General features: G+C 62.0%; 49 protein-coding genes (1 of these 49 running past the window's edge). 30 read left to right on the forward strand and 19 right to left on the reverse strand.

The window, feature by feature from the left end; all coding sequences use genetic code 11:
- On the forward strand, positions 1-98 hold a 98-nt coding region (locus tag GR197_RS24255; protein ID WP_156536171.1), incomplete at its 5' end, for an integrase core domain-containing protein.
- Positions 99-111: 13 nt separating this feature from the next.
- Here the strand turns inward: GR197_RS24255 and GR197_RS24260 are convergent.
- Positions 112-882, reverse strand: coding sequence for a calcium-binding protein (locus GR197_RS24260; RefSeq protein ID WP_164014152.1), 771 nt, complete (start codon positions 880-882; stop codon positions 112-114).
- 223 nt (positions 883-1,105) lie between these two features.
- Between GR197_RS24260 and GR197_RS24265 the strand changes: the two genes are divergently transcribed.
- Positions 1,106-1,684, forward strand: a complete 579-nt coding sequence (locus tag GR197_RS24265) for a hypothetical protein (RefSeq protein WP_246724678.1) — start codon at positions 1,106-1,108, stop codon at positions 1,682-1,684.
- Between the two features lie 60 nt (positions 1,685-1,744).
- Here GR197_RS24265 and GR197_RS24270 read toward each other — a convergent pair whose 3' ends face one another.
- Positions 1,745-2,305 carry a TetR/AcrR family transcriptional regulator gene (locus GR197_RS24270; protein ID WP_164014154.1) on the reverse strand — a complete coding sequence of 187 codons (561 nt, stop codon included), beginning with the start codon at positions 2,303-2,305 and terminating at the stop codon, positions 1,745-1,747.
- Between the two features lie 233 nt (positions 2,306-2,538).
- Between GR197_RS24270 and GR197_RS24275 the strand changes: the two genes are divergently transcribed.
- Entirely contained in the window at positions 2,539-3,717 is a 1,179-nt protein-coding gene (locus tag GR197_RS24275; RefSeq protein WP_204330369.1) for an efflux RND transporter periplasmic adaptor subunit, read from the forward strand.
- A 5-nt stretch (positions 3,718-3,722) separates the two neighbouring features.
- On the forward strand, positions 3,723-6,875 hold the full coding sequence (locus tag GR197_RS24280; RefSeq protein WP_164014156.1) for an efflux RND transporter permease subunit: 3,153 nt from the start codon (positions 3,723-3,725) through the stop codon (positions 6,873-6,875).
- Positions 6,876-6,978: 103 nt separating this feature from the next.
- On the opposite strand, the gene GR197_RS24285 is transcribed toward GR197_RS24280, so the two are convergent.
- The gene (locus GR197_RS24285) at positions 6,979-7,728 is read right to left on the reverse strand and encodes a histidine phosphatase family protein (protein ID WP_164014158.1); all 750 of its coding nucleotides are present in this window, start codon (positions 7,726-7,728) and stop codon (positions 6,979-6,981) included.
- A 143-nt stretch (positions 7,729-7,871) separates the two neighbouring features.
- Between GR197_RS24285 and GR197_RS24290 the strand changes: the two genes are divergently transcribed.
- Positions 7,872-8,714, forward strand: coding sequence for a UDP-2,3-diacylglucosamine diphosphatase (locus GR197_RS24290; RefSeq protein ID WP_164014159.1), 843 nt, complete (start codon positions 7,872-7,874; stop codon positions 8,712-8,714).
- Positions 8,715-8,912: 198 nt separating this feature from the next.
- Positions 8,913-10,130, forward strand: coding sequence for an MFS transporter (locus GR197_RS24295; protein WP_164014161.1), 1,218 nt, complete (start codon positions 8,913-8,915; stop codon positions 10,128-10,130).
- Here GR197_RS24295 and dgcA read toward each other — a convergent pair.
- Positions 10,082-11,065: an N-acetyl-D-Glu racemase DgcA gene (dgcA, locus tag GR197_RS24300; protein WP_164014163.1), complete on the reverse strand. Its 984-nt coding sequence runs from the start codon at positions 11,063-11,065 to the stop codon at positions 10,082-10,084. The two genes, GR197_RS24295 and dgcA, sit on opposite strands and share 49 nt — an antisense overlap.
- Positions 11,066-11,163: 98 nt before the next feature.
- On the opposite strand from dgcA, the gene GR197_RS24305 reads away from it, so the two are divergent.
- The 5 genes from GR197_RS24305 (at position 11,164) to GR197_RS24325 (ending at position 16,594) form a co-directional block, all read left to right on the forward strand.
- Positions 11,164-12,333 (forward strand): ABC transporter permease, encoded by a 1,170-nt coding sequence (locus GR197_RS24305; RefSeq protein WP_204330370.1) that lies wholly within the window; start codon positions 11,164-11,166, stop codon positions 12,331-12,333.
- Between the two features lies 1 nt (position 12,334).
- A complete protein-coding gene (locus tag GR197_RS24310; protein ID WP_164014167.1) occupies positions 12,335-13,177 on the forward strand; it encodes an ABC transporter ATP-binding protein in 843 nt (280 codons plus the stop codon).
- A gap of 9 nt (positions 13,178-13,186) precedes the next feature.
- Positions 13,187-14,557, forward strand: a complete 1,371-nt coding sequence (locus GR197_RS24315; protein ID WP_164014169.1) for an MCE family protein — start codon at positions 13,187-13,189, stop codon at positions 14,555-14,557.
- A 24-nt stretch (positions 14,558-14,581) separates the two neighbouring features.
- Complete coding sequence (locus GR197_RS24320; RefSeq protein ID WP_164014171.1) at positions 14,582-15,193, forward strand: ABC-type transport auxiliary lipoprotein family protein; 612 nt, start codon at positions 14,582-14,584, stop codon at positions 15,191-15,193.
- Positions 15,194-15,340: 147 nt separating this feature from the next.
- Positions 15,341-16,594: a sensor domain-containing diguanylate cyclase gene (locus GR197_RS24325; RefSeq protein ID WP_164014173.1), complete on the forward strand. Its 1,254-nt coding sequence runs from the start codon at positions 15,341-15,343 to the stop codon at positions 16,592-16,594.
- 11 nt (positions 16,595-16,605) lie between these two features.
- On the opposite strand, the gene GR197_RS24330 is transcribed toward GR197_RS24325, so the two are convergent.
- Positions 16,606-17,481 (reverse strand): D-alanyl-D-alanine carboxypeptidase family protein, encoded by an 876-nt coding sequence (locus GR197_RS24330; protein WP_164014175.1) that lies wholly within the window; start codon positions 17,479-17,481, stop codon positions 16,606-16,608.
- 369 nt (positions 17,482-17,850) lie between these two features.
- Here GR197_RS24330 and GR197_RS24335 point away from each other — a divergent pair, with 369 nt between their 5' ends.
- Entirely contained in the window at positions 17,851-18,600 is a 750-nt protein-coding gene (locus GR197_RS24335; protein WP_164014177.1) for an aminoacyl--tRNA ligase-related protein, read from the forward strand.
- Between the two features lie 190 nt (positions 18,601-18,790).
- Positions 18,791-19,309, forward strand: a complete 519-nt coding sequence (locus GR197_RS24340; protein WP_164014179.1) for an AAA family ATPase — start codon at positions 18,791-18,793, stop codon at positions 19,307-19,309.
- A gap of 152 nt (positions 19,310-19,461) precedes the next feature.
- Here the strand turns inward: GR197_RS24340 and GR197_RS24345 are convergent, their stop codons facing one another.
- Entirely contained in the window at positions 19,462-20,022 is a 561-nt protein-coding gene (locus GR197_RS24345; RefSeq protein ID WP_164014181.1) for a cysteine hydrolase family protein, read from the reverse strand.
- Between the two features lie 157 nt (positions 20,023-20,179).
- The gene (locus GR197_RS24350; RefSeq protein ID WP_164014183.1) at positions 20,180-27,097 is read right to left on the reverse strand and encodes a hypothetical protein; all 6,918 of its coding nucleotides are present in this window, start codon (positions 27,095-27,097) and stop codon (positions 20,180-20,182) included.
- Positions 27,098-27,561: 464 nt separating this feature from the next.
- Here GR197_RS24350 and GR197_RS24355 point away from each other — a divergent pair, with 464 nt between their 5' ends.
- A complete protein-coding gene (locus GR197_RS24355) occupies positions 27,562-27,945 on the forward strand; it encodes an Hpt domain-containing protein (RefSeq protein WP_007629359.1) in 384 nt (127 codons plus the stop codon).
- 201 nt (positions 27,946-28,146) lie between these two features.
- Complete coding sequence (locus tag GR197_RS24360; RefSeq protein WP_003569017.1) at positions 28,147-28,467, forward strand: 2Fe-2S iron-sulfur cluster-binding protein; 321 nt, start codon at positions 28,147-28,149, stop codon at positions 28,465-28,467.
- A 315-nt stretch (positions 28,468-28,782) separates the two neighbouring features.
- Here the strand turns inward: GR197_RS24360 and GR197_RS24365 are convergent, their stop codons facing one another.
- Positions 28,783-29,409, reverse strand: coding sequence for a DUF922 domain-containing Zn-dependent protease (locus GR197_RS24365; RefSeq protein ID WP_164014184.1), 627 nt, complete (start codon positions 29,407-29,409; stop codon positions 28,783-28,785).
- A 101-nt stretch (positions 29,410-29,510) separates the two neighbouring features.
- Here GR197_RS24365 and folP point away from each other — a divergent pair, with 101 nt between their 5' ends.
- Genes folP through folK form a run of 3 tightly spaced genes read left to right on the forward strand, consistent with a single transcriptional unit; the run spans position 29,511 to position 31,253 of the window.
- The gene (folP, locus tag GR197_RS24370; RefSeq protein WP_164014187.1) at positions 29,511-30,380 is read left to right on the forward strand and encodes a dihydropteroate synthase; all 870 of its coding nucleotides are present in this window, start codon (positions 29,511-29,513) and stop codon (positions 30,378-30,380) included.
- Entirely contained in the window at positions 30,377-30,742 is a 366-nt protein-coding gene (folB, locus tag GR197_RS24375) for a dihydroneopterin aldolase (RefSeq protein WP_003579602.1), read from the forward strand. The genes folP and folB overlap by 4 nt, the downstream gene beginning before the upstream one ends.
- Positions 30,735-31,253 (forward strand): 2-amino-4-hydroxy-6-hydroxymethyldihydropteridine diphosphokinase, encoded by a 519-nt coding sequence (gene folK / locus GR197_RS24380; protein ID WP_164014367.1) that lies wholly within the window; start codon positions 30,735-30,737, stop codon positions 31,251-31,253. The genes folB and folK overlap by 8 nt, the downstream gene beginning before the upstream one ends.
- A gap of 89 nt (positions 31,254-31,342) precedes the next feature.
- Here folK and GR197_RS24385 read toward each other — a convergent pair whose 3' ends face one another.
- From GR197_RS24385 to GR197_RS24400, 4 genes are all read right to left on the reverse strand, one after another.
- Positions 31,343-31,894 (reverse strand): hypothetical protein, encoded by a 552-nt coding sequence (locus GR197_RS24385; RefSeq protein ID WP_164014189.1) that lies wholly within the window; start codon positions 31,892-31,894, stop codon positions 31,343-31,345.
- A 210-nt stretch (positions 31,895-32,104) separates the two neighbouring features.
- Complete coding sequence (locus tag GR197_RS24390) at positions 32,105-33,184, reverse strand: YcjF family protein (RefSeq protein ID WP_164014191.1); 1,080 nt, start codon at positions 33,182-33,184, stop codon at positions 32,105-32,107.
- Entirely contained in the window at positions 33,181-34,656 is a 1,476-nt protein-coding gene (locus GR197_RS24395; protein ID WP_164014192.1) for a YcjX family protein, read from the reverse strand. Before GR197_RS24395 ends, GR197_RS24390 begins: the two co-directional genes overlap by 4 nt.
- A 75-nt stretch (positions 34,657-34,731) precedes the next feature.
- Positions 34,732-35,226, reverse strand: a complete 495-nt coding sequence (locus tag GR197_RS24400; protein WP_164014194.1) for a SixA phosphatase family protein — start codon at positions 35,224-35,226, stop codon at positions 34,732-34,734.
- 276 nt (positions 35,227-35,502) lie between these two features.
- Here GR197_RS24400 and dksA point away from each other — a divergent pair, with 276 nt between their 5' ends.
- Complete coding sequence (dksA, locus tag GR197_RS24405) at positions 35,503-35,922, forward strand: RNA polymerase-binding protein DksA (protein WP_164014196.1); 420 nt, start codon at positions 35,503-35,505, stop codon at positions 35,920-35,922.
- Between the two features lie 64 nt (positions 35,923-35,986).
- Here dksA and GR197_RS24410 read toward each other — a convergent pair whose 3' ends face one another.
- Both GR197_RS24410 and GR197_RS24415 read right to left on the reverse strand, forming a co-directional pair.
- On the reverse strand, positions 35,987-36,631 hold the full coding sequence (locus GR197_RS24410; protein ID WP_164014198.1) for a DUF1062 domain-containing protein: 645 nt from the start codon (positions 36,629-36,631) through the stop codon (positions 35,987-35,989).
- 414 nt (positions 36,632-37,045) lie between these two features.
- The gene (locus GR197_RS24415) at positions 37,046-38,122 is read right to left on the reverse strand and encodes a flagellar biosynthetic protein FliO (protein WP_164014200.1); all 1,077 of its coding nucleotides are present in this window, start codon (positions 38,120-38,122) and stop codon (positions 37,046-37,048) included.
- A gap of 307 nt (positions 38,123-38,429) precedes the next feature.
- On the opposite strand from GR197_RS24415, the gene cckA reads away from it, so the two are divergent.
- Positions 38,430-41,030: a cell cycle histidine kinase CckA gene (gene cckA / locus GR197_RS24420; protein ID WP_164014202.1), complete on the forward strand. Its 2,601-nt coding sequence runs from the start codon at positions 38,430-38,432 to the stop codon at positions 41,028-41,030.
- A gap of 111 nt (positions 41,031-41,141) precedes the next feature.
- Positions 41,142-41,567 (forward strand): DUF3592 domain-containing protein, encoded by a 426-nt coding sequence (locus tag GR197_RS24425; protein ID WP_164014204.1) that lies wholly within the window; start codon positions 41,142-41,144, stop codon positions 41,565-41,567.
- Positions 41,568-41,612: 45 nt separating this feature from the next.
- On the opposite strand, the gene GR197_RS24430 is transcribed toward GR197_RS24425, so the two are convergent.
- Positions 41,613-42,539 (reverse strand): pseudouridine-5'-phosphate glycosidase, encoded by a 927-nt coding sequence (locus GR197_RS24430; protein WP_164014206.1) that lies wholly within the window; start codon positions 42,537-42,539, stop codon positions 41,613-41,615.
- An 87-nt stretch (positions 42,540-42,626) separates the two neighbouring features.
- On the reverse strand, positions 42,627-43,571 hold the full coding sequence (locus GR197_RS24435; RefSeq protein WP_164014208.1) for a carbohydrate kinase family protein: 945 nt from the start codon (positions 43,569-43,571) through the stop codon (positions 42,627-42,629).
- A gap of 229 nt (positions 43,572-43,800) precedes the next feature.
- Between GR197_RS24435 and recA the strand changes: the two genes are divergently transcribed.
- The 3 genes from recA to GR197_RS24450 all read left to right on the forward strand — a co-directional run bounded on the left by recA (position 43,801) and on the right by GR197_RS24450 (position 48,702).
- Positions 43,801-44,889 (forward strand): recombinase RecA, encoded by a 1,089-nt coding sequence (gene recA, locus GR197_RS24440; RefSeq protein ID WP_164014210.1) that lies wholly within the window; start codon positions 43,801-43,803, stop codon positions 44,887-44,889.
- Positions 44,890-45,054: 165 nt separating this feature from the next.
- Positions 45,055-47,709, forward strand: coding sequence for an alanine--tRNA ligase (gene alaS / locus GR197_RS24445; protein ID WP_164014212.1), 2,655 nt, complete (start codon positions 45,055-45,057; stop codon positions 47,707-47,709).
- A gap of 141 nt (positions 47,710-47,850) precedes the next feature.
- On the forward strand, positions 47,851-48,702 hold the full coding sequence (locus GR197_RS24450) for an AraC family transcriptional regulator (protein ID WP_164014214.1): 852 nt from the start codon (positions 47,851-47,853) through the stop codon (positions 48,700-48,702).
- Positions 48,703-48,748: 46 nt separating this feature from the next.
- Here GR197_RS24450 and GR197_RS24455 read toward each other — a convergent pair whose 3' ends face one another.
- The 3 genes from GR197_RS24455 to GR197_RS24465 form a co-directional block, all read right to left on the reverse strand.
- On the reverse strand, positions 48,749-49,375 hold the full coding sequence (locus tag GR197_RS24455; RefSeq protein WP_164014215.1) for a glutathione S-transferase family protein: 627 nt from the start codon (positions 49,373-49,375) through the stop codon (positions 48,749-48,751).
- An 88-nt stretch (positions 49,376-49,463) separates the two neighbouring features.
- Positions 49,464-49,910 carry a GNAT family N-acetyltransferase gene (locus GR197_RS24460; protein ID WP_164014217.1) on the reverse strand — a complete coding sequence of 149 codons (447 nt, stop codon included), beginning with the start codon at positions 49,908-49,910 and terminating at the stop codon, positions 49,464-49,466.
- 70 nt (positions 49,911-49,980) lie between these two features.
- Complete coding sequence (locus tag GR197_RS24465; protein WP_164014219.1) at positions 49,981-51,192, reverse strand: NADP-dependent isocitrate dehydrogenase; 1,212 nt, start codon at positions 51,190-51,192, stop codon at positions 49,981-49,983.
- A 187-nt stretch (positions 51,193-51,379) separates the two neighbouring features.
- Between GR197_RS24465 and GR197_RS24470 the strand changes: the two genes are divergently transcribed.
- From GR197_RS24470 to rpsD, 6 genes are all read left to right on the forward strand, one after another.
- Positions 51,380-51,907: a hypothetical protein gene (locus tag GR197_RS24470; protein WP_164014221.1), complete on the forward strand. Its 528-nt coding sequence runs from the start codon at positions 51,380-51,382 to the stop codon at positions 51,905-51,907.
- Between the two features lie 150 nt (positions 51,908-52,057).
- Entirely contained in the window at positions 52,058-54,097 is a 2,040-nt protein-coding gene (locus tag GR197_RS24475; protein WP_204330371.1) for an FUSC family protein, read from the forward strand.
- A 4-nt stretch (positions 54,098-54,101) separates the two neighbouring features.
- A complete protein-coding gene (locus tag GR197_RS24480) occupies positions 54,102-54,932 on the forward strand; it encodes an RNA methyltransferase (RefSeq protein ID WP_164014223.1) in 831 nt (276 codons plus the stop codon).
- Positions 54,913-55,713 (forward strand): glutamate racemase, encoded by an 801-nt coding sequence (gene murI / locus GR197_RS24485; protein ID WP_164014225.1) that lies wholly within the window; start codon positions 54,913-54,915, stop codon positions 55,711-55,713. The genes GR197_RS24480 and murI overlap by 20 nt, the downstream gene beginning before the upstream one ends.
- A 128-nt stretch (positions 55,714-55,841) precedes the next feature.
- A complete protein-coding gene (locus GR197_RS24490) occupies positions 55,842-57,353 on the forward strand; it encodes an ATP-binding protein (protein ID WP_164014227.1) in 1,512 nt (503 codons plus the stop codon).
- Positions 57,354-57,577: 224 nt separating this feature from the next.
- Positions 57,578-57,671 carry the beginning of a 30S ribosomal protein S4 gene (gene rpsD, locus GR197_RS24495; RefSeq protein WP_164014229.1) on the forward strand. 524 nt of this gene lie beyond the right edge of the window, so 94 of the gene's 618 nt are visible here — the first part of the coding sequence; its start codon is at positions 57,578-57,580; its stop codon lies off the right edge, out of view.

Genomic DNA, 57,671 nt, shown 5'->3' on the forward strand with positions numbered 1-57,671 from the left:
TGCCATTGTGGTTCGAGCATTACAACACGCTTCACCCGCACAAAGCTTTGGGATATCGATCTCCCCGCGAGTTCTTAAACCGTCAAACAGAAATCTGATCCTGTCCGGTTTTTATGGGGCAACTCCAGCATTGCCGTGTAGCTTATCGGTTCCCGTCCCTCCAATAAGGGTGTCGTCCAGAGTGCCACCATAAAGGTAGTCATTTCCAGAGCCGGCTCGGATCTGATCGGAGCCAGTCATTCCCATGAGCAGAACGTCATCGGTCCTATCACTGGTGTCGATTTTGTTAGCGCCTGGATGGTTGTAGGGAAGCTGATCTTCTAGAACGAGGCCAACATGATGTCCGTCCGTCAAACTGTGCTGAAGATCGGTATCAAGCTGCTGTTCGACCTCGTACTTATATAATGTAGAATAGTAGGATGCACGATCTTTGGTTTGTTCACCATACACGTCCACGTAGATTGCGTTCTCAATTGGGACCGTATCGCCAACGTAGTCGTAGTGTTGGGTAGTCAGATTTGCCGGGGTTCCTTTGAACTCCCCGTTAGCAAGGAGAACTCCGTCGCCCGTACCTAGAACTGCATGAATCATCTCGTGCATAAGTCCCTTTTGGAGGGTGTAAGCGGAGAAGGTTCCATCGCTGGCGATATAGTATTTTTCGTCGAATTCACCTGTGTTGTAATATACTTTAAAGTCTCCTGGGTCTGCCTTTGTTCGTTCGCCGGGGGTGAATTCCAGAGTCTTGTTTTGAGATACTATAAAATCAAAGATGTCTCGGGCACTGTTGGAATGTGTATACCAAAAAGTTACTGTGTCTCTGATGGTTTGCACGTCGTCAGAGTTGGTGATGACAAGCCGGTTCAGTACATCATTCAATTCCATGATTACCCCTCTGTCGCTCTGAAGTAGAATTCGCTTAATATTATTTTCGCATAGGTTGCTAATAATTAGTCAGGAGTCAATCAGAAGCGCAATAAATTTTGTGTCGCATCCTATGATTGCTAAATGCAATCTTGGGTTTGATGTTATTCCTATGGCTTTCTTTTGGTTGACTTTGCGGTAGAAGTGAGATTGAGTTTCGGCACAGATTGGCGGGCACATAAAAATGAAGCAGCGATCGGCATTCGTCGCCATTTTCTCAATCTTTTTTGTCGTAACAAATGTCGTCGCGGAGGACGAAATTAGGGCGCTGAGCGATGCGCTTAAAAAGCTTTCGCCGGAGCGAGAGGCTTTCTTTAGATGTGCAACGGCGATCAGGGTCTTAAACGATACCGATCATCCCGCATGCCGCACAGGCGCGATGTTGATTATCCTCGCTCAAGGCCAAGCCCGTCTTCCCAAGATCAAAATCTCAGACAACGCGGCGGTTCGTTCAATTGTCGAGGACGTCACAAGCGACAAATCTCCTCTTCGATTTGAACGCCCTGCAAAACCACACATCGATTCGATGGCCGAAGACGTTTCAAGCTCCTTGAAGCGATCTGGGCCTGATTACGATATGATCGATTGTCTCTCAGAGCTAGAATACCAGCAGCGGCCAAATACCGCCGCCTGCAATTATGCTTATGCCAAGGTGGAGCTCATACTTTCCAAAATAGCGGATGTCGTCGGCTGGGGCGTCACGCGGGATGAATTCTCCTATGTGCTGCAACGCGGACTAGAGGATGCATACCGGGCCGAGTGAGTAAGGGCGCGAATTAGCTCTTCGCTTGTCACAGACACGGCCATGACATTTTATTGCCGGTCATGCCTCGGTAAGATCAATCAACTCCTGCAGCAGAACCGCATCGTCGGAACCGGTGTGGCCGTCAGGCCCGAGGATATGGGCAAGCCAGGCGCCGTCCGCCGCCAGGCGAACGATTTCGAGCCGCGTTCCTGCGTCGGTTCCGGCGTGCCTTATAAGGCGGTCATTGATCCATTTGTGCCAGAGGCTCTTGGAGTAGGGGTCGGCAAGCACGGTCATGGTCTGCGCCGACCACGGGCTGCTGTTGAGGGCGCGGTCGGCAAACAGGGTGCGGACATAGGCGCGGGTGAATGTGCCGTGGCCGCCGCTATCCCTTTGCAGCTCTTCATCGATCTCGCGGTCGAAACTTTCCATCATGCCGTCGAAGACGGCCTCCACCAGAGCCTGTTTATTCGGGAAATGGTGAAACAGACCTCCCTTGGTGACGCCGGCAGCACTGGCGACCGCCTGAAGGCTGACGGCGGCCAGACCATGCTCCAGCGCCAGCCTGGTGGCGCAATCGAGGAGAGCCTGCCGCACGACATCCGGCTGTTTCTTTCTGTTGCGGGGGCTATCTACCAATGCATGACCTGTGTTCGAGATGAGATTCGTGACGGGGAGGCGGGAGGGGATCAATATCACTCCCTGGAGCGCGGGGCTATGTCGTCTCGAAAGGTGATGTCGCTATCATACCAACCGGTAGGTATCTTGCAAAGCGAAAAAAGATCGACTATCTGTCGGCTCAGGAGGCCCGCCGAACGTCATTTCGGCGGGCTGTGCTTTTTTGGACCTCAGCGGGACCATCAGGAAGGCTTATGAACATGTTTTTTCATACGAAATCATTGCGTTACGCGCTAACGCTGGCGCTGTTCCTCGCCGTTGACGTGCCGGCTTACGCGCAGGAAGGCGGCGCCATGCCGCCGGCCGCCGTCAGCGTGCTGACGCTGAACGCCCGTCCGGTTCCCGTTGTCAGCGAATTGCCCGGCCGCATTGCCGCGACGCGTGTTTCGGAAGTGCGGGCCCGGGTTTCCGGTATCCTGCAGGAACGTGTCTTCGAGCAGGGCAGTCTCGTTCATCAGGGCGACGTACTCTATCGAATCGATCCGGCCCTGTTTCGGGTCCGCGCCGCCAGCGCAGAAGCCAGCCTTGAGCGCGCCAGGGCAACGCAGCTGAATGCCCGCCAGCAGCTGGATCGGCAGAAGTCGCTGCGCGACCGCGATGTCGCAAGCGGGGTCGAATATGATGCGGCGGCCGTTGCCCTTGCCCAGGCCGACGCCGATGTCGCGCTGGCGCAGGCAGCACTCGACGAAGCGCAGATCAATCTCGGCTATACCGAAGTCCGGGCGCCGATTTCAGGCATTATCGGCGGCGCGCTGGTGACGGAAGGCGCGCTGGTGACGGCTGATGCCGGCGATGCGCTGGCGATGATCCAGCAGATCGACCCCGTCTATGCCGATTTCACGCAATCCTCCGGCGACTTGCTGGCGCTGAAGCGGGCGGTCGAGAACGGCAGCCTCGCTTCGACGGAACCAGGCAAGGCCGACATCAAGCTGGTCTTCGATGACGGCACGGTCTACGCCCAGGCCGGAAAACTGCTGTTCCGCAGCGCCAGCGTCGATGCGACGACGGGCCAGGTCACCCTGCGCGGCGAATTCCCCAATCCGAAGGGCGATCTGCTGCCGGGTCTCTACGTCAGGGTCCGCATCGAGCAGGCCGTCCGCGAGAAGGCTATCCTCATTCCGCAACGCGCCGTCATCCGCGCGGCCGATGGCAAGGCGCAGGTCTATGTCATAGAGCAGGGAGACGTGGCGCAGCCGCGCGATGTCGAGCTCGGTCAATCCTCCGGCAATGAATGGGTGGTCGAAAGAGGCCTGTCGGCGGGCGAACGCCTGGTCGTCGACGGCGTGCAGAAACTGCAGCCGGGCGCCAAGGTCGCGCCGGAAGCATGGCGGGATGGCGAAGTCGCGTCCGGCGACGCCAAGAAGCCGGAGTAAGATCGATGGCACGTTTCTTTATCGATCGCCCAATCCTGGCCTGGGTCTTTGCGATCTTCATCTCCATCGCCGGGCTGATCGCGCTGCCGTTCCTGCCAGTCGCGCAATATCCGAAGGTCGCACCGCCGCAGCTCAGCATCACCACCAGTTATCCCGGCGCATCGCCACAGGACATCTATCAGGGCGTCACCCGGCAGATCGAGGAAGAGCTGAACGGGGTCGAGCACCTTTCCTATTTCGAATCGACCTCCGACACCTCGGGCGCAATGACGATCACTGCGACCTTTGCGGCTGGCACCGATATCGACCAGGCATCCGTCGACGTTCAGAATGCCATCCGGCGCGTCGAACCGCGGCTGCCGCAGTCGGTCAAGGATCAGGGCGTCACGGTCGAGGAGGCGTCCTCAGGCTTCCTGATGTTCATCTCGCTGACATCGACGGACGGGAAGACCGACGAGGTGGCGCTCGGCGACTATCTCAACAGAAACGTCATCGGCGAGCTGCGCCGTCTTGACGGCGTCGGCCGCGCGCAGCTGTTTGCCTCGCAGCGGGCGATGCGCATCTGGATCGATCCCGACAAGATGGTCGGCCTGAACCTCACGGCATCCGACATCAGCACGGCGATCTCGGCGCAGAATGCCCAGGTCGCGGCAGGTCAGATCGGCGCTGCACCCAATCCGATCTCGCAGGACCTGACGGCGACGGTGCTGGTCAAGGGTCAGTTGACCGACAGCAAGGAGTTCGGCGACATCGTTCTGCGCGCCAATGCGGACGGGTCGAATGTCCGGCTGCGCGACGTCGCGCGGATCGAAGAGGGCAGCGAAAGCTACAGCTTCTCCACCCGGCTGAACGGGCAACCGAGCGCTGCCATCGCCATCCAGCTGTCGTCGACCGGCAATGCCGTCAACACGTCCAATCTGGTCAAGGCGAAGATGGAGGAGCTTTCGCGCTTCTTCCCTAGTGGCGTCGAATATTCGGTTCCCTACGACACCAGCCCGTTCGTCTCGGCATCAATCGAAAAGGTGGCGCATACACTTGCAGAAGCCGTCGCCCTCGTCTTCGTCGTCATGCTCGTCTTCCTGCAGAGCTTCCGCTACACCATCATTCCGACGCTTGTCGTGCCCGTCGCGCTGCTCGGCACGCTTGCGGTGATGTTTGCCGCCGGCTTCTCGATCAACGTGCTGACGATGTTTGCGATGGTGCTTGCCATCGGCATTCTGGTCGATGACGCCATCGTCGTGGTCGAAAACGTCGAGCGGCTGATGGCGGTGGAAGGGCTGTCGCCGAAGGAGGCGACCAAGAAGGCGATGCGGCAGATCACCGGCGCAATCCTCGGCATCACGCTGGTGCTTTCCTGCGTCTTCGTGCCGATGGCGTTCTTCCCGGGCTCGACGGGCATCATCTACCGCCAGTTCAGTCTGACCATGGTCGTCTCCATCCTGTTTTCGGCCTTCCTGGCGCTGTCGCTGACGCCGGCGCTCTGCGCCACTTTCCTCAAGCCGATCAACGGCCATCACGAGAAGAAGGGCATTGCCGGCTGGTTCAACCGCAAGTTCGACCGGCTGACCGGCCGTTACGCCCGCACCGTCGAGGGGCTGGCCAAGCGCGCCTGGCGGGTCATGGCCGTCTATGTCGCGGTCGTCGTCGGTCTCGGTTATCTCTTCGTCAACCTGCCGAGCAGTTTCGTGCCGGATGAGGACCAGGGCTTCCTGATCGTCGACGTGCAGGGGCCGCCTGAGGCGAGCCGCAACCGCACGGTCGCCTCGCTCGAAAGCATCGAGGCGATCTTCAAGAAAGAGCCGGCGGTTGCCAACGTCGTGGCGATCCAGGGTTTCAGCTTTTCAGGGCAGGGGCCGAATGCCGCCCTGGTGTTCGTCACCCTCAAGGACTGGGCCGAGCGCGGCGCCGGCAATTCGGTGCAGGAGATCTCCAACCGCGTCAATATGCAGCTGTTTGCGTTGAAGGATGCGACATCCTTCGCACTGTCGCCGCCGCCGATCGAAGGCTTCGGCACGACCAACGGCTTCACCTTCCGCCTTCAGGATCGCGGGGCAAAGGGCCAGGCGGCCCTGACCGAAGCGGCGGGAATGCTGCTCGGCAAGGCATCGCAGAATCCGATCATCGCCGGTGTCCGGCCGGAAGGCATGCCCGACTCGGCCCAGCTGGTTCTCGTCATCGATCGCGAAAAGGCCAATACCTTCGGGGTCGCCTTCGCCGACATCAACAGCACGATCACCGCCAATCTCGGTTCGAGCTACGTCAACGACTTCCCGAATTCCGGCCGCATGCAGCGCGTCATCGTGCAGGCACAGGACAAGAGCAGGCTTCAGGCGGAAGACCTGATGAAGCTCAACGTCCGCAATGCGAGCGGCGGCATGGTGCCGCTTTCGTCCTTCGCGGTCGCCGAGTGGCAGAAGGGGCCGGCACAGATCGTCGGTTACAACGGCTATCCCTCCGTTCGCATTTCGGGCGCTCCGGCGCCGGGATATTCATCGGGCGCGGCGATTGCCGAAATGGAACGGCTGGCCGCCGAGCTTCCCGACGGTTTCGGCTTCGAATGGACCGGCCAGTCGCTGGAGGAGCTCAAATCGGGATCGCAGGCGCCCTTCCTGTTCGGCCTCAGCATCCTTTTCGTCTTCCTGCTGCTGTCGGGGCTCTACGAGAGCTGGTCGATCCCGTTGTCGGTGATGCTGGTCGTGCCGCTTGGCGTCATCGGCTGCGTGCTCGCGGTGATGAGCCGCGACATGTCCAACGACATCTACTTCAAGGTTGGCTTGATCGCGATCATCGGCCTGTCGGCGAAGAACGCCATCCTGATCGTCGAATTCGCCAAGGACGGCTTTGCCGAGGGGAAATCGCTGATGGATGCCGCGATCGAAGGCGCTCGTCTGCGCTTCCGGCCGATCATCATGACCTCGCTCGCCTTCACATTGGGTGTGGTCCCTCTGGCGATCGCCACCGGCCCAAGTGCCGCCAGCCAGAATGCGATCGGCACCGGCGTGCTCGGCGGCATGGTCTCGGCGACGGTGCTGGCGATCTTCTTCGTCCCCGTCTTCTTCGTCTTCGTGCTGCGCCTGTTGCGGACGAAGCGGCCGGAGACTGTCAACGAGGAGGCTCCCGCCGGGCAAGAGCCGGCAACGGCGACGTCGCCGACATAGGGTGTCACCCGGGGTGACCAGTCCCCGGGGTGACCAGTCACCCGGGGTGACGAATGATCTGAACTGAAGAGTTGGCGGGTTGCCTTGTGTAACCCGCCGAAACCTACCGGCCGGGCTTCGGCGTGATAGTCACGTCGGCGCCATAGGCATCGCGCAGCTCACCTTCCTGTCCCGGCTGCCGGTCGGCGGCCTGGTGCAGCAGGGTCGACTCGTATCCTTCTGAGCGTGTCCCCTCGATCAGCGTGATATCGGCATTTCCAGGATTGTCTGAGCGTTCGAACCACTCGACGGGGCGGTGCAGAAAATTCATTTCGACCGCCCGGTTGGTGACGCCGTGACCGACGATGACGACGTTGTGGCTGCTATTTTCGGCGTCGCGCATGACCGTCTGGAGGAAGAGGCGGACACGCTGGGCCACATCCGCCCGGCTCTCGCCATCCGGCGGCCGCGCGTAGAACTTGCCGCTGTTGCTGCGTAGCCTCGCCCATTTTTCGAATTCCTCGGGAAACTTCTGCTTCTGTTCGGCATGGTCATAGATTTCGGTGAACAGACCGAAGTCCTGCTCGCGCAGCAGGTAATCCTCCCTGATCTCGCCGACAAAGCTCTCCGGCAGAGCTGTGAGCAAGGCATCCTTGCTCTGCCGTGTTCTGAGGAATGGCGAGTACCAGATCTGCAGCCTGCCGAAATCGGCGCTCGGCAGTGCCTTCAAATAGGAGGCGATGGCGCTGCCGGCTTCCACCGCCTGGCGGTGACCCCACTCAGTCAGCGGCACATTGTGATCGCCGAATTGGCGATAGGCCTGTTCGTTGAGGTTGCCGAGAGATTCGCCGTGGCGAACGAGAAAGAGACGCATCAGCCATCCCGCATTGTCGGATATGAGTCGCCTTCATCATGAACGGGCTCGATGGAGAGGGCAATATTGCCGGCGCGCCGGGCTTTTCCCCAGTCTGTCATCTTCCTGAAACACGAGTCTGGTTTTGGAAGGCTAGATGAAAGATGGGGCATGAGCGACAGCTCGTGATAGACATGATGGAACCCAGACATTTCCGCACGCTCTTCATTTCCGATGTCCATCTCGGCTCGAAGGCCGCGAAGGCGGATTTCCTCCTGGATTTCCTGCGCCACCATGAGGCCGATACGATCGTGCTCGTCGGCGACATCGTCGACGGCTGGCGTCTGAAGCGCAGCTGGTACTGGCCGCAGGTCTGCAACGATGTCGTTCAGAAGCTGCTGCGCAAGGCCCGCAAGGGCACGCGGGTCGTCTATATCCCCGGCAATCACGACGAATTCCTGCGCGATTTCCCAGGAATGCATTTCGGCGGCATCGAGGTCGTCGACCGCATGATGCATGATGGCGCCGACGGCAAGAAATACCTGATTCTGCACGGCGACGAGTTCGACGTGGTCGTCCGCAACGCGCGTCTGCTCGCCTATCTCGGCGACTGGGCCTACGATACGGCGATCCGCATCAACATCCTCCTGGCGGCCGTGCGCCGCCGTCTCGGCATGCCCTACTGGTCGTTCTCGGCCTGGGCGAAGCTGCAGGTCAAGCATGCCGTGAACTTCATCGGCGAGTTCGAGCGCGTCGTGACAGAGGAAGCCCGCAAGAGCGGCGCCGACGGCGTGATTTGCGGGCACATCCATCATGCCATCATTCAGGACATGGACGGCATCCGCTACATCAATACGGGCGATTGGGTGGAAAGCTGCACCGCAGTCGCCGAGCACGACGACGGCACGTTCGAACTGATCACCTGGCGGGCGCTTGCCAGCAGCGTGCCGGCGCTTGCGGCCATCGAAATGCATGACCAGGGCGAGTTCGCCCCGCAGGCCGCCTAATTTGAGAGGCGCGTGATTTTGAGGGCCGTCTGATTTTTGGAGCGGCGCACCCGCGCCGCGCGCTCTGGGAATTTAGCCGTTACCGTCAGGCGACAGGCACTATTTATTTTCTAAAACGTTTCAGTAGGGCTATTTCTCGCAATGGTCGCCTCCAGGGTGGTGTGTTAGGACAACGATCAGTTTCCTTCAGGTCCACCGATGATTCCCGCTCAACATTCCCCGAGTGAGGGAGCGCCTCCGCGCTTCCGGCTGCTCAGCGCGCTTTCCTATTGCGCGCCACTGCTCGTCAACGGCATCGTACTGCCGTTCTTTCCGGTGTGGCTCGCAACCCACAGCTTCAGCGACCACGAGATCGGCATTATCCTTGCCATACCGATGGTGGTTCGCGTGTTGGTGGCTCCTGTCGTCGCCATGATCGCCGACCGTCTGAAGGAGCGCGCCGACGTGCTGCTCTGGTCGGGTAGCCTGTCGCTGCTGACGGCGGTCGCCCTCTTCTGGACGACGAGTTTCTGGCCGGTGACGATCGTCTATGCACTGCAGGGCGCCACCTTCGCGCCCTATGTGCCCGTCGTCGAATCGATCGTCATCTCGGGCGTGCGCCGCTGGGGGCTCGATTACGGATCGATGCGCGTTTGGGGTTCGATTGCCTTCATCGTCTCGACGCTGGTCGGTGGCCAGCTGATCAGCCGGTGGGGCGGCGGGATGGTGCTTGATATCATGGTGTTCGGCTTTGCCATGACCGTCGTCATGGCGATCTTCTGCCCGCGCATCGGCCCGACGCGACGGCGCGGCCAGCCGATCAACATTCCAGCCGCCACTGGCAGCGGGCTGCGCGAGCCGCATTTGCTGCTGCTGTTGATCGGTGTCGCCATCCAGCAGTCGAGCCACGCGGTGCTCAACGCGTTTTCGTCGATCTACTGGCATCATCTCGGCTTTTCCGGCACCGAGGTCGGCCTGCTCTGGAGCGCCGGCGTCGCTTCGGAAGTGACGGTGTTCTTCCTGTCGAAGCGTCTCAACCGGCGCTTCGACGCCTGGACGCTGATCCGCTTCGGCTGCGCCGTCAGTGTCTGCCGCTGGATCCTGTTTCCGATGAACACCGGCTTTGCCGGTTTTTTCCTGCTGCAATGTTTCCACGGCTTCACCTATGCCTTCGTGCATACCGGGGTGCAGCGGCGGATCATGGCGACGGTGCAGGAGACGCAGGAATCCTCGGCGCAAGGGGCCTACTTCTTCTATGTCGGCATGGCGATGGCGCTGATGACGCTCGCGTCTGGTTATCTCTATGCCTGGCTCGGCGTCGTCAGTTATTACGTCATGGCGCTGGTCGCGTTCTCCGGCCTCGGCCTCGTCATTTCAGCCTACTACCTTCAGCCCCAAAGCGTGCTTTCGGGCGGAAAGACCAGGGAAGCGGCGTAGCGCAGGCCGGGTTCGCGATCGCGGGCAAGCAGCAGCGGACCGTCGAGATCGACGAAATCGGCATTCTGAGCGAGCAGTACGGCCGGCGCCATGGCGAGCGAGGTGCCGACCATGCAGCCGATCATGACGCTGAAACCGAGCCGTTCGGCCTCGGCCTTCATCGCCAGGGCCTCGGTCAGGCCTCCCGTCTTGTCGAGCTTGATGTTGATGGCGTCATAGCGGTCGGCAAGACTTGCGAGATCGCCGGTGTGGTGGACACTTTCGTCGGCGCAGACGGGAAGTGGACGACGGATTTCGGCAAGCAAAGCGTCGCGGCCGGCCGGCAGCGGCTGCTCGACGAGAGCCACACCCGCTTGCGCCGCGATGTTGAGATGACGCTCCAGCACGGCTTCCGGCCAGCCCTCATTGGCGTCAAGAATGATGGCGGCATCGGGTGCGGCCGCGCGGACGGCGCGGATACGGCTCTCATCGTCGCCGGTTCCGACCTTGACCTTGAGCAGCGCGCGGCCTGCATGTTCACGCGCTTGGGTGGCCATCACCTCCGGCTCACCGAGCGAGATGGTGTAAGCGGTGGTGAGCGGCTTCAGATTGGTAAGGCCGAGACGGGCCGCGACGCGTTCACCCGTTTGTTTCGCTTCCAGGTCCCAGAGGGCGCAATCGACGGCGTTGCGGGCAGCGCCCGGCGGCATGGCGGATAAGAGGTCGCGGGGGGAAATTCCGGCCTCGATCAGCGGACGCGCCGCCTCGATCTGGGCGAAAACGCTCTCCATCGTCTCACCGTAGCGGAGATAGGGCACGCACTCGCCAAGCCCCCGCGCACCGTTTTCGGCGAGCGTGCAGGTAATCACCTCGGCCTCGGTCTTTGCGCCACGCGAGATGGTGAAGGTCCCGGCAATCGGAAATGAATTCATCTGGATATCGAGGGTGCGCGGCATTATTGCTGTCCTGTGAGCATGGAATTCGCACGTTGCTTCTGTATATTGACGCGCCGGGCGAAGAACGACCCGCCGAGTCGGCAATGTCACCGTAAGCCTTGAAAGACATAAGTATCTTGAACGCCGAGAATCGCAACGTTGCCTCACTTGACGTGGACGACCAGTCGGATGGCTCGGGGCAGCATGTGCGTCTCAGAGGCAGCTGGCGCAGCGCCTATGTGCATTTCGTGCTGCGTGACTTCGAGAAGCTGCTGCACCAGAAGGCCGGCGACCTGACGGTCGATCTTTCCGACGTTACGGATATCGATACCGCCGGGATCTGGCTGCTGTGCCGGCTGAAGAAGGAAGAGGAGGCGGCCGGACGGTCGGTCCGCTTCGAAGGCACCAATCAGCATATCGACGAAATGCTGGCGATGTTTTCCGAGGAACCGGCCAAATCGGAGCCGGAGCTGAAGGAGAAGGTCTCGCTTGCTGGCCGCATCTTCGCGCCGGTCGGCAAAATGGCCTACGACGTCTGGGATAATTTCGCCGCCGCCATGTATATTCTCGGCTCGGCGGTGCGCGGCGCGCAGATGAAGTTCGGTCGCGGCAGCGGCGTTTCGCCGGCCTCGATCGTCAACCAGATCGACAATATGGGCGTTCGCGCCGTTCCGATCATCCTTCTTATGTCGTTTCTGATCGGGGCGATCATTGCCCAGCAGGGCGCTTTCCAGCTGCGTTACTTCGGTGCGGAGGTCTTCGTCGTCGATCTCGTCGGCATCCTGCAATTGCGCGAAATCGGCGTGCTGCTGACCTCGATCATGATCGCCGGCCGTTCAGGCAGTGCGATCACCGCCGAGATCGGCTCGATGAAGATGCGCGAGGAGATCGATGCGCTGAAGGTGATGGGGCTCAACCCGATCGGCGTACTGATCTTCCCGCGGCTGGTGGCGCTGACCATCGCGCTGCCGCTTTTGACGGTGCTGGCAAATTTCGCCTCGCTCGGTGGTGCGGCCGCCGTCGCCTGGGGTTATTCCGGCATCACCTTCGCCAACTTCCTGTCGCGCCTGCACGAGGCGGTGACGCTGTCGACGGTGCTCTCAGGCATGATCAAGGCGCCGTTCATGGCGCTGGTCATCGGCATCGTCGCCGCCGTCGAAGGGCTGAAGGTCGGCGGCAGCGCGGAATCGCTCGGCCAGCACGTGACGGCCGCGGTGGTGAAGGCGATTTTCGTCGTCATCCTGATGGACGGGCTTTTTGCGATGTTCTATGCAGCGATCGACTTCTAGCATGGCGAATCGCGTGGACGAGAAACCAATCGATACGGAAGACAGGAACGAGAGAGACATCGTGCTCTCGGCGCGCGACGTCACCGTCGCCTTCGGCTCCAAGGTGGTGCTCGACAATCTCAACCTCGACATCTATCGCGGCGAAATCCTCGGCTTCGTCGGCGCGTCGGGCACCGGCAAATCGGTGCTGATGCGCACGGTGCTCCGGCTCTTGCCGCGCCGCTCCGGCACGATCAAGATCCTCGGCCAGGATTTCGACGAACTCGACGAACCGCAGCGCAACGCGCTCGACATGCGGCTTGGCGTGCTGTTCCAGCAGGGCGCCCTGTTTTCGTCGCTGACGGTCAAGGAAAACATCCAGGTGCCGATGCGCGAATATCTCGACCTGCCGCGCTCACTGATGGACGAACTGGCGCATCTGAAGATCCGCATGGTCGGGCTCGCAGCCGATGCCGCCGACAAATACCCGTCCGAACTGTCGGGCGGCATGATCAAGCGCGCCGCGCTTGCCCGTGCGCTCTCGCTCGATCCGGAACTCGTCTTCCTGGATGAACCGACCTCGGGTCTCGACCCGATCGGTGCTGCCGAATTCGATGAACTGATCGCCAACCTGCGCGATAGTCTGGGACTGACGGTCTATATGGTGACGCACGACCTCGACAGCCTGTTTTCGGTCTGCGACCGTATTGCCGTGCTCGGAAAGAAACAGGTAATGGTTGAAGGCACGATCAACGACATGCTGGCCTACGACGATCCGTGGGTGCAAGCCTATTTCAAGGGTAAGCGGGCGCGCTCGATCGTGCCGCAGGATGATGGCGCGCGGCACGGCAGCAGCGGGAAGTGACCGGATAAGATGGAAACCAAAGCCAATTACACGATTGTCGGTTTTTTCACGGTGCTGGTGATCGCGGCGGCCTTCGGCTTCGTCTACTGGATGGCCGAATATGGCCGCGGTGGCCCGATGACCGAGCTGATCGTGCGTATTCCGGGTTCGGCCAACGGCCTCAGCGTCGGCTCGCCGGTGCGCTTCAACGGCATTCAGATCGGCTCGGTGCAGACACTGTCGATCGATGCCGACGATCCGCAATATTCGCTGGCTTTCACCCAGGTGCGCACCGATGCGCCGATCTACCCTTCCACCAAAGCCGCCCTTGAAATCCAGGGCCTGACCGGGGCTGCCTATATCGAACTTTCAGGCGGCCGCAAGGGCGAGGAAAGCATCCTCCAACATGCGCTCGACAACGGCAAACGCGCCGTCATCGTCGCCGACCAGTCGAGCGTCACCAATCTTCTGGCGACCGCCGACAAGATCCTCGATCGCGCCAACGACGCGGTCGGCGAACTCCAGGGTTTCATCGAGGATTCGCGCGCGCCCCTGACCCAGACATTCAAGAATGCCGAGACGTTCTCGGATGCGCTTGCCAAGAATTCCGGTAATATCGATGCCTTCCTGCAGAGTGTGGGTGAGCTTTCCAATACGGTGAAGGCGGTCTCCGGCCGTGTCGATTCGACGCTTCAAGCTGTGGAATCGCTGGTCAAAGCGGTTGACGCGAAGAAGATCGACAACATCGTTTCCAACGCCGACAAGATCACCGCCAATGTCGCCGATGCCTCCGGCGATCTGAAGGGGGCGATCCAGAAGTTCGACCAGACTGCCACCACTTTCAACGATTTCGGCAAACAGGCACAGGCGACGCTCGACCGCGTCGACACGCTTGTCGCGCAGATCGACCCGGCCAAGCTGAAGGGCTCGGTCGACGATATCTCGCAGGCGACCAAGGATGCGCGCGCCGCGGTCGCGTCCATCCGCGACGTCGCCAACACGGTTTCGGGGCGTCAGAAAGATATCGACCAGACGATCCAGGACGTCTCGCAGCTTGCCAACAAGCTGAATTCGGCCTCGACCCGCATCGACGGCATTCTCATCAAAGTCGATGCCTTGCTTGGAACCGACAACACGCAATCGCTGTTTACCGAGGCGCGCGATACGCTGGAATCCTTCAAGAAGGTCGCCGACAACCTGAATGCGCGCATCGGGCCGATCGCCGACAATCTGCAGAAATTCTCAAGCGGCGGCTTGCGCGACGTGCAGACGCTCGTCAACGACATGCGTGGAACCGTCAACAATCTGAACGATACGATCACCAACTTCGACCGCAATCCGCAACGGCTGATCTTCGGCGGGGACACGGTGAAGCAATATGACGGCCGGACGCGGCGTTAACTGGGAAGTCAGGGGTAGCCTAATATGGTCGCATCGCATCTGTTGTCGCGCCGTTCATGGATCAGAAGAACGGTGATCGCGCTGCCGCTGATGGCGCTGATCCTTTCCGGGTGCGGCACTGCGGCCAAGAACGATACCTATGACCTGTCCGCCGCCGTCGACGGCGACGGACCGGCGGCCAAATCCCGCCAGATCCTGATCGCACCGCCAACGGCGCTGAGTGCGCTCGGCAGCGAGCAGATCGTCATCCGCGTCTCGTCCTCGGAAATCCAGTATCTCTCGCGGGCGCAATGGGGCGACAAGCTGCCGCGCATGGTGCAGTCGAAGCTGGTGGAAGCCTTCGAGAACTCCGGCAAGCTCGGTGGCGTCGGCATGCCGGGGCAGGGACTGGCGATCGACTATCAGGTCGTCACCGATATCCGCTCCTTCGAGATCGACGCTTCGAACGGCAACCAGGCGGTGGTCGAAATCTCCGCCAAGATCCTCAACGACCGCAACGGCTCGGTGCGCGCCCAAAAAGTGTTCCGCGCCACGGCGCCGGCCGGCGGCGATAATGGCGGCTTCGTCAAGGCACTCGACCGCGCCTTCTCGACTGTTGCCTCCGAGATCGTCAACTGGACGCTACGCTCAATCTGAGATGGCGTTTCGTGACCGCTGCGCCGACATCGAGGGTTGTCGATTCGGAGAAATAATTGGCCCCGTGACGTCGGGGCCGTCATCGTATTCAATTTCTTCACGAATTTGTGGAACGCATCATGTTGTCGCTGTCAGGAGGCAAGCTGCATGGTGGTCGCACGAGTATTCGGAAAGTCGTCGTCGGAGGTGTTGCAGCGCGAAAACGACCGCCTGGCTGCGCTGCACCAGCTCGACCTTCTCGACACTCCAAGGGACGAAGGTTTCGAACGCATCGTCCGCCTGATAAAGCAGATTTTTTCCATCGACATCGGCATCGTGTCCCTGATCGATGCGCACCGGCAATGGTACAAAGCCTGCTCCGGCCTCTCAGGCGACGAGGTGTCGCTCGAAGACACGTTCTGCCGCTGCGTGGTGGACTGTGACGAGCCTGTCATCGTGGAGGACGCCAGCAAGGATGCACGCTTTTCAAAACATTCAGCGGTGACCGGCGAGGACCATATCCGCTTTTACGCCGGTGTGCCTTTGAGGACGAAAGCCGGGCACATGATCGGCACGGTCTGCGCGATCGATCGCCGGCCTAGATCGTTCGGCAGCAGAGATCTCGACATTCTTCAGGAGCTGGCGGGGGCGGCGATGGACCGCATCGAACTGATGCAATCGGCCGCCACCGACAGCCTGACCGAGGCGATGACGCGGCGCGCTTTCAAGCAGGAGGCCGATCAGTTGATTTCGCTCGCTCTGCGCCACCAGCATGACCTGTCCTGCATCGTCTTCGATATCGACCACTTCAAGACGGTCAACGATACGCACGGGCATGCCGCAGGCGACGACGTCCTCAAGGCGGTCGCCTCGATCTGCAAGGCGACCCTTCGCGCCGGTGATCTGTTCGGGCGTATCGGGGGCGAGGAATTTGCCGTCATCCTGCCGCATGTCGATCGGGAAGGGGCCGTTGCCGCCGCCGAGAAACTGAGAGCCGCTGTCGCCTCGCAGCCCATTTGCGGCGATCACGGCGCCTTGAATGTCACGGCGAGCTTCGGCACCTCGGCGCTCTCGATCGTCAGCAAGGAGATCGAGACGCTATTGGCTCAGGCGGATGCCGCTATGTATCAGGCCAAACATGCGGGACGGAATCGTTGCGTGTCGTGGAGCTCCATCCACGCCGATCACGGCATCGGAGCGCGACGGCGGGTGCTGAAGGCGGGTTCGATCCTGTTCAACGAGCGACGCTCGACCATCGATTGCACCGTCAAATCCATCGGCTCGGAGAGCGCCGGGATTTCAGTTTCCAATTCGGCCGGCATTCCCGCGGAATTCATTCTTGCCATCAAAGGCGAAGGCTTCGAAACCAATTGCCGAGTGATCGCCCAGGACCGGCAGCACCTGGAAGTCGCTTTCAGATAGCGGACAAGGGCCTACTTCGTCGGCTGCGAATCCGTCATCGTCGCTCCCGGCTGGTTGCCTGGAACAGCGGAGGCTGTCGCGCTCGATGACGATGACAGGGTGCTGTCCAGCAGGCCTGCCATCTTGTCGTCGCGCAGGCTTGCGGTCTTTTCGCCCATGACGACGCCGACGACACGGCGGCCATCCTTCAGCGCCGATGTCACGACATTGTAGCCCGATGCATCGGTAAAGCCGGTCTTGATGCCGTCGACGCCGTCATAGCGATACATGAGGTTGTTGTGGCCGCGCAGCTTCATGCCGCGGAACTGGAAGCCGCGCATGGAGAACAGCTTGAACTCTTCCGGGAAATCCCGCATCAGCGAAACGCCGAGGGTCGCCATATCACGCGCCGTGGTGACCTGCTCGGGATCGGGCAGGCCGGAGGGGTTCTTGAAGACAGTATCCTTCATGCCGAGCTGGTGTGCCTTGTCGGTCATCGCCTTGGCGAAAGCCTGTTCGGAGCCGCCGAGCTGCTCGGCGATCGCCACAGCCGCATCATTGGCGGACAGCACGACAATGCCTTCCACCGCTTCACGCAGGGTCACCTTGCGGCCGGCGCCGACAGCGAGCTTGAATGGCTCCTTGCTCTCGGCATTTTCCGACATGGTCAGTTTCTGGTCCCAGTTGAGGCGTCCGTCGTGCAGGGCCTCGAAGGCGAGATAGAGCGTCATCATCTTGGTCAACGACGCCGGATAGTTCAGATCATCCTGATTGGAGCCTTCAAGGACCTGACCGGAGTGCGCATCGATGACGAAGCTTGCCTGGCCGGCTTCGGCCAGAGTGAAAGCGCCCATCAGTAAGGCGGACGAGAGCGCGGTGGCAAGGAGCCGGGAAGTCGTCTTGGTCATCGATGTTACTGTCTCTGTCATTGGACGGGCGGGTGAGCCATTGGCTAAACGCAAGCGAATCCAGAAAGTTTGTGACGAAATGAAGGACAGGCAGCAATAAAGAGGCCCCATCCACAGCTGATTGTTTTTGTCTCACCGTCTTCGGTTTTGACAATGGCGTGCAAGGCCCATAGAAATTAAGCATGAGCATGAAGCGCGCGCCTTTCTCCGGCCATATCAGCACCTGCCTGCAGGCTGCGATTGCGCGCGCTTTTGACGGACGAGGTCTCTGCGTCCTGCTGTGACGTTGGGGCGCTCTCTGCGTCCGGCGCGCGGCTGGACGTAAAGCCCCTCACCACGTCAATCCAGGCTGCCAGGGAGACAGGCACCGTGCTCAATCTTTATCATGTCAATTCGCTCGTCCATTGGGAGGAGCGCGAGATCCATCTGCGCGATCATATGATCAGCTTCTTCTCGCAAGAGGTCCGCAGCTTTCTCAGATTCGTCAATCCGGCCTGGGATGTTCGAAGGGTCGAGGCTCCCGCCTTGATGCCGCGATCAGTGGTTTCGAGCGCCTATTCGAATGCCGACCTCTGGGTCCAGGAACAGCTGTCAGCCGGTGATGCCGCGCTGATACTGAGGCCGGAGACCACGCCATCGACCTATGCCTACATGCAGCATATTCTCGGCAATCACTCGAAGACGCGGCTGCCGCTCTGCGTCTGGCAGGCCGGCAGATCCTATCGCCGTGAGCAGGAGCAGCCGATCAAACACATGCGGCTGAAGGAGTTCTGGCAGCTCGAATTCCAATGCGCCTTCACCGCCGACAGCGGCAACGACTATCACGCCGCCTGCCTCGAACCGGTGCGCCGCATGATCGCCTCGCTGATCCCCCTGCCGACGCGGATCGTGCCCTCCGACCGGCTGCCGGCCTATTCCGAGGTGACGATGGATATCGAGGTCGACAATGGCGACAAGTGGATGGAGGTCTGCTCGATCTCGCGGCGCACCGATTTTCCGCAGCGTTACCGATCGCAGCCGAAGAAGGGAGCTGCCGTCGACGATGATGTCTTCGTGCTCGAGATCGCCATCGGCCTCGATCGGTGCGTCTACAATTGGGGCGTAGCAACGGATCGTTAGGAATGGAGCCGGGGCCGCTGGTGGCGGTTCCGGCTCTCCGCGATGGCCATGGCCTGGTAGCGGGATCCTGTCGGCGCTTGTGCGTTGAACCTTCGAGCATCTCGTTGGTAAGAGTCATGATCAGCGAAGGGGCACGATTGTCGTTCTCCTTCGCTCGAGATGGAATCACTGAACAATGGTAGGAGAAACCATGCTGATTATCTTTGGCGGCTTGCCGGGGAGTGGAAAAACAACCCTTTCCCGCGCGCTCGCGAAACGGCTGGAAGCCGTGTATGTGAGGGTCGACACCATCGAGCAGGCGATCAGAGCGTCGGGCGTCCCTTCAACAGACGTCGGCCCGGCAGGTTATGTCGTCGCCTATGGGGTTGCCGAGGATAATCTCACGCTTGGCCGTATGGTGATCGCCGACTCGGTCAATCCTCTTCACATAACGCGCGACGCCTGGCTGGCAGTCGCGGCGCGATCTGCGGTGACCGCTGTCGAGGTCGAGGTGATTTGTTCCGACAAGATCGAGCATCGCCGCCGGGTCGAGACGCGTAAAACCGACGTCGAAGGACTTGTCAAACCGACGTGGCATGAAACCGTCGAGCGGGTGTATGACCATTGGGAGCGGAAGCCGATCGTTGTCGATACGGCCGCGAAGGGTGTGCAAGAGATCGTCGACGCGTTGATCGTCAGGCTGGGTATTGATCGTCCGCTTTCGACTTGATGTCGAGTCTTAAGAGAGACCCCTTCTGCCCTGCCGGGCATCTCCCCCACAAGGGGGGAGAATGGCAGGGGGCTCGACCGTCGGTCCCTCCCTGCCGGCGACGATATCACAATGCCGCTATGGTTTGGGCCGCAGTGGTTGCTGCCGGCGTTTTATGAAAAGGCAATGTCGGCGGCGGCGCGGATATCCACCGTCGCCTTGCCGGCGTCGAAACCGTCGAGCGTTTCATTGTGGTGGGCGATGATCTCGGAGAAGGTGAGGGTCGCCGTATCGCCGGTGGTGTGGCCATCGGCAATCAAAGTCACATCATATCCGAGGGAAACGGCGCGCCTGACTGTCGCGTCGACGCAAAATTGCGACATGCAGCCGCCGATGACGAGGTGGGTGACTGAGTGTTCGTCCAGGCGTTCGGCAAGGTCGGTCTCGAAGAAGGAATCGGCGCTTTTCTTGCGCACGACGACCTCGCCTGGTTTCGGCGCAATCTCCTGGCGCAGCGCCCATCCTTCCGTGCCGACGGCCAACCGGTGACCACTGTCGCCGGCATGTTGGATCAGCACGACCGGCGCGCCCGCATTCCGGGCTTTTTCTTGAAGCGACGCCAGCCGCGCGACGGTCTCGTCGAGTGCGGCATCAATCTCGGGCTGCCGCTCCGGCGAGGCTTTTCCGGAGAGGATCGCATTCTGCACGTCGATGATCAGAAGGGCCTGGGTCATGCGGGGAGGTTTTCCGTGGCTATGGGGCTGGGTGCTTGCGAATGACTGCAACATCGGAGTTCGTGTCGCCGGAAAGGTCGCACCGGCATCTTACGAGAAAAGCCGCCTGACACATGTTCAAGCGGCTTTCCGTCAACGTCAATTCAGATCAGCGAACTCAGCTGAGCCTGCCGGCGGCGTGGGCGAGCATGGTGTAGACCTTGCCGGTATCCGAGGTGAGGTAGGACTGCGTCACCGTCCGGTTCGGGTCGGTGCGTGCAACATCGGCAAGCAGCTTTTCGAAGTCACCGATGTAGCGATCGACAGCGGTGCGGAATTCCGGTTCGCGGTCATATTTGCGCTTGATCTCGTCGAAGGTCTGCTGGCCCTTCAGCGTGTAAAGGCGACGGGTGAAGACGTCGCGCTCGCCGCGCTGGTAACGGCGCCAGAGATCGACCGAGGCGTCGTGGTCGATGGCCCGGGCAATATCGACCGAGAGCGAGTTCAGCGATTCGACGACGTGGCGCGGATTGCGGCTGTCATTGCTGCGCGCGGCCGGTGCGGCGGTTTCCGCCGGCCGGGCCGGAGCGCGGGCAGACGCCTCGTCGGCGGCCTCCTCACGCGATGCGCCGCGCAGCAGATCGCTGATCCAGCCGCCGCCTTCCGGGGGAGCCGGCTCCTGGCGTCCTGTGTCCTGGCGCCCTGTGTCTTGGCGAAGGACGGCAGGCTGCGCGGTGGCGCGTTGAGGGGCGGCAGCGGCTGCCGGCGCGATCGTTCCACGCAGGCCCGTTGCTTCGATCGGTGCGGGCGCTGCCGGCTGCGGCGCCTGGGCTGCGACCGGTTGACTTATGACCGGTTGACTTATGATCGGCTGACTTGCAACCGGCCGGGTTGCGACCGGCTGGGCGGCACGCGGGGCCGGCTGCGCCTGGGCGAGCGTGCGGGCGACGGGCTCGGAGATCTCAAGCTGCTGGCTGGAGCGGCCGACAAGCTGGGAAATGTCCTGCAGCGCCTTGATCTGCTCGGCGACGGCCCGGCGCATGGCCGAGGCGCTTTCCTTGGCTTCCTCGGGAAGATCGAAGGCGCCGCGCTTCAGTTCGGCGCGGGTGGCGTCGAGCTCGTTGCGGATGTCGGCGGCGGAGCGGCGGATATCATCGGTGGCGCCGGAGAAGCGGCCGACGGCATCATCGATCGCCTCGCGCAACGCTTCCCGCATGTTCTGGGCGGCGCCGTCGGAGGCGCGGCCGGCTTCGCCGAGCATGCGCTCGACTTCCGACAGCGAGGCCGTCAGACCGCCGCGAATACGGTTGGAGAGATCGCCGGAACGACGCTCGACATTGGCGAAGGTGCCGTCGATCGTCGTATTGGCTTCGTCGCCGGCGCGGGTGATTGCCTCGCGCATCGTCTCTGCCGCTTCCTGGGCACGCTTCTCGGTTTCGGTGAGAATGCGGCCGATATCGGCGAAGGAGGATTGCACGCCCTGGCGCAGATTGCCGGTCACCTGGCTGGAGCGTTGCTCTGCCCGCTCGAACACGGTCTCGATCATGCCGCCGAGGCCGAGCATGGTCTTTTCGATCTCGGCGGAGCGTTGGACGAGGCCGACGGAGAGCGTCTGCAGCGCGCTTTCGCGCTCCTCGAGCGTCGAAGCGAGGTTGGACTGGGCGGCGCCGAGGAGCTGCGAGGCCTGAGTGAGGACCTTGGAGTGTTCGTCGAAGCGGCCGATGATGCCGCCGACCTGCGACAGCGTCTGGCCCGAGATGTCGGAGAGGCGGTCGACCTTGCCTTCGAGCAGCCTGGTCGAGGCCGAGACCATTTCGGCGGCCCTGTTGGCGGATTCGGCAAAACGCGTGGTGGTGTCGCCGAGACGGCCGTCGACGCTGGTCAGCTGCTCGGCGGCGCGGTTCATCATCATCGCCATCGCCGCGCTGCTTTCCGCCATGCGCTCGACGAGGCCGTTGACGTTGCCGACCAGGCTGTTTTCGATGGCGCTGACGGCATTGGCGACATTTTCGGTACGGGCGGCAACGGCGCTGGCGAGCGCTTCGTTTTCGGTGCGCAGACGGTCGGCGCTGAGATTGGCTGCAGCGGTGATGCGGGCGGCGGCCTGCTCGCCGGCATCGGTATACCGGTCGATGAGCGGACGCGCGGTTTCGTCGAGGATGCGCGTCAATTCGACCGTACGGCCTGACAGCATCGAGTTGAGGTCGCGGGTGCGTTCGTCGAGTGTCGAGCGGATCGAATTGCCGCGCGCTTCGAGCGCTCGGTCGATCTCGGAGAAGGTCGTATCGATCTCGCGGGCATGCGCCTCGAGATTGGAGCGGATAGCGCTGCTGCGGGCTTCGAGCGCCCGGTCGACATCCGCCATGGTAGCGGAAATCTCGCTTCCGGCCCCCGAGAGCGTCGAGCGGATAGCGTCGCCGCGCGTTTCCAGAGACTGGCCGGCATCCGACAGCGCCTTGGAGATGGCATTGACCTGCGTGCCGACGATGGTCTCGGCCTCGGCGACCTTGTTGACGATGGCGTTGCCGGCTTCCGAAAAGGTCTGGGCGACCGCAGCGGCCTGGCTTGCCAGCCGGCTCTGGGCTTCGGCGACGCGGGTGACGATCTGCGACGAGCGTTCATCCATGGTCCGGGTGAATTCATCGCTTTTTGCGTTGAGATCCACAGCGAATTGCTGGCCGGTCTTGCCGAGCAGTTCGGTGGTCCTCGTTGCTTCGCCTTCCATTCCCTGAGCGGCTTCGGCAACCGCGCTGCGCAGCGTCGAGGCGAGGCCGACGGCCTTGCCTTCGATGGTGCGGTTGACGGCCTCAAGGCCGACAGTCAAGGCGCGATCCATGGTGGAGAGGCGTTCCTCGATGCGTTCATTGCCGCGGTCAAGGGTTTCGCCAAGGGTCACGGTGCGGCCGTCGATAGCGCCAGTCAAGGTCGTGGCGCGGCTGTCGAGCGTCTCGGCCAGGTTGGCGGTGCGGCTGTCGATCGCCTGGGTGAGGTTTGCGGCGCTGCCTTGGAGCGTTGCCGAGATGCGCTGCGCGGCGTCGTCGCTGAGCGTGCCGATACGGGATATGCCGTCGGACAGCACGCCGGACAGGTGGCCGCTGGCGGCTTCAACCTTTTCGGCGACGCCGCCAACACCGTCGCGGATACGGGTTTCGATGGCCGCAAGACCGGCTTCCACACGCGATCCGGTTTCTTCGACCCGGCCCGTCAGGCTTTCGACCGATTGGTCGAGATGAGCGGAGAAGTTCTGGGTGGAGCTGGAAATCGCAGTCGCCGCCTCCTGAAAGCGGCTGGCGATCTGGCCGGCGCCGGCATGCATGCGATCTTCCAATGTCTGGGCGCTGGCATCGATGGCCTGACGGATCGAGGCTTCGCGGTCCTCCAGCGACATTTCGAGCATGCTGACGCTCGTTGCCACCGAGGTGCCGATGCTGGTCGCGTGTTCGGTCAGCGTATCGTTGATCAGCGCATGGGCCTGGTTCAGCGACAGGTCGATGGCGTTGGCACGATCCTCAAGCGTGGTGCGGATGCGCTCATGGGCAGAGGTGAGCCCGCCTTCGATGCGTGCCGCGGCCTCGTCGGCAAGGCCGCCGAGCCGAACATGGGCATCGGTCAGGCGACCTTCGATGCGGCCGGTCAAGCCGCCGACGAGATCCTCGAAGCGGGCGCCGCCGGCATCGAGAACGCCGGAAAGGGCGGCGCTATGCTCTGAAAGCGCATTTTCGAGCCGCTGCTGATTGTCGGTGTAAGCGGCGCGGATGGCATCGGTCTTGTCGGTGAAGGCGCCGGCGACGCGTGACTCGGCGCCGGAGACAGCCTCCATGATGGCATTGCTGCGCGCTTCAAGCACACTGTCGAAGCGGCTCTGGTTGTCGTCGAGCGAAATGGCGAGCGCCATGGTCTTTTCGTCGAGCGTATCGGTGAGCCGGTCGTGCGTTGCCGTTACGGCACCGATGATTGCCGCGGTGCGGTGCCCCAGGGCTTCCTCAAGGCGGGCCTGGCCTTCGTTCAGCGAGGTGGCAAGGGCGGCGGCCTTCTGGTCGAGCACACCGTTCACGCCTTCATGCGTGCCGGAGACGGCATTGATGATCGCATCGGCGCCCGATGTCAGCGTCTCTTCGAGACGGCTCTGGCTCTCGTTCAGCGAAATGGCAAGCGCCATTGCCCGGTCGTCGAGTGTCTCGGACAGGCGGTCGTGGGTGGCGGAGACCGCAGTGAGGAAGGATTCCGAGCGGCTCTCCAGCGTATCCTGCAGGCGGCTCTGACCCTCGTTCAGAGAGGCGGCGATTGCCGCCGACTTTTGGTCGAGGGTTTCGGAAAGACGGTCATGCGTGCCCGACACGGCCTTGAGGAAGGCTTCGGAGCGCGCTTCAAGCGTGTCTTCGATCCGCGACTGGCTCTCATTGAGCGAGATGGCGAGCGTCATCGCCTTCTCGTCCAGGGTTTCGGACAGACGATCATGCGTGCCGGAGACAGCATTCAACAGGGCTGCGGAGCGGGTTTCGAGCGTCTCCGCGATACGGGCCTGGCCTTCGCTCAGCGCGGTGGCAAAAGCTGCCGCTTTGCCGTCCAGCGTTTCGGAGAGGCGCTCGTGAGTGCCCGAGACGGCGTTCAGCAGCGCCTCGGCACGCGTTCCAAGCGCACCCTCGATGCGGGCGCTGCGCTCGTCGAGCGAGGTGGTCAGGGCGGCTGCCTTGCTGTCCAGTGTTTCGGACAGGCGGTCATGCGTGCCGGAGACGGCGTTCAACAGGGCTGCGGAGCGGGTCTCGAGCGTATCCTCGAGGCGGGACTGGTTTTCGTTGAGCGAAATGGCGAGCGCCATCGCCTTTTCATCGAGCGTCTCGGAGAGGCGGTCATGCGTGCCGGATACGGCGCTCAGCAGCGCTTCGGAGCGGGTTTCGAGCGTATCCTCGATCCGGGCCTGGCTTTCGTTCAGAGAGATGGCGAGCGCCATCGCCTTTTCGTCGAGCGTCTCGGCAAGACGCTCATGAGTGCCGGAGACGGCGTTGATGATGGCGTCGGAACGGGTCGTCAGCGCTTCCTCGAAGCGGCCGTGATGGGTGGTGAGCGCCTCGACCAGCGCGCCGCCGCGTTCTGCCATGACGCTGTCGATGCGGCCGTGGGCCGTGCCGAGCGCCTCGCTGATTTCTGCTGCACGGGCTGCAAGCGCGCCGCTCAGTTCCTCGGCGCGACCGCCGAAGGCAGCGGTCACCTGCTCGGTGCCGGCGGCAACGGCCGTGGTCAGATCGGTGGTGGTGGTGCGCAGCGTGTCGCGGAATTCGGCCGTGCGTGTCTGCAGATTGTTCTGCAGCTCGGAGGTGCCGGATGCAAGCGTCAGCGCGATTTCCGAGGTGGCGCTCTGCAGCGCCGAGGTCAGCTCGCCGGTCCGGCTGGAGAGCGCGGCGGTGATTTCGTCCGCCCGGGTGCCGAGCGTGCTTTCCAGCACTTCGTGACTGGTGGCGAGCGTGGTGGCGAGCGCCAGCGACTGATCGGTCATCGACAAACCGAGCCGGTCGATTCCGGAACTCAGGATGCCGTCGATCGAGTCCGAGCCGCCGGTCAGCGTCTCGTTGATGCGGGCGAGGCTCTCCATCAGCTTGGTGTCGAGCGAGCCGGTCCGTTTGTCGAAGGCGCTGGTGAATTCGGCGACGCGTTCGTCGAAGGCGGTCGACAGCTGGGCGACGGTCGTCTGCAGCCGTTCTTCGAAGAAGCCGGAGCGCACGTCGAGATCCATGACGGCGTCGTCAGCGGTGGTCTGCAGGCTCTGGCGGAAGCTCGCGCCCTTTTCGTCGAGCGCGCTGTTCAGCTTCGACAGCACGTCGTCGAGCGTACCGCCGATGGTGCGTTCGCCTGATTTCAGGCTCTCATTGATCTCGCGGGTGCGGGCGATCAGGATCTCGCTGAGCTGATGCGTGCGTTCGTTCAGCGCCGCATTCAGCTTCTCGGTGCTGCTGTCCATGGTCGAGGCGCGCGTCTCGAATTGGCTGAGCAACCTTTCGCCATGGTCGTTGAGATTGACGGAGAGCGCTTCGAGGCGGCTGTCGAATTCGGTGGCGAGCGCGAAACCCGATGCGTTCAGTGTCTGCAACAGGCTGTCTGTCTTGGCGGCGAGCAGGCTGCCCATAGACTGCAGGGCGTTGTCCGATCGTTCCAAAATCGTCGCGGCGCGTGTGTCGATCAGCGAGGCGAAGGCTTCGCCCGATGTGGAGAGCCGCACCGCGATCTCTTCGGTCGCAAGCGACAGCTCTTCCTTCAGCTGGTCGTGGACGCTGCCGATCGAGGTGCGGATGCGGTCGGCATGGTTGACGATCGCCTCGCGCTCGGAGCCCAGTTCGTGGACGAGACCACGGACGCGCAACTCGTTGTCGGCATAGGAACGTTCAAGTGCATTGACTTCGGAATGGACGAGCGTTTCCAGCTCGGACGCACGCGCGATGGTGCGCTCGATGCCTTCATTCATCGCCGAGACCTCACGGCGGACGGCCTGGCCGACGGTCATGATGCGCTCGGAGGCGATGGTTTCCGGCTCCGCCAGGCGCAATGCCACCTCCGCCATGGAACGGGCGGCGTTGCGCATGTCCTGGGCGCGGGCGATCATGATGGCGAAAGCATAGAACATCATGACGGGAATGATGATGCCGATGAGGCCGGCGATGACGCCGGGCAGGGCGACGAGATCGGCGAGCGAACGGATCTGCCAGATCTGAGGCGCATAAAGCAGCGACATCAGGCCGAGCCCGCCCATGACCCAAAGTACCGAGAAGAGGGTGGCGGTGCGCACCGCCGAGCGGCTGGAGGCGCCGTCGAAGGATTTCAGGATCGAGGCGGGCGTATTGCGGCTGGCATCGTTTGCGGGCGCGAAGGCCGGCCCCCGGGATGTCTGCTCGCCGGCCCCGGCGCGGCGGCTACGGCGCTGCGCTTCTTCCTGGGCCTGCTGGTTACGCGCGTTCACTGGATCAGACACATTAGCCTCCGGGGCCTCAGGCGCGTCGCCGCGGCGAGACGGCACGTTATCTTTGCCGAAGTCGATCTGGAGCGCCTCGTCCAATGCCTTGAACGCCTTGTCCTCAACCGACTCGTTATATTTGTTGTTCGCCATTGGTTACGCCTCGTTACTGTCGGCCGGTCTGGCAGCGCATCCCGGGCTTCCGCCTCACCCGGGGAACAACTTTGCCGTTCCAGCCTTCCATCCCAACGACGGACGGATTAAGCATGTCATTTCAGAGTAGATAGCCGCTTTTTCAAACGGAAGGTATCAAAACACTACCATTATCCACTCACTCGGCAAAGGCGCGTACCATAAACCCGCCCCACCAGTATCGTAGTGACACATCTGGGCTCTTCACACAATTAATGAAGGCTTGAGATTTGAGGCTCATTAACCTGTTGTTAACATCTTTAAATCCGTAGCACCGCTTAAAAACCAATAATTTAGCGATATTTAACGGACGTTAACCATGTGGCGAGATTTCCGCCCTGAATGTGCCGGAATTTAACGTGATGGCCACCCTCCTGACGCAGAACTGTTGGAACTGCGCACGACACGAGACGGGAGAATTGGCAATGGCAGCTCAGATGGCAGCATTGAACATCGTATTCGAGGCGCCGGATAATGCAAAGGGACCCTGTCCCTCGAAGGTCCGGCCAATCGATCTGGTTCATCTCGCCAAGCAGACGATGGGCGACAAGACGTTGGAAATCGAAGTCCTTCAGATGTTTGCGCGCCAGGCTCGCGCATGTCTGCAGGATATTGCGAGCGGCGAAACCATCCGCGTCGGCGCGGCCGCGCATCGCCTGAAGGGCGCGGCAAGTTCGGTCGGTGCGTTCCGCGTGTCGCAGACGGCTGAGGCCGTCGAGGAAAACGGCGGCGATGCCGGTGCGACGGCAGCGCTTGGTGCCGCCGTCATCGACGCCGAGAATTTCATCCTGAAGCTCTGCCGCGGCTGATTTCTTTCTCGATACCGTTCAAACGAGGCCCGTTGTTCCATTGCGGAACCACGGGTCTTTTTGCGACCTGCGGTATGACGCTTTGGAGACGGCGGGCGAAACCCCAATCTGCGAGGCTATGGTGAATTTCCCGATGTTGACTGAAGCGTCGAATTGTCGGAAGAAAATCCGCCCATCATCTGAAGACCGGAAATAGCCCTGATGCCCAAACTTACCATTGTCGCCTTCGACGGCACGCGCTTCGACCTCGACGTCGACCAAGGCTCCACCGTGATGGAGAATGCCGTGCGCAATTCGGTGCCCGGCATCGAGGCCGAGTGCGGCGGCGCCTGCGCCTGCGCGACCTGTCATGTCTATGTCGACGAGGCATGGACCGAACAGGTCGGCCAGCCCGAAGCGATGGAAGAGGATATGCTCGATTTCGCCTTCGATGTCCGCCCGACCTCGCGGCTGTCCTGTCAGATCCGCATGAAGGCTGTCTATGACGGTCTCGTGGTCCACGTGCCGGAACGCCAGGCTTAAGCGCGCTGCGCTTTAACGTCGCTCAAACAGTCGGTACCAAAAAAGACGCCTCGCGCGCTTGAGCGAGCGAGGCGAGGCGGGCGCATTACCTACGGATGAGGGAGGACCATCCGCGGCTTCGGAACGCGCCAGGAGAACCCAGCGATGAAAGTGCAGATGCCGTACCTGAACTTTCGAATGTGTTCATATTAACGCGTTCCGGTTGAGTCTGCCAGGATGAAAAATGACCACTAAATCACTGGGGAGGGGTGCAGGTTTCGCACAAGTTTCGTTGTGCAGCTAAGGTTTTTCGCTCGCAACCAGACTGAAAAAGCCTTATTTTTCGCCGGCTCGGCCGTTGATTCGATTGTTCAGCAATCTCAGCATGCGCTTCTGGAAATTGACCGCCTCGACCCGGTCGAATCGCGCCTGCAGCCGATCGTGCTCGTCTATACCGCGAGCTGATTCGCCGGAGACGAGTTCCTGCATGGCTTCGCAGCTGCGCTGCTGCGGCAGCGCGCGAATGGCGCGTTCCATGGCGCGGGCCTGATCGCGGGCGATTTCGGCATGGCGCTCCTCGTGGCGCTTGATATCGCTCGACAGGGCGTCCCAGATCATCGACAGCTCCTTGCTGGCGCCCTTGCGGCTGTTCCAGCGCGGCAGGATGATCTGAGTGTGGACCGTGACCTTGACGTTGCCAACGCGGCAGCGGCCGTTATCCTGGATATAGGTGGCTTCACCGCCAAAGCGGATCTTCGTTGCGCCGGGATGGCGCGCCGAGGAGCCGCTCGACGTCGGGCCGCGCCGGCTGAGTTCGCGGTCGAGTTCATCCGCGGTTTTGCCGCGGATGTCGAAATAGGAGTAGCTTTTCGATGCGACCACCTCTGCTGCCGCTGGGCTGCAGACGGAAAGAGCAATGGAAAAGGCGATAGGAAGGAGCATATAACGCACTGCAAGCGGCATTCTGAACGCAACCCGTGTTGAAATCGACCGGAGCTTGGGGCATAGCCACCACAAGCGCAATATCGGATGGCGCTTTTTTCGCGATCGATGGGATAAGTCTGGTGACAGGGCTCGAAGGCAGTTTATGGCGTGTGGGCCATGGCCGGCAGATCGAACTCGGCCGTCGTTCTCTCATCATGGCGATCATCAACGTGACGCCGGACTCCTTTTCCGACGGTGGACGTTTTGAAACCGTCGAGGCGGCGGTCGAACACGCGCTGCGGGCAGTGAGCGAGGGTGCCGGGATTGTCGATATCGGCGGCGAATCGACCCGGCCGAACGCAGCATCCGTCAGCCCGTCCGAGGAGCAGGCGCGCGTGCTGCCCGTCATCGAGGCGCTGCGCGGGCGCACCCAGGCACTGATTTCGATCGACACCTATCGCGCCGAGACGGCGCGGCTGGCGGTCGGTGCCGGGGCCCACATCGTCAACGACGTCTTCGGGCTGCAGAAGGAGCCCGATATCGCCGACATCGCCGCAGCGACCGGGGCCGGGCTCTGCATCATGCATACAGGCCGCGACCGGGCGAAGCTTCCCGATGTGATCGCCGACCAGGTGCATTTTCTGAAACGGTCGCTTGCGATCGCCCAGGCCGCCGGCGTCAACAGCGATCGCATCGTGCTCGATCCGGGCTTCGGCTTCGCCAAGGAGACGGCGGAGGAGAATCTCGAACTGATGGCGCGGTTTTCCGAGCTTTCGCGCTTTGGCCTGCCGCTGCTCGCCGGCACGTCACGCAAGCGCTTCCTCGGCGTGGTGACGGGGCGTGAGGCGCCGGACCGAGACGCGGCGACGGCTGCAACCAGCGCCCTGCTCAGACTTCAAGGCGCTGCGGTTTTCCGCGTGCACAATGTCGCAATCAACAGGGATGCGCTCGACATCGCCGATGCTATGCTGAATGCGCGCCAGGAATTCGAGAGGAAGCGGCCGACATGACCACCTACACGATCACGCTGCAGAACTGCGCCTTCTTTGCGCGCCACGGCGTGCATGACGAGGAGGAATTCCTCGGCCAGCGCTTCTTCGTCGATGCCGAGCTCGATGTCGTTGCCGGCGAGGCGCTGGAAAGCGATTCGATCAACGATACCGTCAATTACGGCATCGCCTTCACGGTGATCGAGCAGATCGTCACCGGCAAGCGACGCTACCTGATCGAGGCCCTTGCGCTCGATATCGCCAAGGGGCTCTGCGAGACATTCCCGCAGGTCCGGCGGGCGAAGATCACGGTGCGTAAGCCGAACGCGCCGGTGCCCGGCGTGCTCGATTTCGTGCAGGTGAGTGTTGAGCACTTTGCCTGAGGCCGCATGGCAATCCGCCACACTCGGCCTCGGCGGCAATGTCGGCGATCCCGTCAAGGCGATGGCGGCCGCACTGCAGAGGCTGGACGAACGAGATGACTGCCGGGTGACGGCGGTCTCCCGGCTCTATCGCACGCCGCCCTGGGGCAAGACCGACCAATCCTTCTTCTTCAACGCCTGCGCCGCCGTCGAGACCCGGCTGGAACCCGAGGCTTTGCTCGACGTCTGCCTGTCGATCGAACGGGAGATGAAACGCGAGCGCATCGAGCGCTGGGGTCCGCGCACGCTCGATATCGATGTGCTGACCTATGGCGACGTCATTCAGGAGGCGCCGCGGCTGGAACTGCCGCATCCGCGCATGACCGATCGCGGTTTCGTGCTGATGCCGCTCGCCGATATCGCCCCGGGCCTTTTCGTCAAGGGCAGGGCGATCAGTGATTGGCTTGAAGATGCTGAGGTGGCGGGCATCGAAGTCGCCGATATCAGCCGCGACTGGTGGCTCCAAAGCTGAGGCGGAGATCCTGAAACGGAAAACGGCGGGAAACCCGCCGCTTCAGGAAAATGCGCTGTCGCTTCAGGAAAATCCGCTGGGCGATTTATCTATTCGATAGAACCGACGGCCATCTCGTCGACCTGACGGGTCAGCGTCAGGCCGATGACCGGGATCATCTGGCTTTCGACCTTGACGGAAACGGTGACGTTCATCGTCTTGTCATCCCGCACCCGGGCGATCATCGCGCCGTTCAGCTTGGCGCGGTTGATGCCGACGACGACGGTGTCCTCGCTAACGGCGCCGGAGACTACGTCGAGCCCCTTGCCGGCGGCGCCGTCGAGGAACTTGCCCTTGTAGGTCGAGCCCGACTGCGAGATGACGGCGGTCATCGGCTGCTTGAAGACGCCGACGCGGCAGGTGCCGTCGAGCTTGATGCCGGCGCCGCTGTCGCCGGTCGGCTCACCGATCAGGTTGCAGGTGAATTTGGTGCCCTTGTACTTGCCGGCGACGATTTCGCCCGGGCCCTTCCAGGAGCCGGTGACGGAATCGAAGAACGCCTTGTCACGGGTTGCAGCGGTGGCTGTCGGAGCGACATCTGCGACGGGAGACAATGCCGCGGCGGCCAGACCGCATATAATGAGAAACTTGCGCGAATACATGGATTTTCCTTGGCAAACACCACTCACGAACTGGCTGCAAGTTTTGCCTGGGAATGGTTAATCCTTCCTTTCGATCGTGTCGAAATGCGGTGCAGGGCAGGGCTATCGCGCGGTTAAAATTTTAGCGTGCTGCCATTATAGCTTTGAATCCGCTGCAATTTCCCTCGCTTTACGCAGGGGGAGGAGAAGCCCGCGGAATCACTGCTTCGTTCAAGGAGTGTTGCCGCGCGGCGACATGGAGGGGACGAGATCGCCGATGAAATCACCGATTCCCGGACGCTTCAGGGCGTGGAAGGCGAGCGGGCGGCAGAGATCCATCGCCGCGATTCCGATGCGGGCGGTCATCAGGCCGTTGATGACACCTTCGCCGAGCCGGGCCGAGAGCTTAGAGGCCAGCCCATGGCCGAGCACCTGCTGGACGAGGCTGTCGCCGACGGCGATCGAGCCGGTGACCGCCAGATGCGCCAGCACGTCGCGCAGCAGGCGGAACATGCCGAGCGTGCCGGGGCGACCGCCGTAAAGCTCGGCCATGGCGCGGATCAGCCGCACGGCCTCATAGAGCACATAGAGCAGATCGACCACGGCGCGCGGGCTGACGGCGGTGACGATCGAGACGCGCTTCGAGGCGTTGACGATCAGGGCGCGGGCCTTGCGGTCGAGCGGAGCGAGCAATTCCCGTTCGGCAAGCGCAATCAGATGCGGAGGATCGATGACCTCGCCCTCGGTCGCCTTCAGCGTGGCGCGTCCCTTCGATGTCTCCGGATTGGCGGACAGCAGCGTGATGAGGCGGCCGACGACGGCGCGCGACTTTGCCGGCCGGGTTTCGACCATCGCGGCTTCCGCTTCGGCCTTGATCGCCTGGACGGCGGCAAGGCGCATCATTCCTAATGTCTCGCGGATGACGAGGGCAAACACGGCGAGAATGCCGACCGCGAGCACGGCAAGGGCCACATAACCCAACCAGTCGGCGCGGGTGAAGAGATCGCGGATCAGGCTGTCGGTCCAGAGGCCGAGGCCCAGCGACAACAGGATGCCGAAGGCGCCGGCGGCGATCTTGCCGAAGGAGGTCCGACGTCTCAGCGGCGTTGCCACCGGCACTGCGCTCAGATCCTTGTCGGGATTGAGAAAGGGATCGTCTTCATCGGCCGTCACGACGATGTTTTCGGAGAAGCTTTCCGGCCTGCGCCGCTGCTCTTTTTGGCGGCCGTTGTCATGGCGCTCGGTGGCCTCGTCCTCATAGCTAAAGACGGCGGGTGGGCGGCGTGGCGGCCCGGAGGGGGGCTTGCTCATGCGAGACGGTCTCCGAACAGGAACTGCATGGCGCGGTCGAGGCGGATATGCGGCACCGACAGCTTGATGCCGCCGCCGGTTTCCTCAAGCTGCGGCGGGCGGAACCTGACGACGTTGACATCGGGCAGCTGCAAGCCGGTCTCGCCCGAGGCGATGCGATCGAAAAGGCTTTCCGGATCCTCCGGCAGGTCGCCGGGAAAGATCGCGGTCTTTCTCTGGCCGTCGAAGCGCTCGCCGGCAATGGTTTCGCCTTCCATCGGCGTGCCGACGATGACCGGCAGTTCATGACCGTCACGCTTGACCGACGCCTCGCGGGTGGCGCGCACCGAGGCCAGTGCCATGACGTCGATGCCGGCACCGGCCATGCCGATGCGGTCGATGGCACGATCGACCAGGCGGCGGGTCAGCGCATCGAGCCGGTCGTGGCTTTCATGGTGGAGATGATCGGCCTTGGTGGCGGCAACCAGCACGCGGTCGATGCGGCGCCCGAGCAGCGAGGAGAGCAGCGAATTGGTGCCGGGGCGGAAACAGGCGAGCACATCGGTCAGCGCGCGTTCCAGATCCTGCACGGCTTCAGGGCCGCGGTTCATCGCCTGTAGTGCATCGACCAGCACGATCTGGCGGTCGAGCCGGGCGAAATGCTCGCGGAAGAAGGGTTTGACGACGACCGATTTATAGGCCTCGTAACGCCGTTCCATCATCGTCCAGAGCGAGCCGCGGCCGGGACGCCCGTCCGGCGGCAGAGCCAGCGGTGCGAAGGTCAGCGCCGGCGACCCGTCGAGATCGCCGGGCACCAGCAGACGGCCGGGCGGCAGAGTGGAGAGCGAGCGTTCGTCGGCCTTGCAGGCCTTGAGATAATCGGCAAAGGCGGTGGCGAGGTCGCGGGCGACCATTTCGTCGGCGCCGGCCTGGATATCGGCGGCATGAGTCAGCGCCAGCCATCCGCGCGACAGTTCGGAGCGGACGCCGGTTTGCGCCAGCGCGGTCGTTTCCTCACTGAAGGTGCGGTAATTCTTGCCGAGCAGCGGCAGGTCGAGCAGCCATTCGCCGGGATAATCGACGATGTCGATCGACAGGCGGCCGGGCGAAAACAGCCGGTTCCAGCCGCTGGCGCTCTGATAATCCAGGGTGATGCGCAGTTCGGAAATGGCGCGGGTCGAATCCGGCCAGATACGATCCTTCACCAGCGCGCGGATATGGTCCTCGTACTGGAAGCGCGGCACGGCATCGTCGGGCTGCGGCTCCAGTCGCACCGCCGAGACGCGGCCGGATTGTACCGGCTCGAACAGCGGCAGGCGGCCGCCATGCAGGAGATTGTGAACCAGCGAGGAAATGAACACCGTCTTGCCGGAGCGGGAGAGGCCGGTGACGCCGAGCCGCACGGTCGGATTGACGAGGCCGCTCGCCCGATCGGCGAGATTGTCGAGGGCGATGCGGGCGTCATCGGCAAAGGATGTCAGGCGTGGCGGCAAGGCGCGATTCCGGTTGGTGACTGCCGGCAATATAGGAAGGGCACGCCGCCCGAAAAAGACGCGGCGCGAAAGCTTTCAGACGATCACAAAATCGGCGAGGCGCCAGACGGCGGCGGAAGCGTCGTAATCGACGACGGCAAGGCCCGCCGTCGGGAAGCCGCCGGGAAGGGCGCCGACCATTGCCTCCTGGCCAATCAACGCCTCCAGCGTCTGCTCCATGGTCGGATTGTGGCCGACCAGCATGACGGCCGCCTCATCCTGCGCATCGACGATCTCGAGATAGGTATCGACAGTGGCGTTGTAGAGCGCATCGACATAAAGCACGTCGAGTGCGACGCCCATTGCCCGATGCACGGCGCCGGCGGTGTCCCGGCAGCGCAGCGCCGTCGAACTGATCACAAGATCGGGACGGTAGCCCTTGTCGGCGGCCTTGTCGGCGATGATTTCCGCACCGCCAAAGCCCTTTTCATTGAGCGGCCGGTCGAAATCACGCTGCCCAGGGTCGGCCCAGGCGGCCTCGGCATGACGCAGGAGATAGATGCGGTTGGGCGGAGGCAGCGGTACGGTCATGGGCAAATCCAGGATCGGGTGGTTCTTTTCAGTAGCGGTTGCAATCGGCCGCCGTCAATCGCCAGCCATGCCGCAACGGCGCAAAACGTGGCTGACAACACGGCGTTTTGAAGGCGAAGAAAAAAACGCAAGCCGGAATAACCATGACAAAATAGATCGTTAGCCTAAAATTGTAACAGATTTAAAAATCTGTTTACCTGTCGTATTTGGCTTGAATCGCGACTAGCGCTTGGGATATACACCCGGCCAGATGAGATGTTCTTCAGGAGAATCGCGTTGAGTGAGAAGATCGATCTTAGCAATTACGTTCCCTCGGAAGAGGAAGAGTTCATGAACGTAAACCAGCGTGCCTACTTCAGGACCAAGCTGGTTGCATGGAGAAACGATATCCTTAGAGAAGCGCGCGAGACCCTCGACCATCTGGCCGAGGAAAGCGCAAACCATCCCGACCTCGCCGACCGGGCGTCGTCGGAAACTGACCGGGCGATCGAACTTCGCGCCCGTGACCGGCAGAGAAAGCTGATTTCCAAGATCGACGCGGCACTGCAGCGCATCGAGGACGGTACTTACGGCTTTTGCGAGGAAACCGGCGAACCGATCGGCCTCAAGCGTCTAGACGCCCGCCCGATCGCGACGCTGTCGATCGAGGCGCAGGAGCGCCACGAACGCCGCGAAAAGGTCTATCGCGACGAATAGTGGTCTTCATGCAGACATGAAAACAGCAAGCGCCGCGATCCGATCGCGGCGCTTTTTTCGTTGATCACTGTTCTACGGCGTAATTGCCTGCCGCCAGCGGTTTCCACGATTGGTCCCGCTCGGTCTCCATGGAGAGGTCAATCACCACAAGGACGCCATTTCTGATCCGTCGCCGCATGATGCCCGCCCGCTCAGGATCCGTCTGGACCATGCCTTTGTCGTGAAGAGCCTGCAGCCGAGAACGTGAAAGCCTCAGCTCCGAGGCCAGCAGACGGTCGAGGCGGGTGCTTGTTGGAAACGGCACCATCAGTTCGATTGCCAAGCTCGTCCAATTGGCGGTTTCCTGCCGCATTTCCTTCGCGATTCCAAATTCGGCAAACTCATCCACACGCAGCGATTTGTGTCGCAGAGCATCGAGGTTGAAGCTTTCCGCGCGGATCCAGTCCGGATCGTTGGATTGCAGCGCGTTAAGAACGGCAGGATCGATGTCGCGGACATTCCGGCGCTCGAGGATCGGCCGGTTCCATGTCCTTTCGCAGGTCAGGCATTTGTAGATCAGCCAGGCGTCCAGCTTGCGACCGTTGGCATTGAGCCGGATCTTGCCGCTGGACTGGAAGGCTCTCAGGCCTCCGCATCCGCCGCATGCAATCCAAGGCTCGGGCGCTGTCTTTGGAATAATGGTCCATCGGACCCGAAGCGTCTTGCACATATCGTCTTGGTCTTCCGTTCGGAAGTCCATCGAGATGGTGCATGAGAGGACCCTTGCGGGCGCGGTGTGGCGATGTTGTGGGCGGCTGAAGAGCTGAGACAGCGGAGCTGCACATGGCACATTGTAACAATGCCAAACCGGTCTCTCGCCACCACCCGATGAACATGTTCGCATGCCGCCAGCGTGTCGCTATGCGGCAGTACGGGTGAAACTGGAGTGAGACCGGAATTTACTTAGGCAAAATGTAACCTCGAATGCGCCGACGCTCTTCACCCCGATCGATACCAAATGATCGGCATGATGGGGAGGCCGGAGGCATTCGGAAGCGGAAAAAGCCGCGGCATGCGGCTTTTGTGCAACTTGATGATGAAAGCGAAGGCGCGGCAACCCGGTTTCACGCGGACGCCGTTTGCCTCATTTGTCGCGGTTGACGCTCATCTCGCCGAAGATGCGGGCGACTTCCTTCTGCAGCTCGGTATCAGCGCCGGTGATCGGCGCAAGATCGGGATCGCGGCGCGGCAGGTTGCCCGGCTGCGGCTGCGGCTGCGGTATGGCTTGGCGGGGGGCCTGGTTTCCCGGCACCGGGACGATGCGTTCGGCCGTCAGATTGTTCGACATCTCCTCATCCAGCACCCGCTGGAAATCACCGCGGATTGCCGCTGCCGACTGCGCAGCCGCATCGGCCTCTGCCGTACCAGGTGCGGCGCGGGCGGCGGCCGGCATGACGTGGACAGGCGGGGCGGAGATCTCGGGTTCGATGCGCTGCTGCGGCAGCACGCGCTGGCGGGCGGCATCGAGGATCTCGGCCGCACTTGCGGTATCGTGGAACGATACAGGCTGCGCGACCAGAGGAGCGACGGGACGCTCCAGCGGGCGCGGCTGCGGCGGGGCGGCAGGCACAGGAGTGTCGCGTTCGGCTGACAGCGGCGCCGTCACGGGGGTTGCCGGAAGAGGGCTCATCGCCACTGGCGGGGCGACGGCCGGCGGGGCAGGCGGTTCGGGGCGCGGGGGCGGCACCGGCGAAACCGGTGCGGAGAAGGAAGGCTCGGCCGTCGGCTCGATGCGGGCTGCAACAGGAGAGGCGACTGGGGCTGCAACTGGGACGCGGGGCGGAGAAACCGCCGGCGTTTCCGGGCGCGCTGGGGGTATTGGCCGCTGTTCTATGGGTTGCGGGCGGTCGCCGCTTTCCGGCTGTTGCGCCGCTCCCGGCAGGATACGGCTTTCGATGACGATATCGCTCGGGCCGCCGATCATGATCAGATGCTCGACGTCATCGCGGCGCACCAGCACCAGCCGGCGACGGGTATCGACAGCCGCTGCATCCAGCACCTGCAGGCGAGGCTGGCGGTTGCGGCCGCCGCGCAAGAAGGGCGAGGGCGCCCGTCTGCGAATCACCCAGAGCACGAGGATGAGCAAGAGAAGCGCCAGACCGACGCCACCGGCCGCAAGCAGGAAACGGCTGCCATAAGCTCCGACAACATCACCCAACATAATCACTCACTCCATTTCACATTTCGGCACATATTGACGACTTTTCCGTTCCTTAGGCAAGGGCCGCCGGTGCTGTCCAGTCACGGGAGAACGCGATTTCGTGTTTGGCTGCTTGGCGCCCGGCGACCATGGGCTCGGGTGGCCGGGTTGCGCTTCAGGGGCAGATGGCGCTGTTGCCTGTGAATTCAAGCAGTCTTGCCGGCCAGCGGTGTTTTTGCCGACGCAGCAAATTGCTAAGAAGGAAACAGTGCCTGATTCCCGCTTCGTGTTCGTGCTACGAAGCTGGAGGGGCTTATGTGAGGAATACATGACGAAACCGCGTCAGGCCGACGAGTATAACGCACCGCTTGTGGATCGTGGGGGGCGTTCTGGCACGGTTTTGCGCATTCTTCTGCTGGCTCTCGTGCTGATCGCAGCCGCCGGCGGCTTTGTCGTCTTCAAAAGCTCGCTCGATAACGAGGTCGTGCTTGGCGGTCTCGGCGTGCTCGCCATGGTCGGCATCTTTTTCCTGGTCTCCTCGGTCATCGGTTTCATCGAGGTGATGCCGCAGCGCCAGTCCGACAGCCTAGCGCGCGCCTTCCTCAACAGCCATCCGGACGGCACGCTGATCACCGACGAAAAGGGCCGGATCATCTATGCCAATGCCGCCTATGGCGCGCTGACCGGTGCGCGCAAGGCGACCGAGGTGCAGACACTGGAAACCCTGCTGTCGCGCCACCGCGAATCGAACGAGGCACTCTACAGGCTGGTCAACGGCCTGCGCGAGGGTAAGGAAGGCCGGGAGGAATTCCGTCTGTTGCGCGCGGTCGGGCCTGGAAGCAACAGCTCCGGCGCACATTGGTACCGGCTGAAGGCGCGGCTGCTGCAGCCGGAGGAGAGCGGCGGCAAGCCGCTGCAGATCTGGCAGATCACCGACATCACCACCGAGCGCGACGACCAGGAGCGCTTCTTCAAGGAGTTGCAGAACGCGATCGACTATCTCGACCATGCGCCGGCCGGTTTCTTCTCAGCCGGCAGGAAGGGCGAGATTTTCTATCTCAATGCAACACTTGCCGAGTGGCTGAGCCTCGATCTCACCAAGTTCGTGCCGGGCTCGATGACGATCGGCGACGTGGTGGCGGGCGAGGGACTGGCGCTGATCCAATCGGTGCAGGCCGAACCGGGCCTGAAAAAGACCGTGACGCTCGATCTCGACCTGCGCAAGACCAATGGCCAGAGCCTGCCGGTGCAGATCATTCACAGTGTCACCTCGATGCGCGACGGCGCACCCGGCGAAAGCCGGACGATCGTGCTCGGGCGTGAAAAGAGCGAAGCCGGCGGCCAGTCCGCGTCGGCTGCCGCGATGCGGTTCACCCGCTTCTTCAACAACACGCCGATGGCAATCGCCTCGGTCGACGGCGACGGGCGCATCCTGCGGACCAACGCGCCGTTCCTGAAGCTGTTCTCCAGCGTCGTCTCGCGCGACGATCTCGAAAAGGCGCCGCATCTCGAAACCATCGTCCAGGAGAGCGACCGGCCACAGCTGGCTGCGGCGCTGGCGGCGGCCAAGGACCGGCAGGGCGACATCGCGCCCCTCGATACGCGCACGCCGACCGACGAGGCGCGCTATTTCCGCTTCTATGTCAATGCCGTCATAGACCAGAGCGACGAGGCGCCCGAGGAGGCGGCGATCGTCTATGCCGTCGAGGTGACCGAGCAGAAGGCGCTGGAAGCGCAGATGGCCCAGACGCAGAAGATGAATGCTGTCGGCACGCTCGCCGGCGGCATCGCGCATGATTTCAACAATGTGTTGACGGCCATCCTGCTTTCCTCGGACCATCTGCTGCTGCAGGCGCGGCCGGCCGATGCCAGCTTTGCCGACCTGATGGAAATCAAGCGCAACGCCAACCGCGCCGCGGTGCTGGTGCGCCAGCTGCTCGCCTTCTCGCGCAAGCAGACGATGCGGCCCTCGGTGCTCAACCTCACCGATGTCGTCGGCGACCTGCGCATGCTGGTCGACCGGCTGCTCTCCGGCACCAACGTCAAGCTCGACGTGCAATATGGCCGCGACCTTTGGCCTGTCAAAACAGACCTTTCGCAGTTCGAGCAGGTGCTGATCAATCTCTGCGTCAATGCGCGCGATGCGATGCCCGAGGGCGGCACGCTCACGCTGCGGACCCGAAACCTGACTGCTTCAGAGGTCTCCGCCTTCAACTATTCCTACATGCCGGCCGAGGACATGGTGCTGATCGAAGTTGCCGATAACGGCACCGGGATCGCGCCTGAGATCATGGACAAGATCTTCGAGCCCTTCTTCACTACCAAGGATGTCGGCAAGGGCACGGGACTTGGCCTTGCCATGGTCTACGGTATCGTCAAGCAATCGGGCGGCTACATCCAGCCGGAATCCGAAGTCGGCAAGGGCACGACCTTCCGGGTCTTCCTGCCGCGCCACATTCCGGAGCCGGTGGTTGCCGGCGAAGCAGGCTCGATCGACAGCGCCGTCGCCGAGATCGGTATGCGGCCGGAGTCAACGGCGCAGCAGCCGGAGGACCTGACGGGATCGGCGGTCATCCTTCTTGTCGAAGACGAGGAGGCGGTGCGCCGCGGCGGCAAGCGCATGCTGGAAACCCGCGGTTATACCGTGCACGAGGCGGGATCGGGCGTCGAGGCGCTCAACATCATGGAAGAGCTCGACGGCAAGGTCGACATCGTCGTTTCCGACGTGGTGATGCCCGAAATGGACGGCCCGACGCTGCTGCGCGAGCTGCGCAAGATCTATCCCGACATGAAATTCATCTTCGTCTCGGGCTACGCCGAAGATGCCTTCGCCCGCAACTTGCCGCCCGAGGCAAAATTCGGGTTTTTGCCGAAGCCGTTCTCGTTGAAGCAGCTTGCTGTTGTGGTGAAGGAGACGCTGGATAGCTGACGCCCGGTGATTTGCTGGCTGGAGAGGGCTACGTGTGTGGTCCCCTTATGGCCGCAAATCATCTCCCCAAAAGGAGAGTGCTTACGCTTGGCAGGACCATGACCGCGTAATATGGTCTCTGCGATCCGGCAAAAGGAAACTGAGGGGCCGTCCATATATGAAGCACTATGGGTAGCTTCTATCATTGCCTTCCCGTTGATCCTGTTCGGACTTCGGGTCCGGCAGATATATCTGTCATATCGTTGGCGACCTGCAATAGCGCAAATCACGGCCTGCTACACAGGCACCATCGTCGATGTCGATAGTTTATTCGTGGATGCCGAATTTTCTGTCGACGGCGTGTCCTATCACAAGACGGAAATCAATACGCGCCAAATGCGCCGCGCTGGGTTCGAGCCGGGATCTCTTGTTTCCGTATTTGTTAATCCCGATGACCCCCACGACTTGATCCTCAATAAGCGCGATACCAACCTGCTGGATGCTTTGGCGAGGTCCTTTGTTGTACGCTTTTTGCCGACATCATCTCGAAGCGCGTGACCCATCTCCCGCTCATGGGGCGGGACCAGCCCGCCCCATCAAAAATCACTCGCCGAGCGCCACGGCAATCTCCGCCGCAAGTCTCGCATTATTCTCCACCAGGGCAATATTCGTCTTCAGGCTCTGGCCGTCCGTCAGGTCGAAAATGGTCGAGAGCAGATAGGGCGTCACAGCCTTGCCGGTGATTTCGTCGCGCTCGGCGCTGTCCAGCGCCCGCTCAATATAGATTTCCATCTCCTCGCGGGCGATCTCGTCAGCCTCGGGCACCGGGTTGGCAATCAGCATGCCGCCGTCGATGCCGAGCTGTTCGCGCACCGTCTGGAAATTGGCAATGGCGGCCGGGCTGTTCAGTGACAGCGGGCTGCGGATGCCTGAGGAGCGTGACCAGAAGGCGGGGAATTCTTCGCTCTCGTAAGTGACCACGGGGACGCCGCGGGTTTCCAGCACCTCCAGCGTCTTCGGAATGTCGAGGATTGCCTTGGCGCCGGCGCAGACGACGATAACGCCGGTGCGCGCCAGTTCCTCGAGATCGGCGGAGATGTCAAAGCTTTCCTCGGCGCCGCGGTGCACGCCGCCGATGCCGCCTGTGGCAAAAACCCGGATGCCGGCGCGGGCGGCGGCAATCATCGTCGCGGCGACTGTGGTAGCGCCGGTGCGGCGCTCGGCGATCGCGAAGGCGAGATCGGCGCGCGACACCTTCATCACTTCGGTCGCCTTGGCAAGCTGCTCCAGTTCGCCGGCTTCAAGGCCGACATGCAGCGTGCCGTGAATGACGGCGATCGTTGCCGGCACGGCACCCTGTTCGCGAATGATCGTCTCGACGCTGCGGGCCATCTCGATATTGCCGGGATAGGGCATGCCATGGGTGATGATCGTCGATTCCAGCGCCACCAGCGGCGCGCCGCGCTGCTTGGCGCTGGCGACCTCTTTCGAATAGGCGATCGGCAGAAGAGGCGAGATGGGCTTGGTCATGATTTGTCCTGTCGTCGATGGAGCATGATGCCGAAAAGTCTCAGCGGTTTCGGACGACATCACGCTCAACTATTTAATTTCGCCGTTTCAATGCAGAATTCTGACCTTGGGAACAAGGGCAAGCGCCGCATTCAAGAGGTCCGGCGTCAGATTTTCGTTGACGGCGTGCGGCGACTGCACGGTCAGCGTGGCGGCCGCGGTGCCGTGGCGGACGGCTTCCTCGAGCGGCAGACCGGCCATCAAGGCGGCGAGCGTGCCGGCCGCAAGAGAATCGCCGGCACCGGTGACATCGGCGACAGTGTCGGCGATCGGCGGCTGCAGCGTCATGGCGCGGCCCTCGCAAAGTGCGACGAGCTCGCGGCGGCCGCGGGTGACGACGGCGTTCCTGATGCCGATTTCGTTCAGGAGCGGCGGCCAGCCGGCAGCGTCTTCCGGCTGTTCACCGGCAAGGGCGGCGGCCTCGGCCTCATTCAGGAACAGGTAGTCGATATCCCCGATACAGGGTTTCAGCCTGACGACCTTGGCAGGCGAGATGGCGATCGCTGCGACCGGCTTTGCCAGGGAATGGGCCTTGGCAACGATCGCCGCGATCGTCTCTTCCGGCAGGTTGGCGTCGAAAAGAATGAGATCATGGGCGGCGAAGGCCTCCCGTACCCAGCGGATCGACAGACGCCGCGGCACGAAGAAGCGGTAGAGATCCATGTCGGCAAGGGCAATCACCAGATTGCCGTCCTTCTCAATGATCGCCGTATAGCTCGGCGTCTTGCGGTCAAGGAAGACGAAAGGCCGGTCGTCGATGCCGGCGAAATCGGCGGCTTCGCCAACTACCTCGCCGATCGCATCGCCGCCGCGCGGCGAGATCATCGTCACCTGAAAACCAAGCCTTGCGAGATTGCGCGCCGCATTGAAGCCGCCGCCGCCCGGCTCTTCGAACCAGGTCCCGGGATTGCTGGCCCCAGGCGCCGTCTCGCCCAAGATGCGGCCGCGTCTATCGATATGGGCACCGCCGAGAACGAGAATCTTTCTGTTCATTTCAGCCGCTTTCCCGGTGTTGAAAAAGCGAATCGATGCGATGCATTCTGATGGACGCGTGGTGGCATTTCATGCCTAAGCTGTTGCTTTGCATCGATAAAACAAAAATAGAACACGGGTCGTTTTACCTTTTTCTTTCAACTGTTTGATCGCCTATTGTGAGAGTGGAACAAATAGGGTACAAACTCGACATTGCTTGGGCGGCTTCAATAACCTAAAGGTGGATCGGATGTCTCAGAATTCATTGCGGCTGGTAGAGGACAAATCGGTGGACAAAAGCAAAGCGCTTGAAGCGGCACTCTCACAGATAGAGCGGTCGTTCGGCAAGGGCTCGATCATGAAACTCGGCTCCAACGAGAATGTTGTCGAGATCGAGACGATCTCGACCGGCTCGCTTGGCCTCGATATTGCACTTGGCGTCGGTGGTCTGCCGAGGGGCCGTATCGTCGAAATTTACGGGCCGGAAAGCTCGGGTAAGACGACGCTTGCACTGCAGACCATTGCCGAAGCGCAGAAGAAGGGCGGCATCTGCGCCTTCGTCGATGCCGAACATGCGCTCGATCCCGTCTATGCCCGCAAGCTCGGCGTCGATCTGCAGAACCTTCTGATCTCGCAGCCCGATACCGGTGAGCAGGCTCTCGAAATTACCGATACGCTGGTGCGCTCCGGCGCCGTCGACGTTCTCGTCGTCGACTCGGTCGCCGCGCTGACGCCGCGCGCCGAAATCGAAGGCGAGATGGGCGACAGCCTGCCTGGTCTGCAGGCGCGCCTGATGAGCCAGGCGCTGCGCAAGCTCACCGCTTCGATTTCCAAGTCGAACACCATGGTGATCTTCATCAACCAGATCCGCATGAAGATCGGCGTCATGTTCGGTTCGCCGGAAACGACGACGGGCGGCAATGCGCTGAAGTTCTATGCCTCCGTGCGCCTCGACATCCGCCGCATCGGCGCGGTCAAGGAGCGCGAAGAGGTGATCGGCAACCAGACCCGCGTCAAGGTCGTCAAGAACAAGATGGCGCCGCCCTTCAAGCAGGTCGAATTCGACATCATGTATGGCGAGGGCGTTTCCAAGACCGGCGAACTGGTCGATCTCGGCGTCAAGGCCGGCATCGTCGAGAAGTCGGGTGCCTGGTTTTCCTATAACAGCCAGCGTCTCGGCCAGGGCCGCGAAAACGCCAAAACCTTCCTGCGCGACAATCCGGATCTCGCTCGCGAAATCGAGCTGTCGCTGCGCCAGAATGCCGGCTTGATCGCCGATCGCTTCCTGCAGAACGGCGGACCGGATCCCGATGATGGTGATGCTGCCGCGGAGATGTGATCGCGCGGTCAGTTTTTCTCCCAATCCCTTAGAAAATTCAAACCGGCTGCATTCCCTGATCAGAATGCGGCCGGTTTTGTTTGTCTGCTGGACAGTGGCGGAGGCGAACGTTAAAAGCCGATGGATTTAGATTTACCTGCCTCCGGCAGCATTGAAGGGCATAGCATGAGCGGTGTGAACGATATCCGGTCGACATTCCTCGACTATTTCAAGAAGAACGGTCACGAGATCGTCTCGTCGAGCCCGCTCGTGCCGCGCAACGACCCGACGCTGATGTTCACCAATGCCGGCATGGTGCAGTTCAAGAACGTCTTCACCGGCCTTGAGAAACGTCCTTATTCGACGGCAACAACGTCGCAAAAATGCGTGCGCGCCGGCGGCAAGCATAACGACCTCGATAATGTCGGCTATACGGCCCGGCACCTGACCTTCTTCGAAATGCTCGGCAACTTCTCGTTTGGCGACTATTTCAAGGAGAATGCGATCGAGCTTGCCTGGAAGCTGGTCACCGAAGGTTTCGATCTGCCGAAACATCGCCTGCTGGTGACCGTCTATTCCGAAGACGAAGAAGCAGCGACGCTGTGGAAGAAGATTGCAGGCTTCTCCGACGACAAGATCATCCGCATCCCCACCTCGGACAATTTCTGGCAGATGGGCGATACCGGCCCCTGCGGCCCCTGCTCGGAAATCTTCATCGACCAGGGCGAAAACGTCTGGGGCGGCCCTCCCGGTTCGCCGGAGGAGGATGGCGACCGGTTCCTGGAATTCTGGAACCTCGTTTTCATGCAGTTCGAGCAGACGGAGCCTGGGGTTCGCAACCCGCTGCCGCGTCCGTCGATCGATACCGGCATGGGTCTGGAGCGCATGGCCTGCATTCTGCAGGGCACCCAGAGCGTCTTTGATACGGACCTGTTCCGCACGCTGATCGGCACCATCGAGGAGACGATGGGCGTCAAGGCGGAGGGTAGCGCCAGCCATCGCGTCATCGCCGACCACCTGCGCTCGTCGGCCTTCCTGATCGCCGATGGCGTGCTGCCGTCGAATGAAGGTCGCGGCTATGTGCTTCGCCGTATCATGCGCCGCGCCATGCGCCATGCCGAACTGCTCGGCGCCCGCGAGCCGCTGATGTACAAGCTGCTGCCGACGCTGGTGCAGGAGATGGGCCGCGCCTACCCGGAACTGGTGCGCGCCGAAGCTCTGATCTCGGAGACGCTGAAACTCGAAGAAGGCCGGTTCCGCAAGACGCTGGAGCGTGGCCTGTCGCTGCTGTCGGATGCGACCACAGATCTCGGCAAGGGCGACATGCTGGATGGCGAGACCGCCTTCAAGCTCTATGACACTTACGGCTTCCCGCTCGACCTGACGCAGGATGCGTTGCGCGCTCGCGAGATCGGTGTCGATATTTCCGGCTTCACCGATGCCATGCAACGCCAGAAGGCCGAAGCCCGCTCGCACTGGGCCGGTTCCGGCGAGAAGGCGACAGAAACCATCTGGTTCGAGCTCAGGGAAAAGCATGGCGCAACCGAATTCCTGGGTTACGACACCGAAACCGCTGAAGGCGTGGTGCAGGCGATCGTCAAGGACGGCGCCGTCTCTGAAGAAGCCAAGATCGGCGACAAGGTGCAGATCGTCGTCAGCCAGACGCCGTTCTATGGCGAATCCGGTGGTCAGATGGGCGATACCGGCGTCATCTCGTCCGACCACGGCAAGATCGAGATATCAGACACGCAGAAGAGGGGTGAAGGCCTCTTCGTACATTTCGGCGCCGTTATCGAAGGCGCGTTCAAGACCGGGGACGCGGTTGTTCTGACCGTCGATCACGCACGACGCTCGCGGCTGCGTGCCAACCACTCGGCAACGCATCTGTTGCATGAAGCGCTGCGCGAGGTGCTCGGTACCCATGTGGCCCAGAAGGGTTCGCTGGTCGCGCCTGAGCGTTTGCGTTTCGACGTTTCGCATCCGAAGCCAATGTCGGCCGAGGAGCTGAAGATCGTCGAGGATATGGCAAACGAAATCGTGCTGCAGAATTCGCCTGTTACAACCCGGTTGATGAGCGTCGATGATGCAATCGCCGAGGGCGCGATGGCGCTGTTCGGCGAAAAATACGGCGACGAAGTGCGGGTCGTGGCGATGGGCGAGGGTGTGCGCGGCGCCAAGGCCGGCAGGTCCTATTCGATCGAACTCTGCGGCGGCACGCATGTTGGGGCGACCGGCCAGATCGGCCTGATCCGCGTTCTCGGCGAGAGTGCCGTCGGCGCCGGCGTTCGCCGCATCGAGGCCGTCACCGGCGAATCGGCGCGAGAATATCTGGCCGAACAGGACGAACGCGTAAAGGCGCTTGCCACCTCGCTCAAGGTACAGCCGGCCGAAGTTCTGTCGCGCGTCGAAGCGTTGATGGACGAGCGCCGCAAGCTGGAGAAGGAGCTGGCAGACGCCAAGCGCAAGCTCGCCATGGGCGGTGGGCAGGGCGGCTCGGTCGATGCAGTGCGCGAAGTCGCCGGCGTCAAATTCCTCGGCAAGGCGATTTCAGGTGTCGATCCCAAGGATTTGAAGGGTCTTGCCGATGACGGCAAGGCCAGCATCGGCTCCGGCGTCGTCACCCTGATCGGCGTTTCCGACGACGGCAAGGCAAGCGCGGTCGTGGCGGTGACGCCGGATCTCGTGGATCGTTTCAGTGCTGTCGATCTGGTGCGCGTCGCCTCGGCCGCCCTAGGCGGCAAGGGCGGCGGCGGCCGCCCCGACATGGCCCAGGCCGGCGGTCCCGACGGCTCGAAGGCCGACGAGGCGATCGAAGCGGTGGCCCTGGCACTCGCTGGCTGAACTGCCGGTTCATAAGAGAGTTTCGAAAGGCGGAGGCTCAGCTTCCGCCTTTTTCTTTTTCGGTTTGCGCCGGCAACTCCGCAGGATTTGTCAAATCGGGATATGGTTCTCTTTAGCCGATCGATTTGCACGAGGTTTGACATGAACGGCGAAACGGCATGGGCACTGTATGAAAACCGTCTGAGACGGGTTTCTGCCTATATTCACGACCACCTTGATGAGGAGCTGGATATGGAGCGACTTGCCGAGATCGCCTGCATGTCGAGCTATCACTGGCACAGGATCTACCGGGCGATTTACCGCGAGACGCTGGCGGCAACCGTCAAGCGGCTCAGGCTGCATCGCGCGGCGGGCGAGATCGTCCGCACGGAGCTTGCGGTCAGCGAAATTGCGAAGCGATCAGGCTATCCCAATCTCCAATCTTTCAACCGCATCTTCAAGTCGGTCTACGGCATGCCGCCGGCCCGCTACCGGAAAGAGGGAAGCCACACAGCCTTCCAACCCTCACCTAACGGAAAGACCAAAGCCATGTTCGACGTGACCATACGTGAGATCGCACCGACCGAACTGATCGGCGTCGCCCATACCGGCTCTTATATGGAGATCGGCAAGGCCTTCGAGACGTTGTTCGGCACGCTTTACGCCCGCGGACTTGCCAAGCCCGATATGCGGATGATCGGCGTCTATCTCGACGATCCCGACATCGTGCCAGCCGAAAAACTGCGCTCGATCGCCTGTGTCACCGGCGTTTCTGAAGGTCCGACCGAGCCGCCGTTCGAGCGGCGCACAATCGACGGCGGCGACTACGCTGTGCTGCGCCACAAGGGCCCCTATGCCAACATGCACAAGGCCTACCAATGGCTCTATGCCGAATGGCTGCCGAAATCCGGACGGCAGCTAAAAGACAGCGTGATGTTCGAGGAGTATCTTAACAATCCGCGCGACGTGCCGCCAACCGAACTGATGACGGATATTCACATGCCGCTTGCCTGAAAACTGGCATCCCGGCGCGGTCATCTGAGACCCGCGCCGGTGACGATCAGGCGGCCTGCATCGTCTTGCCGGCCTCGTCATCAAGCGCATTGGCGCGCTTGTAGGCCTCACGCTGGCTGATGCGGCCGAAATAGTCGACGAAGGCCTGTCGCTTCTCGATGGAGCCAAAACCGAGGCCCCAGCCGATATGCGAGCCGACATAGACGTCGGCGGCGGTGAAGCGCTCGCCGGCAACATAGGTCGAGCCGGAAACGGCCATTTCGAGCGCGTTCATGACGTCGCCGAAACCGCCGCAGCCGGCCATGCGCAGGCGTTCCGTCGGAATTTCGAAGCCGAGAGCTTTCATCGTCACCGCCGATTCCAGCGGACCGGCGGCAAAGAACATCCAACGGTAATAGCGGGCGCGTTCCTCCGGCCTCGGCGCCAGCGCCTTTTCCGGGAAGGTCTCGGCCAGATAGGCGCAGATCGCCGCACTTTCAGTAACGACGGTGTCGCCGTGGCGGATCGCCGGCACCTTACCCATCGGATTGACCGAGAGATACTCGGGCGCCTTCATGGTTTGGTCAAAGGTCAGCAGTTCGGTGCGATAGGGCTGGCCGATCTCCTCCAGCATCCAGCGCACGATGCGGCCGCGCGACATCGGGTTCGTATAGAATACCAATTCCTCAGTCATGAGATCCTCCCTCGTGTCCCGTTATTCAGCGGCCCGGCCGTTCCCGGGAATTAATAGTGCAGTGAGGCCTTAGTGCAACCCCCGGCTCTTAAAGCGCCTTGCGGTACTGGATGAAACCCGAGCGTTCGGCGATCTTGTCGTAGAGCCGCCGTGCCGTTGCATTCGTTTCGTGCGTCATCCAATAGAGCCGGCCTGCGCCATTCGCGCGGGCGAGATCGGCGACGGCGTCGATCAGTGCTGCACCCGTACCGAGGCCGCGCTGGCTGTTTTCGACATAGAGATCCTGCAGGTAGCAGGTCCATTGCGGCAGCCAGCAGGAGCGGTGAAAGATGGCGTGGACGATACCGACAAGGCGGCCGTCGTCGTCGAGGGCGCCGAGCGCGTGCATCGGTTCGTCCGGATCGTGGAAGCGGTTCCAGGTGAGGTCCGTGGTTTCGGGCGGGATGGCCACTTCATAGAAGCGCTGATAGGCCTCCCACAAGGGGTGCCAAGCGGCGCGGTCCGAAGGCTGCAGCGGTCTTAGGATGGCCGTCATCGTTCGCTCCCAAAATGAAAAACGGCGGAGAATATCCCCGCCGTTTCAATGTTATCGCGAAAGGACTGGCTTACGCCATGGCCTTCTGCAGGTTCTGGTCGATCTTATCGAGGAAAGCGGTGGTCGACAGCCAGGGCTGATCAGGGCCGATCAACAGCGCCAGGTCCTTGGTCATGAAACCGGATTCGACGGTGTCGACGCAGACCTTTTCGAGCGTTGCGGCAAAGCGGGCGAGCTCGGCATTGTCGTCGAGCTTGGCGCGATGGGCGAGGCCGCGGGTCCAGGCGAAGATCGAGGCGATCGAGTTCGTCGAGGTTTCCTGGCCCTTCTGGTGCTGGCGGTAGTGGCGGGTGACGGTGCCGTGAGCGGCTTCGGCTTCGACAGTCTTGCCGTCGGGCGTGAGCAGAACCGAGGTCATCAGGCCGAGCGAGCCGAAGCCCTGGGCAACGGTGTCGGACTGGACGTCGCCATCATAGTTCTTGCAGGCCCAGACATAGCCGCCCGACCACTTGAGCGCCGAGGCGACCATGTCGTCGATCAGACGATGTTCGTAAGTGATGCCGGCTTCCTTGAACTGATCCTTGAATTCAGCCTCGAAGACTTCTTCGAAGATGTCCTTGAAGCGGCCGTCATAGGCCTTGAGGATGGTGTTCTTGGTCGACAGGTAGACCGGCCACTTGCGCATCAGGCCGTACATCATCGAGGCACGGGCGAATTCCCGGATCGATTCGTCCAGGTTGTACATGGCCATGGCGACGCCGGAGCCCGGCGCGTTGAAGACTTCCTTCTCGATGACGGTGCCGTCCTCGCCGACGAACTTGATTGTCAGCTTGCCCTTGCCGGGGAACTTGAAATCGGTGGCGCGGTACTGGTCGCCGAAGGCGTGGCGGCCGACGACGATCGGCTTGGTCCAGCCGGGAACCAGGCGCGGCACGTTTTTGCAGATGATCGGCTCGCGGAAGATGACGCCGCCGAGGATGTTGCGGATCGTGCCGTTCGGGCTCTTCCACATTTCCTTAAGGTTGAATTCCTTGACGCGTGCTTCATCAGGCGTGATCGTCGCGCACTTGATGCCGACGCCGTATTTCTTGATGGCGTTGGCGGCATCGACCGTCACCTGGTCGTTGGTGGCGTCGCGGTTTTCAACGGAGAGGTCGAAATAGTCGATATCGAGGTCGAGATACGGATGGATCAGCTTGTCCTTGATAAGCTGCCAGATGATGCGCGTCATTTCATCGCCGTCGAGATCGGCGACGGGATTGGCGACCTTGATCTTGTTCATGTATCTGCCTCGTTCGAGCTTGAAGGGGGACGGGGTCCCAGGTGGGTGACGTGATGAGGAGCGCTATAGCATTGTGAACCTGGAACGCAAAGCTGCAACGGGTTTCACAATGCGTTTTTGCAGGCATTGCCAAGCGCTCGAATCCGGCTAGTGTCCGCCTTGATTTGCCCGTCCGGAACATTCGACCATGAAGACGATCGCCATTGTTATCGCAAGCCTTATCGCGCTTTCAGGCGCCGCCCATGCGGCCGATGCCACCGCTCCGGTGAAGGAGATCATGGATGCGACCGGGAGCAACTGGGCCGACAACAACAATGATTGGACCGACATCTTCGATGCGAGCCGGCTCGATCATCTCTACAGCAAGGACTTCGTCGCGCGATACCATGCGGCCGCGCAGTTTCCGGCAGCCGATGACGACGGCATATCGCCGTTCGACTATGACGTTATCGTCAACGGCCAGGATGCATGCCCGCTGGAGGACATAACCACAACGGCGGCACCGCCGGTCGATGGCACGACCGAGGTGACGGTGCGCTTCAAGAAGTCCGCCTGCTCGGACGCGCCCGATGCCAAAGACTATACGACCGTTCGTTTCGAGGTGGTCGAGGAGGCTGGCCAGGCGGTGATCGACGATATCGTCACCGAGAATATCGAAACGCAGGCACGTGATTCCCTGAAGGCGACGATGGCGCTGATTGCCAAGGGCCAATAGGCGCGCGACATTGGATTGATGTCGGGTGATTGATGACGGGCGATCGATGTCGGGGATTCGATCCCGGGCGATTGTTCCGATCGGTTCTCCGATGGTTTGATTTCCGCTCTATCGGCGGTATCTGTCGATCCTTGCGTGGCATGAGGGCTCTTGCATTTGTTTTCCGGATTTCAGTTCCGCGACTGGCTGCTTGCCAACGATCCGGCGCTCTCGCGCCTGCGCATGGCATCGCGGGTGACGCTGACGATCGTCCTTTCATTTTTGATCCTGCTTGCCATCAAAGCTCTCATCCTGCCGCTGCCGACCGCGGCTTTCGGCCTCGGCATCGTGCTGTCGATCGAAGGCGGAATCGCCGTTCGCGACAAGGGCAATGCGCGCCAGCTGGTGACGCGGCTCTTCGGTTGTGCGGTGAGCCTTGCCGTCGTCGGGATCGCGGCCGGGCTTGAGGATCGCCGTTTCCTTTCCGATCTCGTCTTCCTGGTGGTGATCGCGCTTGCATCTGCGGGTCGCGTGTTCGGGCCGCGCGGTTTTGCGATCGGCATGTTCGCCTTCACGTCCTATTTCATGGGCGCCTATTTCCGGCCTTCGCTGGTCGATCTGCCTGATGTGGCGATCGGTCCCGTCGTTGCGGTGCTGCTCGGCCATCTGGTGAGGGCGGTGCTGCTGCCCGACGACTGGCGGCGCGACCTGCTGCGCGCACTCGAAAGCGTGCGCGGCCGGATCAACCAGATCCTCTTCAAACTTGCCGCGCTTGCCGGGAGTGCAGAGATTGGCGAAGCCGATCGGCAGGAACTGCGCCAGCTGGAAGACCGGCTGAAGGAGGTGGTGCTGATGGCCGAAACCTTCATCCCGCGCCCGCCGGCAGGCGTCTTCGACGGTGCCGCCGACCCCGCCGCCGAACTGGCGATCCGGCTCTTCGATGCGCATCTTGCCGCCGAGAGCGCGATCGTGCTCAGCTTCCAGAGCCCGCCGCCATTCGCGCTCGTTCACGCCGTGATCGAGGCCGACAAATCGGAACTTGTAAGATTTGAGGGAATGGCCGAAACGATCAGGGATCAGCCGCAAGGCGAAACGGTGAGGGCGCTTCTCTGGCTCGGCGAGGCGCGGCAGCAACTGACGCAGGCGATCGACGAAGGACAGGCCAACGGTTTTTCCGGCATCTATACGGTCAGCGACACGGCGCAATCCCAGCCGATCGACTTTTCATTCGCCAATCCGCTGCTGCGCTTGGCGCTGCAGATTACGGTCGCCTCGGCAATCGCCATGAGCTTCGGCCTGCTCTTGTCGCGCGAACGCTGGTTCTGGGCGGTGCTTGCTTCCTTCCTCGTCTTCACCAACACCAATTCGCGCGGCGACACGGCTATGAGGGCATTGTCGCGCTCGCTCGGTACCGTGTTCGGGATCGCGATCGGCCTTGTGCTGGCAACGCTGCTTTCAGGCGAGCCTGATATCGCCATTCCGGTTGCCGTCGTCTGCATCTTCCTCGCCTTCTATTTCCTGCAGGTTTCCTACGCGACGATGACCTTTTTCATCTCGATCGTGCTCTGCCTGGTCTACGGCATGACCGGTGTGCTGACGCTCGATCTATTGAAGCTGCGCATCGGCGAGACCATGATCGGCGCGGCGGCCGGAACGGCGGTCGCCTTCCTCATCTTCCCCACGCGCACACGCGGCGCGCTCGATGCCGCACTCGCGCGCTGGTTCCAGGCTCTGCGTGAGCTGCTTGGCGCGATCGGCGAGGGCAAGAGCGGTTTCGAGCTGATCGCCCTGTCGCAGAAGATCGATGCCTGCTACCGGGATGTGACGGTGACAGCACGGCCGCTCGGGTCTTCCTGGTCGGTGGTGACCCGGCCGGGCCAGATCCGCCAGACACTGGCGATCTTCCTGTCCTGCACCTACTGGGCGCGCATCCTGGCGAAGAGCTACGACAGGCCGGCAGCGGATGAGACTCTGAAGACCTTGATCGCGGCGGAGCTGGCGATGATCGATACGGCAGCCCGGCGTGGTTCGAGCTGTTTCCTGATCGAGCGCAAGACATCGCGAACGACAGGCCGGCATCTGCCGCTGTCGCGGGAGGGTGCCAGGCTGGGGCTCGAGATGATCGGTTCGGCGTTGGAAAGGCTCTATCCGCAGGCCGACGTCTTGCCGTTTGCGGCGGGCAAGGCTATTGCGCGCTCGAAACAGGGATAAGACCATGGCAGGCACGAACAGCGAGCGTCAACTTCTGGCAGAAGGGCCGGCCATCATTCTGGTCGAGCCGCAGATGGGTGAGAATATCGGCATGGTGGCGCGCGCCATGGCGAATTTCGGTCTTGCCGAACTGCGCCTCGTCAATCCCCGCGACGGCTGGCCGAACGAGAAGGCGCAGGCGACCGCCTCCAAGGCCGATCATGTGATCGCGGCGACCAAGGTCTACGATACGCTGGAGCAGGCGGTCGCCGATCTCAATTTCGTCTATGCGACGACGGCGCGTGAGCGCGACGGCTTCAAGCCGGTCCGCTCGCCGGTCATCGCCGCCGAAACGCTGCGGGCGAGGTTCCGGGCGGGCGAGGGGACCGGGATCCTCTTTGGGCGTGAGCGCTGGGGGCTAACCAATGAGGAGGTGGCGCTTGCCGACGAGATCGTCACCTTTCCCGTCAACCCGGCCTTTGCCTCTTTGAATATCGCCCAGGCCGTGCTGCTGATGTCCTATGAATGGATGAAATCCGGGATGGAGAATATCGGCGCGGTGCCCTTTCAGGCAATGGGACAGACGCCCTCGACCAAGGAACAGCTCTTTGGCCTGTTCGACCAACTGGAAGAGGCGCTCGATGCCCGCGGATATTTCCATCCTGCCGGGAAAAAGCCCAAAATGATCGACAATCTGCGTGCGGTCCTATCTCGCCGGGCTTTCTCGGAGCAGGAAATCAGCGTGTTGCGCGGCGTCATCTCCTCCCTCGACCGTTTCTCGCGCAAGAGCCCGCGCGGCGGCCGGTTCCCGACAGCGGCCAAGGAAACACCGCCTGATGACAGCACCGACGCATGAGCTGAAACCGATCCTCGTCTTCGATTCCGGCATTGGCGGGCTGACCGTCCTGCGGGAAGCGCGCGTGCTGATGCCAGAACGCGGCTTCATCTATGTCGCCGACGATGCCGGCTTTCCCTATGGCGGCTGGGAGGAACAGGCGCTGAAGGAACGGGTGGTCGGGCTTTTCGGCAAGCTGCTGACGGATCACGATCCCGAGGTCTGCATCATTGCCTGCAATACCGCCTTCACGCTTGTTGGAGCCGATCTGCGCGCCGCCTATCCTCAGATGACCTTCATCGGCACCGTGCCGGCGATCAAGCCGGCAGCGGAGCGGACGCGCTCGGGTCTGGTCTCGGTACTCGCAACGCCGGGTACGGTGAAGCGGGCCTATACGCGCGATCTCATCCAGTCCTTCGCGCAGCAATGCCACGTTCGCCTCGTCGGCTCGGAGAACCTGGCGCGGATGGCAGAAGCCTATATTCGCGGCGACGCCGTCTCCGACGAGGCCGTGCTTGCCGAAATCGACCAATGCTTCGTCGAGAAGGACGGTCGGAAGACCGATATCGTCGTGCTTGCCTGCACGCATTATCCTTTCATGGCCAATCTATTCCGGCGGCTTGCGCCCTGGCCGGTCGACTGGCTCGATCCGGCCGAGGCGATCGCGCGCCGCGCCCGCACGCTGGTGCCGCTGGTCGCCGATGCCGTACATCCCGACAATTTCGACTTTGCCGTCTTCACCTCCGGCCAACAGGATTTTGCGACGCGGCGGCTGATGCAGGGTTTCGGGTTGAGGGCGTGAGAGGAATTGTCCTGTGGGTTGGCGAAATCTGGCCCTGAAAATAAGCGCATTCTTTGATAGACGGGGCGCTGCCGTTTCGGAAGAATGGCGCTTCGTTCATGTGAGTCTCTTCGTCGCGAGGATCAGCATTGCAGGTTGGCATCGATATGGGATTGGCGTCCGGCAGCCCGGCGGCGCTCGATATCGAGGAGCTGCTGGCGACCCGTCTGCTGGTGCAGGGCAATTCCGGATCGGGCAAGTCGCATCTGTTGCGCCGCCTGCTCGAACAATCCGCGCAATGGGTGCAGCAGGTCATCATCGATCCCGAGGGTGATTTCGTCACGCTCAGCGACAGGTTCGGCCATGTCGTCGTCGACGGGGAGCGCACCGAGGCGGAATTGGCCGGCATTGCCAACCGTATTCGCCAGCATCGCGTTTCCTGCGTGCTGACGCTCGAAGGTCTCGACATCGAACAGCAGATGCGGGCTGCCGCAGCCTTCCTCAACGGCATGTTCGATGCCGATCGCGAATACTGGTATCCGGTTCTCGTTGTCGTCGACGAGGCGCAGATGTTTGCACCTTCGGTCGGCGGCGACGTCTCGGAAGATGCGCGCAAAATGTCGCTCGGGGCAATGACCAACCTGATGTGCCGGGGCCGCAAGCGCGGGCTTGCCGGCGTCATCGCGACACAGCGGCTCGCCAAACTCGCCAAGAACGTCGCCGCCGAGGCCTCCAACTTCCTGATGGGCCGCACCTTTCTTGATATCGATATGGCACGCGCCGCCGACCTGCTCGGCATGGACCGACGCCAGGCCGAAATGTTCCGCGACTTAAAGCGCGGCAATTTCGTTGCGCTTGGACCGGCTCTTTCTCGCCGACCGCTGCCGATCCAGATCGGCGCGGTGGAAACCTCGGCGCGTTCCTCCAGCCCGAAGCTGATGCCGCTGCCGGATGCACCGCAGGATGTCGAGGACCTGATTTTCACGCCCGATCCGGAGGAGTTTCTCCGTCCGCCGGTGCGCCGCGCGCCGCCGGCGCCGCGGCCAACGACCGACATTCTCGCTGAACTCTCGCGCTCGACGCCTGTGGCATCCGCAGCGCCGGCCGAGGTGAGGGCGAGCCAAATGGAGGTTTCCGCCGAGGAGCGGGAAGAGCGCCTTGCCGGGGTGTTTGCCGAAATACTCGACGATCCCACCTCTGCCTTCCGCACCGATTCGGTGCTCTACCAGGATTTTCTCGTTCGGCTGCGAATGCGGCGCGTGCCGGGACCGCCGATCGCGCTGCCGGATTTCCGTCGGCGTGTGGCAATCTCGCGCTCCGGCGTCGATGCGGAAACCGCAGTGAGCGATTCCTGGGCAACGGCGCTATCGCTGTCATCCAATGTCACCGACGACCTGCAGGGTGTCTTCCTGATGCTCGCCAAGGCGGCCGTCTGCGGCGAGCCATGCCCGTCGGACGCGCGCATTGCGCGCGCCTACGGCACCCATTCCGCCCGCCGTGCGCGGCGCCTGCTCGGGTATTTCGAGGAGCAGGGCAGCATTGTCGTGCACACGGATTTTTCCGGCAAGCGTATCGTGGCTTTCCCCGACATGAATTGCCAGACGGCGCCGGGCGACGCCAACGCGCCCGATACAGGCGATCGGCCGCTGGCTGCGGAATAGTAGCGCTTTCGGGCTTTGCCTCTGTTGACATTTTCATGACGGCCTTCTAAACACCGCCCCAAGCACCGGGCAGCAATGTCCGGTGTTTCATTTGACATGTCCCGTGGATCGTTCCTGTTCGCTAACCGGAACATCCTGTCAGATCTTGCAAGAGATCAGAGGAGGGCGTGTTTCCTTCGCGCGGTTTGGCAACAAACCGGCAGAAACCTTTGAAAGGAAATACGATGAGCAAGCGCGAATCGTCCAAGTACAAAATCGACCGCCGTATGGGCGAAAACATCTGGGGCCGTCCGAAGTCCCCGGTGAACCGCCGCGAAT

The organism is Rhizobium phaseoli, assembly GCF_010668805.1.
GTDB lineage: Bacteria > Pseudomonadota > Alphaproteobacteria > Rhizobiales > Rhizobiaceae > Rhizobium > Rhizobium phaseoli_A.

Excerpts from the sequence above, each read along its gene's own strand:
- GR197_RS24260 (WP_164014152.1), bottom strand. The coding sequence starts at position 882 with ATGGAATTGAATGATGTACTGAACCGGCTTGTCATCACCAACTCTGAC.
- GR197_RS24265 (WP_246724678.1), top strand. The coding sequence starts at position 1,106 with ATGAAGCAGCGATCGGCATTCGTCGCCATTTTCTCAATCTTTTTTGTC.
- GR197_RS24275 (WP_204330369.1), top strand. The coding sequence starts at position 2,539 with ATGAACATGTTTTTTCATACGAAATCATTGCGTTACGCGCTAACGCTG.
- GR197_RS24280 (WP_164014156.1), top strand. The coding sequence starts at position 3,723 with ATGGCACGTTTCTTTATCGATCGCCCAATCCTGGCCTGGGTCTTTGCG.
- GR197_RS24285 (WP_164014158.1), bottom strand. The coding sequence starts at position 7,728 with ATGCGTCTCTTTCTCGTTCGCCACGGCGAATCTCTCGGCAACCTCAAC.
- GR197_RS24290 (WP_164014159.1), top strand. The coding sequence starts at position 7,872 with ATGGGGCATGAGCGACAGCTCGTGATAGACATGATGGAACCCAGACAT.
- GR197_RS24295 (WP_164014161.1), top strand. The coding sequence starts at position 8,913 with ATGATTCCCGCTCAACATTCCCCGAGTGAGGGAGCGCCTCCGCGCTTC.
- dgcA (WP_164014163.1), bottom strand. The coding sequence starts at position 11,065 with ATGCCGCGCACCCTCGATATCCAGATGAATTCATTTCCGATTGCCGGG.
- GR197_RS24310 (WP_164014167.1), top strand. The coding sequence starts at position 12,335 with ATGGCGAATCGCGTGGACGAGAAACCAATCGATACGGAAGACAGGAAC.
- GR197_RS24315 (WP_164014169.1), top strand. The coding sequence starts at position 13,187 with ATGGAAACCAAAGCCAATTACACGATTGTCGGTTTTTTCACGGTGCTG.
- GR197_RS24320 (WP_164014171.1), top strand. The coding sequence starts at position 14,582 with ATGGTCGCATCGCATCTGTTGTCGCGCCGTTCATGGATCAGAAGAACG.
- GR197_RS24325 (WP_164014173.1), top strand. The coding sequence starts at position 15,341 with ATGGTGGTCGCACGAGTATTCGGAAAGTCGTCGTCGGAGGTGTTGCAG.
- GR197_RS24330 (WP_164014175.1), bottom strand. The coding sequence starts at position 17,481 with ATGACCAAGACGACTTCCCGGCTCCTTGCCACCGCGCTCTCGTCCGCC.
- GR197_RS24340 (WP_164014179.1), top strand. The coding sequence starts at position 18,791 with ATGCTGATTATCTTTGGCGGCTTGCCGGGGAGTGGAAAAACAACCCTT.
- GR197_RS24345 (WP_164014181.1), bottom strand. The coding sequence starts at position 20,022 with ATGACCCAGGCCCTTCTGATCATCGACGTGCAGAATGCGATCCTCTCC.
- GR197_RS24350 (WP_164014183.1), bottom strand. The coding sequence starts at position 27,097 with ATGGCGAACAACAAATATAACGAGTCGGTTGAGGACAAGGCGTTCAAG.
- GR197_RS24355 (WP_007629359.1), top strand. The coding sequence starts at position 27,562 with ATGGCAGCTCAGATGGCAGCATTGAACATCGTATTCGAGGCGCCGGAT.
- GR197_RS24360 (WP_003569017.1), top strand. The coding sequence starts at position 28,147 with ATGCCCAAACTTACCATTGTCGCCTTCGACGGCACGCGCTTCGACCTC.
- GR197_RS24365 (WP_164014184.1), bottom strand. The coding sequence starts at position 29,409 with ATGCCGCTTGCAGTGCGTTATATGCTCCTTCCTATCGCCTTTTCCATT.
- folB (WP_003579602.1), top strand. The coding sequence starts at position 30,377 with ATGACCACCTACACGATCACGCTGCAGAACTGCGCCTTCTTTGCGCGC.
- GR197_RS24385 (WP_164014189.1), bottom strand. The coding sequence starts at position 31,894 with ATGTATTCGCGCAAGTTTCTCATTATATGCGGTCTGGCCGCCGCGGCA.
- GR197_RS24390 (WP_164014191.1), bottom strand. The coding sequence starts at position 33,184 with ATGAGCAAGCCCCCCTCCGGGCCGCCACGCCGCCCACCCGCCGTCTTT.
- GR197_RS24400 (WP_164014194.1), bottom strand. The coding sequence starts at position 35,226 with ATGACCGTACCGCTGCCTCCGCCCAACCGCATCTATCTCCTGCGTCAT.
- GR197_RS24410 (WP_164014198.1), bottom strand. The coding sequence starts at position 36,631 with ATGTGCAAGACGCTTCGGGTCCGATGGACCATTATTCCAAAGACAGCG.
- GR197_RS24415 (WP_164014200.1), bottom strand. The coding sequence starts at position 38,122 with ATGTTGGGTGATGTTGTCGGAGCTTATGGCAGCCGTTTCCTGCTTGCG.
- cckA (WP_164014202.1), top strand. The coding sequence starts at position 38,430 with ATGACGAAACCGCGTCAGGCCGACGAGTATAACGCACCGCTTGTGGAT.
- GR197_RS24425 (WP_164014204.1), top strand. The coding sequence starts at position 41,142 with ATGGTCTCTGCGATCCGGCAAAAGGAAACTGAGGGGCCGTCCATATAT.
- GR197_RS24430 (WP_164014206.1), bottom strand. The coding sequence starts at position 42,539 with ATGACCAAGCCCATCTCGCCTCTTCTGCCGATCGCCTATTCGAAAGAG.
- GR197_RS24435 (WP_164014208.1), bottom strand. The coding sequence starts at position 43,571 with ATGAACAGAAAGATTCTCGTTCTCGGCGGTGCCCATATCGATAGACGC.
- recA (WP_164014210.1), top strand. The coding sequence starts at position 43,801 with ATGTCTCAGAATTCATTGCGGCTGGTAGAGGACAAATCGGTGGACAAA.
- alaS (WP_164014212.1), top strand. The coding sequence starts at position 45,055 with ATGAGCGGTGTGAACGATATCCGGTCGACATTCCTCGACTATTTCAAG.
- GR197_RS24450 (WP_164014214.1), top strand. The coding sequence starts at position 47,851 with ATGAACGGCGAAACGGCATGGGCACTGTATGAAAACCGTCTGAGACGG.
- GR197_RS24455 (WP_164014215.1), bottom strand. The coding sequence starts at position 49,375 with ATGACTGAGGAATTGGTATTCTATACGAACCCGATGTCGCGCGGCCGC.
- GR197_RS24460 (WP_164014217.1), bottom strand. The coding sequence starts at position 49,910 with ATGACGGCCATCCTAAGACCGCTGCAGCCTTCGGACCGCGCCGCTTGG.
- GR197_RS24465 (WP_164014219.1), bottom strand. The coding sequence starts at position 51,192 with ATGAACAAGATCAAGGTCGCCAATCCCGTCGCCGATCTCGACGGCGAT.
- GR197_RS24470 (WP_164014221.1), top strand. The coding sequence starts at position 51,380 with ATGAAGACGATCGCCATTGTTATCGCAAGCCTTATCGCGCTTTCAGGC.
- GR197_RS24480 (WP_164014223.1), top strand. The coding sequence starts at position 54,102 with ATGGCAGGCACGAACAGCGAGCGTCAACTTCTGGCAGAAGGGCCGGCC.
- murI (WP_164014225.1), top strand. The coding sequence starts at position 54,913 with ATGACAGCACCGACGCATGAGCTGAAACCGATCCTCGTCTTCGATTCC.